The following is a 48370-nucleotide window of genomic DNA, read 5'->3' on the forward strand; positions in this document are numbered from 1 at the left end:
TTCAGCACTCTCTTTTCCTTCCAGAGTTTTATTCTTTCGCGTCTCTGCAAAACCGTTGGCTCGAAACTGAGACCGTTTCCGTAAAGAAGATCGGAAACTCCCGTGAAGGTGTATTTCTCTTTATAAAGACCGTCGTCGACATCGCTGACGGTATCCTCCGGTTCGTGGTAGGTCGTTATAACGCCCTCGTAATTTCTCAACACCACAACCCTGTCGGATTCGGAGATGTTGTACTGCGGCATGACTCTGATCTTGCCGCCTCCCCCCGGAGCATCGACGACGAAGGTCGGAACGCAGAAGCCGGATGTGTTTCCGATCAGGGCCTCCATAATGCCAATGCCCTTCCTGATCGAGGTTCTGAAATGTCCGATCCCCTGCGAGAGATCGCACTGGTATATGTAGTACGGCCTGACCCTTATCTCCACGAGCCTGTGGACCAGTTCCATCATTATGTAAGGCGAATCGTTTACTCCCCTGAGGAGAACCGATTGATTGCCCAGCGGTATGCCTCCGTCCGAGAGCATTTCGCAGGCCTTCTTCGAATCGGGCGTTATCTCCAGCGGATGGTTGAAATGGGTGTTGATCCACACGGGATGATACTTTCTCAGCATGGCGACCAGTTCGGGCGTTATCCTCTGGGGCAGGACCACCGGGGCTCTGGTGCCCAGCCTTATTATCTCCACGTGGGGTATTCTGCGAAGCTCGCTCAGTATGTACTCCAGGAAGTCGTCTCCCACAAGCAACGCGTCGCCGCCCGAGAGGAGAACGTCCCTCACCTCGGGAGTTTCCTTTATGTACTCCACGGCCGCGTCTATCTCCTTCTTGGTCCTGGGCCTGTCTAGCTGACCGGCGAATCTTCTCCTCGTGCAGTGCCTGCAGTACATCGAGCACTGATCGGTGATGAGAAAAAGCACCCTGTCGGGATAGCGGTGAGTCAGACCGGAAACGGGCGAGTCCTCGTCTTCGTGGAGCGGATCGACCATGTCCCACCTGTCTATGTTCAACTCCCTGTCTGTCGGAACGGCCTGCCTCCTTATAGGACACCTCTCGTTTCTCGGGTCCATGAGAGTTGCGTAGTAAGGAGTGATGGACATTCTGAGCGTTCTCAGACACTCGGAAATGCCCAGAGCCTCCTCCTCGGTTATCTCTATTACCTGCCGGAGCGCCTCGACGCTTTTCACCCTGTTTGCCACCTGCCAGCGCCAGTCGCTCCACTGCTCGGAGGTGACGTCTTTCCAGAGCGGGATATCTCTGTAATCTCTCATATGTCTCACCTCAAACGTATAATCTCTCGAACAACTCCCTGATGGCCACGGACTCTCTCAAAATGTCCAGCGCGAGGGAAGCGTGGCCCCTGGTGTAACCGTTACCGACTATCATGGTTATATCTTTACCGACGCCTTCGGCTCCGAGCGCGGCTCTGGCGAAAGAGGTCGCCATGCTGAAGAAGTAAACGATCCCCCCCTCGCGGGTGACTAGAATCGAGCTCATCTCGGTCGCCTGAACGTTGACGTTGTTTATCACGATATCGCAGAGAGCCTCTCCAGTGATCTCCTTCACTTTCTCGTACACCTCGAGCGGTCTGGTGGCGTCGGCGACTATAGTATGATCGGCCAGACCCATTCTCGAAAGTCTGTCGGCGTTTTCGGGCGAATACTCGACCGCTATAACCCTTCCTCCCGCCCCCGCTTTCTTTTTGGCCTGGTAACAGCAGAGCAGGCCGGATTTTCCACCGGCACCGATCACCGCCACGTTCATTCCCGGCTTCACCAGTTTATCTACCTGGGCAGGCGCACCGGCAACGTCCAGAATGGCAAGGGCCAGTCTGTCGGGCATATCTTCGGGCAGCCTGGCGTAGATGCCACTCTCAAAAAGCACGGCTTTGCCGCGAATATCTACCTGGTCCTTATCCATGTGGATCTTCCCTATCTTCTCTATCAGGAGAGGCGTTAAAGACAGCGAAACCAGGGTCGCTATCCTGTCGCCCGCTTCGAGGTCCCTGCCCTTCAGGAGACTCCCTATCTCCGCGACTCTTCCGATCAACATGCCGCCCGACCCCGTGACCGGATTCTGGAGCTTTCCCCTGCTCCTGACGATATCTGTTATCATAGCGGCGACGGCTTCTTCACTGTCGCCACAAACACTCTTTATCTGCGTGAAACTGGCAGAATCGACGTTGAGCGTCTGCACATCTATCAGTATCTCATTATCCCTTATGCGGGGCGTGTTATCAATGCGTTTCGCCGCCTGGGGAAGACTCCCCTCCGGCTCGATGACTCTGTGGCTTCCGAACGGACACCCTTTCATGCTTACCTCCCGCCTCAGTTACTTATTCCCAGTATGGCTCTGGCCTCGTCAGGAGAGGCGATCTCTCTTCCGTACTCCCTCGCGATTCTGGCGATACGTTCTACCAGCTGGGCGTTGGAGGTCGCCAGCTCGCCTTTCCGGTAGTATATATTATCTTCGAACCCCACCCTTACGTGGCCGCCCATCGGTATGGCGTGGACCGTCAGCGGAAGCTCGTAACGCCCGATACCGGCCACCGTCCAGGTGCTGCCTTGAGGAATAGATCTTACCATATGCAACAGATCTTCTATGTTACCGGGGCATGCGCCGGGTACGCCGAGAACGAAATCGAAATGAACGGGCGGTACGAGCAGCCCTTTCTTCACCAGTCTCAGGGCGTTTTCTATCATTCCGCGTTCGAAAATCTCTATCTCAGGCTTTATTTTACGCGAGAGCATCTCCCGCGCGAAATGCTCTATGATCTCCTGAGAGTTGAAAAAAACGTCGTCTCCGAAATTACAGGTCCCGGTCGAGAGCGTCGCCATCTCGGGATCGAGCTCTAGAGGGCCTCCCCTCTCCTGAGCCGTGTGCCATACCGCGCCGCCGGTGGAGGGCTGGAAGATGATGTTGCACTTTTCGGCTATCCTCTCCCGGATCTCTGCGTACGCCTCTTTTCTCTGGGTGGGCTTGCCGTCTACTTCGCGCGCATGGACGTGAACTACGCTCGCGCCTGCTTCGTAACAGTCGTAGGCCGCCTGCGCAATCTCCCCGGGCGTTATCGGCAGGGCCGGTTGTTGCTCTCTGGTCACCTCGGCCCCAGTCAGGGCCGCCGTTATTATGAGTTTATTCATCTTTTTGCCTCTGCTTATCCAGCGGAACCACACATGTACCACTCGCCCTGCAAACGACTACCGGCTCGTCCAGCACCTCGGCCGCCGAATCGCTTATATCAGGTCTGGCCTGTATAACCTTTGTAGCCGTGAAAACCATCTTTCGAGATGTCCTGCCCCTGGAAACTATCTCGCCCGTGACCTCTATATAATCGCCGGTGTACACGGGAGAGAGGAATTCGATACTGTCGTAGGCCCTGAACAGTCCCTCGTCGCCATCGTTTCTTATAAGCAGCTCGGTCGCAACATCGCCGAACAGCTGCAGGAGCTTCGCCCCATCGACTAGATTGCCTCCGTAGTGAGCGTCGTGAAGGCTCATTCTGATCCTGAGAATCACTTTGTTCACTTTGCATACCCCCTTTATACAATTTTGCCTTTTCGAGTCTGCCCTGGCAAAGTTGACCAACACCGGTTAGAGGCACGTGGAACTCAATATTGTACTCTATGTCCTTCTTTCTTTATGGTCATGCGTCATTTACCGCTATAACTCCCCGTAACCTCCGTGGAAAGCAGCCATTTTCTGGTATGCTATTAACAGCGAATCGAGAAAAAGGGGGAGAATTTATGGTTAAGACCCTCATCATGGCGGGAGGTATCGGCGAGCGACTTTGGCCAGTGAGCAGCGAGAAGAGACCGAAACAGTTCCACCATTTCGGATCTGCCAAAACCATGATCGAAGAGACCATCGAAAGAATGGAAAAACTAACGGGCGAACTGCTTATAATCACTACCAGAGAGCAGTTTCCATTGATTCAGTACTACACCCCTCTCTTCAAGGGGGATAACGTTATATTCGAACCGGCCGGAAGAAACACGGCGCCTGCGATCGCCCTCGGAAGTACCAGGTTCGAGGACGACGATATAATGGTAATAGTCCCGTCGGACCACATAATCAGAGATGAAGAAACCTTCCTGCGGACCATGAAGACGGCCATAGAATACGCCGGTAAACACGAAGCACTGGTAACTATCGGAATTACCCCCACATCACCCAACACAGGTTACGGCTATATAGAGAGGGGAGACTGTCTGAATGAGCGCGAAGAGGTTTTCGCCGTCAGGAAGTTCCATGAAAAACCGGACTACGAGACGGCCCAGCAATACTTTCAGTCGGGTAAGTTCTACTGGAATTCCGGTATGTTCGTCTGGAAGAAAAAAGTCTTCGACAGTGAGCTTTCGAAACACCTGCCGGAGCTGTATGAAGCGATGCTGGAGTTGAAAAAAAACCCATCGAGAATCGAAGAGATCTACGAAAAGGTCCCGCGCATATCGATAGATTACGGCCTGATGGAGAAATCCTCGAATGTAGCCACCGTTCCCGCGAACTTCTACTGGAACGATATAGGTTCCTGGGACGCGGTGTACGAACTTCTCCACAAAGATGGAAATGGAAACGCCGTCATCGGGAAGTTCTCGACGCACGACGTGAAGAACTGCCTTCTGGTCAACTATACGCAGACCAGAGTCGGTATCTCGAGCATCGAGGGCTACATCGTCGTTATGTCGGGCGAAGGTACGCTGGTATGCAGAAGGGGCGAGTCGCAGACTATAAAAGAGATCATAAAACAGCAAGGGGGATGAACGATGGACAAGAAGCTGGACGATCTGGTACTTTCATTGAAAGACGAAATGGTGAATTCGATTTCCGAATCCATCAAAATCAAATCGGTTAGGGAGAATCCGGTGGAGGGAGGACCTTTCGGCGAGGGCATTAAGAAATCGCTCGAACATACCGTGGAACTGGCCGGAAAACTGGGCTTTCAGGCCAGAAACGCCGAAGGTTACGTCGGGATAGTCGATTTCGGCTCGGGAAAGACCTTCGGAGTTCTGGGCCATCTGGATGTCGTGCCGGAAGGCGAAGGCTGGGAAGTGCCTCCATACAGCGGCCTGGTTAAGGATGGAGAGATATGGGGGAGAGGCACTCAGGACGACAAGGGCCCAATGATAGCGGCCCTCTACGCTCTCAAAGCCATCAAAGAGCACTGTCCAAACCCCTCAAAGAGAATCAGGCTTATCTTCGGAACCAACGAAGAGTCGGGCTGGGAGTGCATGAAGTACTACGTCAAGCACGAAGAGATACCCGACATGTCGGTCACTCCCGACGCCGAATTTCCCGTCATCTTCGCCGAAAAGGGAATCGTCAGTTATACGATATCCTCCCGCGCGGGCAATGACGGCGAGGGACTGGTGATAGAGTCGCTCCAGGCCGGAGAGGCGGCCAACATGGTGGCATCGATCGCCAGGGCCGTTTTGAAGGGCGTAACACCGGACGTTTTCGACAAAATAAAGAACTTCAAGCCCTCGAACGAGGCAAAAATCGAGGTCAGGGAATCGGCCGGAAAGGTGGAAGTCTCTTTCACGGGCGTATCGGCCCACGGTTCGACACCTTACAAGGGTCACAGCGCTCTAGCCGCTCTGGTAGATCTACTGGCCGATCTACCCTTCTCCGATCGAGAGCTGGGCAATTTCCTGCATCTGGTGAGGTCGAAGATCGGCTACGAATTCTTCGGCGAATCTCTGGGGATAGCCGGAAGGGACTCGATGTCGGGCGAATTGACACTCAACCTCGGAACCATGAAGCTCGGCGGCGGCGAGATAAAGCTGGTCATCAACATACGCTATCCGGTCTTCTTCAACGAAGCCATGGTAAGGACCCAGATCGAAGAAGCCTTCAAAGGGTGCAGGGTTGAGATGCACAACAACAAGAACCCTCTATACGTCTCGCCCGACTCCGATCTGGTCAAAATGTGCAGGCAAGTGTACAGAGAGATGACCGACCACGACGAAGACCCGATAGCCATCGGCGGCGGAACTTACGCAAGGGCGGTGCCGAACGCGGCGGCCTTCGGGGCTCTGTTTCCAGGGGGTATCGAGAGGGCTCACCAGCCGAACGAGAGAGTTTCCATAGACGATATACTGATGGTCGCCAGGATTTACGCTCAGCTCTTCCTCAGGTTTCTGCAATCTTGAAGTGAGAGAGTAAATCAAGCCTAACAACGGGCGCACCGGCCGGTGCGCCCGTTTTATTTGAAAACCTGCGGCTTCAATCGACCACGTTCCGTACCCACTTCCCGGTCTTCGTTCTCCAGATGCCCAGTATCGCCTTGACCAGCTCCTCGACCATCATCACGATATAAACGGCCGGAAGAGACCACTTCAGAACCAGCCCGGCGATCGCGACTAGGGGGATTCCGACACCCCAGAGAGAGAAGATCTCCATTAGCATGGCGGCCTTCGTATCGCCGCCGCTCCGCAATATCCCCACGATGTTGACGGCGTTGAACATCTTTATCGGTTGGGCAAGTCCCACTATGACTACTACTGTCAGCACGATATCCTTGAGAGTCTGATCGATGTTATAGAGCTGTACGATGAAACGCGAGAGGAAGATTATCATCAGCCCCGTGGCGACAGCCGTGATCACGGTAAGCTGAATCAGCTTTCGCGCATTGAACCTGGCCTGCGTGAAATTGTTTCTTCCCAGCTCTGAGCCCACCATCACCACCGTGGCCGATGCCAGTCCTCCAAAGATAACGAACCCGAAGTTTTCTATCGTGCTGGAAATGTTCCTGGCGGCGATGAACTCAGTCCCCATCCTGGCCATCACCAGCGAATAGACTGTGACTCCCAGGCTCCAGAGAAACTCGTTGAAGATCACGGGCGTCGCGTACTTCATTAGCCGCCTGAAAAATGGGCCGTCGAACCTGAAGGCCCACAGGGTGAACCTTATGGGTGTTAATCTTCTCAGGGCGATATACAAAAAGATGAAAAACTCGGCAATTCTGGCCACCAGTGTGGCGACGGAAGCGCCGAAAACTCCCATGGCCGGAATCGAACCGAGACCGAAGATCAGTATGTAGTTGCCCACGGTGTTTATTGAAAGGGCCACCAGACTTATGTACAGCGGTATCCGCGCCTTTTCGACCGTTCTCAGAGCCATCGCCATAATGAAGGAGAAAGACGTCAGAAAAGTCGAGAAGGCCACGGGACGTGCGTATTCCGTACCGAGCCTTATCACTTCGGTGTCGGAGGTGAAGATCTTCAAAATCCCCTCGGGAAAGACGTATAGGAGCACGAAGAAGACCGTTGCCGCACCCATGGTGATGTATATTATATGTCCCAGCGTTCTCTCTATACTCTTTTCGTCGCGCTTGCCCCAGTACTGGGAAACGAAGATCCCGGCGCCGCTGGATGCCCCGAAAGTGAAGAGGTTCAAAATAAAGACTACCTGGTTAACCAGTCCAACGGCCGCTATCGCCGTTGTGCCAAGCTGTCCGATCATAAGGTTATCAACCAGGTTGAGACCTGTGGATATAAGGTTTTGTAGGGTTATCGGGATCGCGATAGAAAGTATCCGCCGTGTGAATTCTTTCATGAGTTCCTCCTAAATCTAGACGCCGTAGAATTATACAGTCTATCTTTTCAGAAGACAACTTGAGAGTGTATAAAGCTGGCACACACACGTTGAAATGAGGTATAATCTAGCTTCAAAGGGAGGGAAGAACTTGTTCTATCTAGACATGACACTGAGGCTCTTCAGCGCGCTGCTAGCCGGAGCGCTGATCGGAGTCACCAGAGAGAGAATTCACAAACCGGCCGGACTGAGGACTCATGCCCTTATCTGTGTCGGGGCGGCCTTCATAACAGTGCTATCGACCACGGTATTTATAACTGACGACCATGGCGACCCTGGGAGAGTGGCGGCGCAGATCGTTTCGGGAATAGGTTTTCTGGGCGCCGGAACGATATTGAAAAAGGGCTTCTCGGTGAAGGGACTGACCACAGCCGCCACACTCTGGGTAACGGCCGCCGTCGGAATGGGTTTCGGCGCGGGAGAGTATCTGCTCTCTTCGGTCGTGACGGTTTTCGCCCTCACGATTGTCCTCTTCCTGAAGAGAATCGAACTCCTCCTGGGAGGCAGAAACCTCCCGAGGATAATAATAACCGCCAGAGAGAACAAAGACCTGCTCGGCAACATCACTAACTGGTTCAAAGACAACGCCATCACCGTCGAGTCGATCGACGTCGAAGAGGACGAGGACAACGTAAGCATACTCGTCGAGATAAGCAAGGGCGACGTGATTAAGGCCAAACAAATGATGATCGATCTGACAAGAATAGAAGGAGTCAGGGGGGCGGAAATACGCTAGAGCGAAACTTGCAGATCGAACACAATAAGATCATATAGATTTTATGGTGTTTCTTCCAGAGTTCTTCGCCTCGTACAGAGCGCTGTCGGCAAGAGCGACTAGTTCCTCGAAGGAGCCTGTGCCGTCCCTTGTGGTAGTGAGTCCGAAGCTGAGCGATAACTCCCGTCCCTTCAGCGAAGGTTCTTTAATCTTTCCTACAGCCACTCTTATCCTATCTAGCACTCTCAGCGTGGATTTTAAATCGCAACCGGGGAAGAGTATTATGAATTCATCTCCTCCGAACCTGCCAAACACATCGGACTCTCTTATATTATCCTTGACGATTTTAGTGACCTCTTTGAGAACTAAATCACCCACTTCGTGGCCGCAGGAATCGTTTATCGCCTTGAAGTTGTCGAGATCGTAAATCGCCAGAGAAAGGCTTTTGCTTTCTCTGGATGCTTTAAGAAACTCGACTTTTGTCTTGTCGAAGAAGCCTCTCCTGTTGTAAATTCCTGTCAGAGGATCTGTAAGGGCGATCGTTTTCAACTCTTCGTGGAGTTCAACGTTGATGAGCGATAAACCCAGAACGCTCCTGATATTTCCCAGTACGGCGAGATAGCGATCAACATACTCTGGAAAGGCGATTTTCGAGATCTTCAACGCTCCGAGCAATTTATCGTCATGCCGGATCTTCATCCAGAGGTCTCTGCCGCCTTCGAGCGAGAAGATATCTTCGGGATTTTCCGGGATCTGTAGAACCTCTTCGGCGCCTGTCGAGCCTCTTGCAGATGAGTAAATCTCTCTCCAGCCGTCCCGAAACTTTTCGAAGAAAAGGACTTCCTCTGGAGCGAAAAGCGCTTCGGCGAGTGTGGATATTTTCTCCAGGACTTCGTTCACAGAATTCAGACTGGCTATCTCCATGAGGACTTCGTTGATCATCGCATAATCGGCTATCTGCCTGTGGAGATCGAAATCGAGCGCCTCTTCGAAAAGGCCCATCTTCCGCGCCATTCTGTCGTAAACAGAGGCCAGAACGAGGTTTTTCGCATAATCAAGCCCTATATCGATCACATCCGTCGGGAGCTTTACGGCTTTGGCAAAATCGGCGAGTTCACGTTCCGGGTTTTCGATTACCCCGGTTTTAAGGTGAACGATCGATGAGGAGAACTCTCCCATGAAGCCCAAGGTCTTAGAAGGATCGAAGCCCCAGTTTCTCAAATGCTCTCTCCATTGAGAAAGCCAGCCATCCGTTACTGAATAGGAATTCCTTTCTATCTGCTGCTGCAAAATGACTTTGCAGGCCACGAGCTCCTGGCAATAATCGTACGCAATGTGCGTTATTTCAGGTCTTTCACGCATGTATTTTAAAACCGGACAGGACCTGGGAGCGAAAAGGAAGTGAAACTTCTCGCCCGAAGAGCTCAAAACATCGTGGAGAATTTCGCGCGTATCTGACGGGGGCGAAACTTCGCACAAAGCCGGATAAAAGCAAAAACTCATCCCCTGAAACTCATTGTGGGTGCTTATCTTAAGCATCTCCTGTTGGAAATTGGAGCAGGCTACCACCACGATCTTCTTCATCGCGTAATTCCTTCCGAGAGCGGGTACTCGCCCCATCTATGCACGGCCTCGGAAATCGCCTTCAAAACCTCATCGGAAACCTGGAAAGGGATTTCGCCGTGGTTATCCGACAGAACAAACCCTCCACCCTTTGCCCCCTGCTCGATCGCTCTTCTGACAGTCTCTTCGGCTTTTTTTCGATCCCAGGATATCATCTCAACACCGTTCAAATTGCCTATAAGCGAGAGTTTCAGACCCGAAGCTTTCTCCTTCAGTTTCGGTATGTTCTCCAGAGCGCTGAAGCCAATCGCAACGGTTCCGGTTGCCGGGAGCAAATCCAGAATATCCATACAAAGACCTGAAGCGAAATGCATCGCCACGAGTGCCTTTATTCTGGAGATAACTTCCTTCGCGATCTGGTATCCAGTAGCTTTGAAAGTTTCAACGTCCGTTATGCTGGGCGAGGAAAGAGGATCGAAATAACAGATCGCGGTCGCTCCGGCCTCTATCTGAGCGTTTGCCCACCTCACACTGAACTCCTTGTTGAATCTCATCAGTCTGTCGAAAAAGGCCCTATCATCGTAAAGGATATCCAGGTATCTCTCGAAGCCCATCTGCATCACCGGCAGCGAAAAGGGCGAAATGACAACACCTAAGACCGGAACACCACCCCTTCCATCCTCCTTGAGAGCGTTTATCGCCTTCAACACACTCTGTAGAGGGCGGACCGTTCTCGGATCAGGCATCGCCAATCTTTCAATATCTTCGACTTTCTTTATGATCGGCTCCCCTGCATTTGGAGGTCCATCCTCGCTGTAAACTACATCGCCGCCAAGCGCCTCTATCTCTCTCCCGGCGTAGAAGAAGGGAAAATAACAATCGTTGTCGTACTTTCTTCGCAGTAAGATCTGACCCCTGACAACATTCTCCGCGCTGGAAAAATACTCACGTATGGTCATGCCAAGTTCCTTCGCGCCGTGCATAGTCAGAAGCAAGAATAGCGGTACCCTGTCGGGTTCCTGAAAGCTGAGGGATTTTAGGACTCTCTCCATCGAAGTTATTTCGCTCATCTCGAATCTCCCGTGATCTCGTTTATTATATCGATAGCTTCGGCTGCCGTCTTTCCGTATCTATCGGCTTTAACTCTTCTCCAGAGTGTTTCGTCGGCGTTGAAAGGCGCACCTCCGACGACCACCCTTGTTTGAAATCCCCTTCCTTTGAGCTCTGTGATGAAGCTCTCGATCTTCAGGGCAGAGTGGAGCATCAAAACAGAGATTAGAAGAATCTCCACGTCGTATTTTTTAACGGCGCCAAGTAGCTCTTCATTGCTTGAAAGCGATCCCAGATCCACTATTTCATAGCCTGAAGATCTCAGGAAACTCCTCACTATCCTCTTCCCGAGAGTGTGTCGATCGTACAGAGTCACAATCGCGATTCGTGCGCTGTCGTCTTTCTTATGCTCCCTATCGCGGGCGAACTCATCCAAAAGACGTTCGGAGATCTTGCCCGAGATATAGACCTGCGAAAGCGAGGCGCTCCCGTCTGCCCAGGACCGGCCGATCCTATCCAGCGCATCTACCAGGAAACTGTCAACAGCCACCTGTAAACCGTGTTCTGACACGATCAGGCCGAACTGCTCTCTGACTCTGGAATAACTGGCTGAAAGAAACGCTAATTCCAGATCGCTCGAAGTTATATCCACCTCAACCACTCCTGTGAAAAGAGAACTCTCTCGTTTATGCTCCATTTTACACAAAAAACATGCAAAACAGTGCCACCGACTCTACAATTCCGGACAGTTGACCGTTTTTTTGGTAGAGCGATCCGTGCTATACTTTTTCGAGAACGTTTCAATCGGGGGGCGCACTGAATGCAACTTTTCAACTCAAGGCTTCTCAGAGAGAGGATGCAAAGATTCTCCTTTCCCGCCGGCGGGGAGTTTAAGAAAAAGATAAATGTGATAGCCAAGTGGCAAAAGTCTTTGAGAGATAGCGACTTGAGTAAAACAAAAGAGATTTCGATACAGGGCCTGTTTCTCTCTAAATTCTTCGGCGAGGTACTCGGCTACACAACGCAGGCCGATGGAAAGAAGGAATGGAACCTGACGCAACACCCGGGCAACGACATAGACGCCAGGATTCCCGATGGTTCTCTGGGTTTCTACTCGAGCGATAAGAGTACAACGAAAGCCGTAATAGAGCTGAAAGACGCCATGACTTCTCTGGACAGGAGACAGTCTGCCCGGAGAGAGAACTTCACTCCCATCGAACAGTCTTACCTTTACGCTACCAAGTACGACGGCTGCAACTGGATAATAGTATCCAACATACGCGAAATAAGGCTCTACAACAAATCGAAAACCCAGAGCTACTACGAAAGTTTCAACGTTCTCCAGCTCGAAGAAGACGAGCAATTCAAGCGCTTCTATTTCCTCATGTCGAAGGATAATCTGCTCGGAGACGGTGCGTTATCACCTTTGGACGAGCTTTTGCAGACAAGCGAGGCGCAGGAAAAGAGCATAAGCGGGGATTTCTACAGCGCTTACAGGGAGCTCCGTCTGAAGCTATTCAAGCATCTCAGGGAGAACAACGTCGGATACGACAGTTCTATTCTTCTTGAAAAGGCCCAGAAATTACTCGATCGGGTCGTCTTCATTCTCTTCTGCGAGGACAAAGGACTTCTACCCAGGGAGATACTCAAAAGGGCCTTCGAGCGAGGGGTCTCCTCCTTCCTGGACTCCGACCAGAGAGTCTGGCTCGAAATGAAGGGTCTTTTCAAGGCCATAGACAGAGGAAACGACAAAGTGTCGCCGCCGATCAACGGCTACGACGGGGGACTCTTCGCTTATGACGGCCTGCTCGATTCGCTGCGTATAGGCGACGCGATCTGGAAAGAAATAGTGGAACTGGCCGGGTACGACTTCGAAAGCGATCTTAACGTCAACATACTGGGACACATCTTCGAGCAATCGATCTCCGATCTTGAACAGTTACGAAGCGAATTCGACGGGCTGGAACTCCATACGAGCAGGGCGAACCGCAAGAAACAGGGGATCTTCTACACTCCTGAAAACATAACTCACTACATCGTGGAAAACACTCTGGGAAGATATCTGGAAGAACACCCCGATAGATTACCCGTCATACGGATACTCGACCCCGCCTGTGGCAGCGGCGCCTTCCTCAACCAGGCGCATACCTATCTTCAGAAGGCCTGGAAGAGCGCCTACGAACAGGGGGAAATCAAAAGCAAGGATGCCAGGTATGGAACTCTCTTCGATTACAACCCGGCGGAAAACGACAGAACGATTCTCCTCAACAACCTGTACGGTGTAGATCTGAACGAGGAGAGCGTCGAGATCACCAAACTTTCACTCTGGTTGAAGACTGCCAGAAGTGATGAGCCGCTGGAAAATCTTGACAGAAACGTTCGTTGTGGTGACTCGCTCGTCCAATCGAGAGAAATAGCCGGCGAGAAGGCTTTCGAGTATCGCAAAGAGTTCGGAAAAGTCTTCGAAGAAGGTGGGTTCGATATAGTGATAGGCAACCCCCCTTACGTCAGGCAGGAACTCCTTTCACCGGAACTGAAGGAATACTGCTCCCTCAATTTCGAAACCTACAGCGGCGTGGCCGATCTCTACGTCTATTTCATTGAGAAGGGTCTGGCGCTTCTTCGCGAGGGCGGTTATCTGAGCTTCATAGTATCCAACAAATTTCTCAGGGCCAATTACGGAAAAAAGCTGACAGGATATATACAGAAGAACTACACGCTTGTGGAACTGATGGATTTCGGAGACCTGCAGGTCTTCGAAGATGCAACGACCTATCCCTGCATAATAACTATAAAGAAAACCATTCCCGAAGGACCGATGACTTTCAAGTACCTGAGATTGGAAACCCTCGAAGTAGCCGATCTAAGAGCGGAACTCGAAGAGAAGGGCTACGAAGTCACTATAACGCCCGATTCCGGCGGTTGGTCGCTCGAAAACCGGAGATCCAGAAACCTGCTGGAGAGGATAAAAGAACTCGGAGTTCCTCTGGGCGAGTATGTGGGTGAAAATGCTTTCTATGGCATAAAAACTGGGCTGAGCGAGGCTTTCGTTATAGACGGACAAAAGCGGAAGGAACTGATCGAGAAAGACAGTAAATCGGCGGAGATAATCAAACCTCACATAACTGGCAGAGAGGTCAGACGCTACTCAATCGACTGGGAAGGGAAGTATTTGATATTTTCAAGGAGAGGAATAGATATAACTCGATACCAGGCGATAAATGAATATCTCGAATACTACCGAGAGAGGCTTGAGCCGAAGAAAGAAAATTCCCAGAAGATCGGTAGGAAACCAGGTAATTATGCATGGTATGAGATTCAAGATTCGGTTGAATACTACGAAGCCTTCGAACGGCCGAAGATCAGTTACCAGAAATTCCAGGTGTCTCCGGCCTTCGCCATAGATGCCAGGGGCGAATTCCTGACCAACGATGCGGTATGGAACATCGGAATGGAAGATTACGTCCTGCTCGCCACTCTGAACAGCATTCTGGGTTGGTACTTGATCTCGCGCCATTGCACGGAGATTCAGAACGGCTACCAGCTCATCTGGACTTACCTGAAAAACGTTACGGTGGTCGTTCCGGACAGCCCGACCGGAAAATCGATAGAGGCGAAAACGAAGGAACTGATAGATCTGAAGTCAGATCTTTCCGGCAGACTCTCGAGTTGCATGGAATTGATCTCCACAGAGTACGGGCTCAAAAAAACCGGCAAAAACCTGCAACAGTTCTATCGCCTGGGCTGGAACCAGTTCGTGTGGGAGCTCGAAAAACAGAAAGCCAGACTGACACTGGGGCAGAAAGAAGAGCTCAACGGCTGGTTCAGGAAGAAGCGCGAAGAACTGAACGAACTCGAAGAGAAGATAGAACTGCTGGATCGGGAGATAAACCTTGCAATTTATGAACTATACCGGTTGAACAGGGAGGACATTGACCTTGTAGAATCTTCTGTAAAGCAGCACTGATAACCGATTGCGAGAAAATTGAAGCCCTGGATTCGCACAGATCGCCAAAGCCTTCAATAAAGCCATTCTCACCACAAACGGATTTTCCGGAAACGGAAAAACCGGCTCCGGAAAACCCGTCACTACTAAATAATGATATAACTAATAGATACTTCGTATCGTGCAGGCACGATTCAAATTCATCCTGTACAGTCTGCCCTGAAACGCTCCTGCTAAGAACCGTTCATGGTTGTGCAGGGACGGCTCTTAACGCTCTATCAAAAAACCGGTGTTTGCTAGAACAGCCTCCATACGAGCTTTTCGTTCATCTCTATCACATTGTCCGTCAAAGGATCTCCCGGGTATATTATTACAGTTCCATCGCCCACTGGATACTCTCCGGCTTCTCCCTCGAGCGTGGAGATTCCATCGAAGGAAATTCCTTCTACCGACACGATCTCGCCGGACTGAACCCCGCCAAAAGTCACGGGAAGGCCCAGATCCGCGAGAAACTTGTTGTACGTGTCTATGATATCCTGGCCCACGGTCTCACCTGTACCGGTTATTATTAGCGTGCCGCCCTTCCGCACGAAATCGGCGATGATACCGGCCTGAGCAGACATGAGCATTTTGAGCCTTTCGAAGGATCCGCCCGTCCCCGGAAGCGGCATTATCAAGACATTTATATTGTCCAGTTCTCCAGTCTTGAGAAGCCTTTCGACGGTCGAGTATTTGTGGCCGAATTCCTGGAGTGTCGTCGATAGCTTTTCTCGCCTGTCCATGGCGTAATTCACGTGGCTCCTGTCCAGGAGAACGTTGAGCGAGGTCGCCTCTCTCAACTTGAGAGATACGCTCGAATAAGGCACGCTATCAAGGTAGAAATCTATCCTTTCGTCACCGTTTCCGGTCGTGTGCGGGAGAGTGACCTCCCTGGACTCGTAGGCCGTCAGCAAATAGCTCTCCTGAAGGATCACGCCGTGAAGATTGCGCAGTTCTAGAGTGGTCGAGGCCTCCTGCGAGGAGGTGTTCGAGATCTGGAAGGAAAGGATCACTTCCTCTCCCGGCTTGACGTTCGAGGGATGAACGGCCGGATTGTAAAGGTGAACGGGATCGCTTCTCTGAACCCAGATGGGCGAGGAAACCACTTCTTCACCGTCCCTGGCCTTCGCGTACACGAAGAAGTATTCATAACCGGTCTCTATATCCAGCCGGAGCTCCATCTCGAAGAGCGAATCGTTCACGTCGAAATGAGCGAGAAGACCCGTTCGCGAGTAGATCTCGACAAATTCCAGATCGTCCCCGGTTTCATCTTTTATCGAGACTTTGAGGTTGATCTCCTCCAGATCGTGAAGGATATCGCCCATGAAGCCGCTGTCAGCCGAGAAGGAGAGAAGGATATCTCTGTCCTCGCTGGCGTATACTCTGCGCTCGCTGAAGGCTTTGAGGATCTCCTCTTGGGTAAGACCGGAAGCGTAAACGACGGCTCTTGAATCGTTCGCGCCGCCCCAGTTGGGCTTATGGTTATCCTGTCCGAGGGTGGCGCCGAGATGCCAGCCTTTTAGCAGGGCCAGCCGGTAAGCCTGGAACATCTCTTGCGAGATCGTCTCGTTTTGCCACCAGTTACCGTTTCCGACCTCTATCAGATTCACATAAAGATCGGCCTGAGGAACGTAATGGAACTGCTTGAAATTATCTCCAAACATCGTGATAGGGTGATTGAACTGTCCCACGGCCTTCCTTTCGATAATCCAGTCGTACAGCTGCCGCAGGTCCGATTGGACTCTGTCGGTCCAGTCTTGCGTTCCGTAAACGTTTATATGGCCCGTTCCGGTCGCCGTCCATTCGAAACCGGCAAAGGCTAGAAAAGACCCCGTAGTAGCTTTCTGCGCCGCTTCGATCGTGGCGGTCAGCTTGTCCCTTCCGTCGGGAAGAGTCTGAACGAAGTAATAACCGTGATCGGTAACTGCCAGAAAGTCGAGTCCGGGAACTTTTGAGCCGAATTCGTAGGCCTCTTCGGGCGTACCCGTGCCGTCGGAATAAGATGTATGCGAATGCGGATTGCCGTAAAACGGCTTTAAATCGTTCGCGACGACCGCGTACGCAAGAAGTGCGAATAAAACTACAATTACTAACCTTCTCATCGAATCACCCTTTCATTCAATGTTTTGAAACGTCAATTAGCTTTTTCCCGTTTTCTTATTCTAGCTTTTCTGAACCAGAAGAAGTACAGCGCCAATATATACGCAGCCAGACCCAGCAGGAAGTACAGATAGTATATTGGTTTGCCTTCTCTGTAACCGAGTATCGGAATGTTCAAAAGTACTAGCATCGGGATCCCGAGAAAAAGCGCCAGTCCACTCCCGAAGACCATATCCTCTGCCGTACCCGTTTCGAACGTGGGATCGACCTCTCTCAAAAGAGCCATACCGGTCGATAGGGTTCCGGTATGCATTCCAAAAAAGGTCACTATGTGTTCCAGAGGGGCTTTTTCGTATATTCTCTTACCGAACCATATAGAATAGCCGGCGATGAAGAACCCCCCGATGGTTGTGAGAATTATTATCGGCCAGATATAGTGTTGAATTACCGAGAAAGAGATTCCAGCAATCGAAGCCGCAACCATGAAATCGAATACACCACCGCCGATTCTCTGAAGCAGAAAATCGTTCATATACTCGATTTCGTACTTTTCAGACTTTCGGGATCTTTCGTATATCGCCCTGAAGGCCATCGCAAATAGAACCCCTATGACAAAATGGAAACCCCACAAAACCTGGGCGAAAGTCTCTCCGAAAGTACCTAACCCTCCTATCAGGCTGGTGAACCACTTCAAGAAAAGGTACGTGGCCAGATAGACGATGCCAACCGCCAGAATCTGGATCGTAAAGCCGTCGATATCGGAGAACTCGAAGTCCCTTATCGTCGCCTCGATCCTTTTCCTCACGGTTGGTCTTTCGATCTGGATGCCTATCTGTTTCTTTCTGTAAACCATCGTGTTGAGCATCACGATACCACCGAAGGCCGACCAGAGAAAACCGAGAGTGGCCACGCTCAACCCAACCGCACCACCGCCGGTGAAACCGAGAGCCTCCCACTGACTGCCGAGAGAATAAGCCTGTCCGGGACCCTGAGCAAAACCGAGAGCCAGCAGCAGACCGAAAGGTGGGAAGAGATCTTTGAAGAAAAGCCCCACCAGTGCTATACCGATTATGAATCCAACGAAACCCTGAAGGGCATACGATATGCTTATCAAAAAGCCGGTGTTGACGGACGACTTTGCCGTCGAACGCCTGGTCTTCTTCAGCGCGATGGCGATGAAACCGACGGCCATCAGGTGATAAACGAGATTTCCAAGACGGTCGTAAGAAAAAGGTATCAGTTTCAGAACCTCCGGTCCCAGGAGAATTCCCAGAAAGCCCGCTATAACCGAATTCGGAATAAGAATCTTGCTCAGAGGCGTGAGAATCCTTTTGAGGACAGAAGCAACTCCCAGCAGGATAGACAGGTAAGCAAAATCCAGTACGACGGTCCAATCCTGATCCATATAATCACCTTCTTTTTTCGGAACAAAGCTATTTTATCAAATTGTCTTCAAGTTAATTCCCCTCTTCTTTGTTAGAATTGACTTGACAAAAAAGGAGGAAATTTGCAATGACATTTACACCGCTGGGTGGCGGCAGGGAGATAGGGGCAAACTCTTACCTCTTGAGCCTTAACGGGAAGAAGATACTTATCGACGCGGGGAGGCACCCTGTGAAAGAAGGCTACGACTCGCTGCCCGAACTCGACACAATAGACGATATCGATGTTATAATCATCTCTCATTCCCACTACGATCATATATCTTCATTGCCGTATATCTCTACCATATGGCCCAAAGCTCCCGTCCTTATGGCCCAGGAGAACAAGGGGCTGGCCCTGAGGATTCTTCAGAACTCCGTAGAAGTGATGAAAAAGAAAAACGAGAAAGACGGCGAGCAGCCCGTTCTCTACAACCACGGGGAGGTCAACGAACTCAAACGCCGCATCTACCCCATGGAGTATTTCCAGAGATACACGATTGACGACACCATAGAAGTAGCGCTCTACCCGGCCGGTCACGTCATGGGAGCCGCTTCGATATACCTCGAACACAACGGGCACAGGATACTGTACTCGGGCGACTTTTCCCTCTCACAGCAGCTGACTATACCGCCGGCCCAGCCGCCGCTTAAGGTCGAAACTCTAATATCGGAAGGTACCTATGGCTCGAAGGAAAACCAGCTAATCACACGTTTCAGCGAAATCGAGAGACTGAGCAAGTCAGTTAAGAGGGTACTCGAAAACAAAGGTCGGGTTCTTCTTCCCGTCTTCGCGCTGGGCAGGGGCCAGGAAACGATCTACATGCTCATGGGGCTCATGGAAAGAGGAAAGATCCCGACCGTGCCGATCTACACCAACGGAATGGTGGCCTCGATCAGCAACCTGTACATGAGCAACTACGAAAGAATCAGCGACAAAGACAGGAAATGGTTCATGCAAAACTTCCAGAAAATGGTCACCGTGGCGCCGAAGAACATAGAAAGACTCCTCTTCTCGAACGAACCGGCGATCTTCGTCTTCTCGGCCGGGATGTTAGTGGAAGAGACCCTGTCCTACATATTCGCCAGAGAAATGCTCCAGAGCGAGCACGACGGTATCTTCTTCATGGGTTACCAGAGCCCTGAATCCGACGGCTACAGAGTGCTGCAGGCTCACAAGGGCGGCGAGAAACAGATAACCCTTGGAGAGGAAACCATAGATATGAAATGCAAAAACATAGATATATTCAACTTCTCCGGTCATGCCGATTACCAGGAGCTTCTAGAATTACCGAGAAGACTCGAACCTGAGAAATTAATCTACGTACACGGTGATGAGGCCGCGCTCGAAAACCTCGCGGAAGAACTCCAGTATGAATTCCAGATAGAGATACCGGCAAACCTTCAAACTGTGGAGCTCTAGATTGCTTGACAAGGTCTAGGGGTGATGTTATCATAGTTTACGGTTGCCGGGGTGGCGAAACTGGCAGACGCAACGGACTTAAAATCCGTTGGGGCGAGGGCTCCGTGTGGGTTCGATTCCCATCCCCGGCACCATGCAAGCAGAAAAGCAGGTCATTCACATAAAAGTGATTTTGACATACGGTGCGGGGTGGAGCAGTCTGGCAGCTCGTTGGGCTCATAACCCAAAGGTCACAGGTTCAAATCCTGTCCCCGCTACCATTATCAGGCGGTGTAGCTCAGCTGGCTAGAGCATGCGGTTCATACCCGCAGAGTCGTCAGTTCGATTCTGACCGCCGCCACCAGTAATGTTAGTACAATTGTTACTGAACAAAACGAAAAAAGACCCCGGAATAACCGGGGCTTTTTCTTTGTTAATTATATCTAGATCCAGTTCAGGAACACCCTGTACGGGATCTCGTTCCGTTCTTTCTGAGGAGGAAAGACCGGGATCCTTACTAGGAACTTGTCAGATGACGCGAAGGGGTTGTCATCGCGCGAATGCTCATGCACTGTCATCCCGTGAAGCCTGCCCTGAAATGATCCTATTCAGGATTACTAAACGGGATCTCATCTCTTCAGTCTCTCCCTCTCTCTTCCTCTCGCTCTTCTCATTTTACGGTCAGCGTCAGGAACGTCTTCTCGCAGAGAAGGCTTTCTTTATTTCGTATAACCAGAGTATGGCGCTTCCCAGCGCGATCGAGATGACCAGATCGATCAATCCCAGGTGCTGTGTCGAGAAGAGTCTCTGCATAAATGGAACGTAGATGACGCTAAGTTGCAGCAGAAAGCTTCCGGCCACGGCAAGCACGAGGAATTTGTTGGTACGTAGGCTCGTCCTGAAGACGGATTTCTTTCTCGATCTGATCGCCATCACTAGGAAGAGCTGGGAGAAGACCAGCGTCGAGAAGATCATCGTTCTCCATGGGCCGTTGCTATCGCCGAGCCAGTATATGTAGCCTATACCAAGCGAGAAGACCGCCAGAATGAGACCTATCAGCGTCACCATCCAGCCTCCGTTGGCGAAGACGTGCTGTTGCGAGGGGTTGGGAGGCCGCTTCATTATGTCGTCTTCGGGAGGTTCCACCGCCAGCGCCAGCGCAGGAAGCCCGTCGGTTATAATGTTTATCCACAGTATCTGGAGTGGCGCGAGTGGCAGCGATATGCCCATGAATGGACCGAGTAGCATTACCCAGATCTCGCCGAAGTTCGAAGCCAGTATGTATCTTATGAACTTCTGTATGTTGTCGTAGATAGTCCTTCCCTCGCGTACGGCCGAGACGATAGTGGTGAAGTTGTCGTCTGTCAGCACCATGTCGGCTACTTCTTTGGTCACATCCGTTCCGGTTATACCCATCGCCACGCCTATATCGGCCTGCTTGAGGGCCGGCGCGTCGTTCACGCCGTCGCCGGTCATGGCCACTATGTTGCCCTGTCTCTGGAGCGAACCGACTATCTTCAATTTGTGTTCCGGGGCGACCCTCGCGTACACTGAAGTTGAGAACGTGACCCTGTCGAGTTCGTCGTTGGAGAGGAGCTCTATATCACGGCCGGTCTTGACCTGGGATCTGTCGTCTATCATCGTAAGACTGGCGGCGATGTATCCGGCCGTCAGGGGATGGTCGCCGGTGATCATTATAGTTCGTATCCCTGCCTCTTTGGCGGTTACGATCGATTCTTTGACACCCTCTCTCGCCGGGTCCATCATACCGAACATCCCTATGAAGATCAGATCTCTCTCCTCCACGGTTTTCTGCCCGACTTCGCTCTCTTCGACCGGCCTGAAGGCTATGCCGAGTACGCGCATGCCGTTGGAGGCCATCGAGTTGTTGGTCTCCACGATTCTACCCTTCCACTCTTCGTCTAGCGGGTGTATCTCGTCGCCTTCCAGGACTCTATCGCACACTTCCATGAGCGAATCTACGGCCCCCTTGGTGAAGGCGACGTATTTCTCTATTCCATGTTCTCGTAAGTGTTCGGGAACATCTGCAGCGACAGCACCGGCCGGATCTGATTCGATGGCGTGTATCGTAGTCATCCTCTTTCTTTCGGAGTCGAAAGGCTTTTCGAGAACTCTGGGCATCGCCCGTTCGAGATCGCTCTTTTCCATTCCGACCCTGTAGGCCGCATAGACCAGCGCGCCTTCCGTCGGGTCGCCTATCATATCCACCTGTTGTCTTTTGTGAACCGGTGGCTTTATGGTGGCGTCGTTGCAGAGCGCCCCTCCGGTTAGCATTATCTCCAGCGCTCTGTTATCATCCTCCGGGAGCGCATCGGGATCTGGTTCGTCTTCCTTTCCAAAATCGAGTCTTTGCCCGGCCATCTCCAGGAGGGTTACGCGCATCCTGTTCTCGGTTATCGTTCCGGTTTTATCCGAGCATATCACCGTTACTGAGCCGAGGGTTTCGACGGCCATGAGCTTGCGTATTAGAGCATTTTTCTTGAGCATCCGCTGGGCGCCCAGGGCAAGCGCTATCGTAACTACTGTCGGAAGTCCTTCCGGAACGGCGGCTACGGCGAACGATACGGCTGTCAGGAACATAAGCTCGAGCTCTTCTCCCCTGAGAAGCCCCATCACGAAGATGACGGCGACGATGCCCATCGCCAGAAGCGCCAGAACCCTGCCGAGCTGGTCGAGGTTTTTCTGGAGCGGCGTCTGGCCTTCGCGGGTATCCTGTATCATAGTGGCGATTCGACCGATCTCCGTGCTCATACCGGTCGCCGTTACGATTCCCGTACCCCTGCCGTAAGTGACAACGGTGCTCGAGTAGGCCATATTCTTCCTGTCGCCCAGCGCCGGGTTCTTATCCTCTATTATCTCGCTGTGTTTATCTACCGCTTCCGATTCGCCCGTCAGGGCCGATTCCTGTATTTTGAGGTTACTGGTTTCGATGAGGCGCATATCGGCGGGAACTATGTTGCCAGCCTCCAGGATCACTATATCACCCGGGACGACTTCGACCGCGCTTATCTCGACCGTTTTGCCCTCGCGTCTCACCTTCACTTTCGGAACGGAAAGCTTTTTCAGGGCGGCCATGGCCTTTTCAGCCCTGTACTCCTGGGAGAAGCCGAGTATAGTGTTGAGCGCAACTATCGCCAGTATAACTATCGTGTCCCGGACCTCGCCGATGAAGGCCGTTATAACGGCCGCGGCGATCAGTATTATGATCATCACCGATGATAACTGGGTGAGAAGTATCTTCCACGGGCTTCTCTTGTTTTTCTCGCTCAGTTCGTTCCTGCCGAATTTTACGAGTCTCTCCCTGACCTCTACAGAAGAGAGCCCCTCTTCTCTGGAGTTCAGCCTCCGTATCGCTTCTTTTTTCTCGAACTGGTACATATTTTCCATATATATGGCCTCCCGCGCACATTCCCTTTGGTACAAGTTTATCACTTCATGACAGCGAGAGATCTCTGTCCAGAAGGGCCTTTGCCCTTCTCATGAGCACTGGCCATAACGCTACCGTTCCGGCGACGCATATTGCGGCTATCATGAGAGCCATCACCCAGCCGGACAGGGTGTTTCTCAACAGATAGGTCAGGTAACCCAGGCCGCCGACGAAACCGAAGACCACCGGTATCGAGAGGGCGACGTTCAGGTTCTGCTTCATGGCCTTCTGGGGGTTGTCCCAGTGCAGGTATGGCCTCACCACATCGATCAGCATCTGTATCATGTTCAGGAAAGTTACCGCCAGAGCGCCTATGGCGAAGATCAGAAGTCCCTCCAGCAATGAGATTTTCATTATTATTCCCAGTGCGATCGCGGCCGAAAGCGGTCCTATCATACTGAGTGTTTCGACGTGGATGAACTTCGCTTTCATTATCTCAGAAACACCAACCGGCAGGGTTTTCAACTCTTCGATCAACTTGCCTTCGCGACTGAATATGGACGTTGCCAGTCCGTTTATTCCACCGGCCAGCGTTGCTACCAGGATACCCATCGGAAGGAATATCTCCCTGTAATTCTCGAGAATTTTTATCATCTGTCCCAGCTCGTCGGTCTGGCCAGCCACGGCCGCTATCACCAGGATTATCGGAAAGATGACCACGTTGCCGAAGCCGTTGAAAGTGAAGGCAGGGACTTTTAGAAAGTACCACCATTCACGCCTGAGCAGCGCACCGAAGGGGGTCGATTGCGCTCCCATGAGCCCCGCGATCTCGCCTTCGTTGAGCTTGCTCCTCCTGGCGTAGTTTTCCTGGAGACTCGAGTATATGGAGTAGTAGAACCTGTTCCCCAGCCACAGAAAGCCGCCGAGTGCCGCCAGATGGAGCCCTATGAAAGCCAGGAACCAGAGGAGCCCTTCCACGACGGGTCTCGTGAGCGCCCTCATAACGAGTATGGTTGGCGGATATACGCCGGCCGTCTTGTTGAGTAAGGCGTCTTTGTCGGAGAACATGCGGGCGAAATCTTCCGGGCTCATGTTTGGGTCCATCCGACTGCTCACGAAGACGAAGGCCAGCGCCGCGACGACGACGCCCACACTCACGAAATAGACTAGCGAATCCCTGTGCCTGTTGAATCTGAGAACACGCGACAGCGGCAGTATTATTATCGCGCTCACCAGTAGCGGCAACACCTGACTGAGCAGAAAGGCGACTATCATGAAGGGCCAGTACATGAATCCCGCGCCGCTCCTGATACCGAAGTAGATATACGGCGGGAGCACGATCACCAGGGAAATTATCATCAAGTCCAGCAGAACGACGAAGAATTTGGCCAGCAAGACCTCGGTCGATTTCAGCGGCAACGACACGAGGACGCGCATATCCTCCCCGAAGAAGAAGATGCTGACCATGAGGAAGACTCCAAATACGAGACCGAAAAGGTTGGCCATGATGAAGGGATTGGCCAGAAAGAGCTCTATAATTCCGGCCGCTTCGTACTGGGTGTACATAGTGTCCATAAGCATGCCGTAGAGAGGACCCAGCATGACGACCATGAGCACTATCACTCCGGCTATGAGCGCAGGCTCCCAGAGGCGTTCTCTTCGCCTGAAATGGTAGATAGATCTCGGGATGTTGTAATGGGAGTTAATTAGCGTCCAGGTAAGAGAAATCACCATTTTCAGTCTCACTACCGGTCACCTCCAGGAAGAGTTGTTCAAGGCTTCCCTGCCCTCTCAGATCTCTCAGTTCCTTCACAGTTCCCACAAATTCAAGTTTTCCCTTGTTTATTATGCCTATCCGGTCGCAGATCCTTTCGGCCACTTCCATCACATGGGTCGAGAAGAACACGGTGTTTCCCGCCTTCACGTGGTTCCTCATCATCTGCTTAAGTATGAAGGCCGATTCCGGGTCGAGACCGACGATCGGCTCGTCGAGTATCCAAAGATCGGGGTTGTGAATGAGCGCGGCGATTAGTGAAAGTTTCTGGCGCATACCGTGCGAGTAAGTCGAAACCGGATCCTTGATCGCATCGGAGAGCTTGAAGTTCTGCAAGAGTCTTTCGGCCCTTTCGGCGCGTACGGACGGCGGTATTTTAAAGACGTCGCAGATGAGATTGAGGTACTGTATCCCTGTTATTTTCTCCATCACCAGAGGTTCGTCGGCCACGTAACCCATCTTCAATTTCGCCTCGACAGGCGAAGAGGCCACGTCGATGTCTTCTATCATGATCTGTCCTTCGGTAGGCTTGAGAAGTCCCACTATCATCTTTATTGTGGTGGTCTTCCCGGCGCCGTTTGGGCCGAGAAAGCCGAAGATCTCCCCGCGCTTGACGGTCATGCTGACTCCGTCAACGGCCTTCACGCTTCCGCTGTAGATTTTCGTGAGTTGCCTGATTTCGATCATCTTTTTCCTCCTTGATTTATTTCCCGTTTTCGCTCCTTACCAGAATCTGGAAAAACTCTTCCAGATCCGGAACGGAAATGGTTGCGTCGTCGATCCTGTAGAACTCCTCTATCTTCTCGTTGTTCTCCACGATAACCGAAAGCCTGTTGAGCTCTTCGGCGACAGCGAAGGCGCTCTTGCTTTCTATGTTGGCTCTCTTTTTCAGAGGCATGTGGATTATCCTGTACTTCTCCTTGATACCGTCTATCGTGCCGGCGAAGCGAATCCTTCCATTGACCATTATGAAGAATTCATCGGCTATCCGTTCGACCTCGGGTATTATATGGGAGGTGTAGAGAACGGTCTTGCCGACGATCACCTTCTCCCTTATGAACTCCAGCGTATCTTCCCTCAAAATCGGATCGAGTCCCCAGGTCGGTTCGTCCAGGATGTAGAGATCGCTGTCGGTCGAGAGCGCCAGACTTATGTATAGGGCCGTTTTCATGCCGTTGGAGAAGGTTCCGATCTTCTTGTTGAACGGCAGTTTGTAGTGATTGATCAGCTCCCTCGCATGTTTCCCGTCGAGGCTGCCCGAAATTTTCGAGGCCAGCCTCAGGGCCTTCTCCACGTTGAGATTTTCATAGAAGCTCTTCTCCTCGGGGACGAAAGAGATCCTATCTCTGATCTGGTCAACGCCGTTTCCGAAAATCTCCACACTTCCTGAATAATCGATGAAGCCGAGGACCGATTTCAGCACGGTCGTCTTGCCGGCCCCGTTTGGACCGAGAAGCGCGTAAATGTGCTGGCTTTCCATCTCGAGAGACACACCCCTGACGGCCTGGACCTCTCCTGGATAGGTCTTTTTCAGGTTGCTTATCTTGAGTGTCAGCTCTGGTATTTCCATATATTTTCAATCACCTCCAGGAGTTTATCCAGAGAGATGCCCGACTTCTTCAGACGAAGTATTGGCTCTTTAAGCTCCTCGGAAAGAGTATCGAACATGGAATCTCTCACTTTTTCTCCATCACTGACTACTATATACCCCAGACCCTGTCTCGCCATAATGGTCCCCTCCATTTCCAGTTCTCTGTAAGCCCTGGCGACCGTGTTGGGGTTGACCCTTATCTGGGATGCCATCTCTCTTATCGAGGGAAGAGTGTCTCCCTCTTTCAATTTTCCTTTGATGATCTCTTCTCTGACACCCCTCTTGATCTGGTCATAGATTGGCACGGGAGATCTCATGTCGATATCTAGCCACACATTATCACCTTCAATCTCCAGATGCGAGCTAAGAAACGTTCTGCGTCCTTCTCATTTCCGTTCAGCTTCCCGCTTTATCCATTCCTCCAGAAGATCTATCAGCTCCACGGCTACGTATCCCGGTCTATCGTATTCTTCAACACTCTTAATCGTGCCGTCGGTTTCGTTGAATATGTGGTTCAGGCCCGGTAGAAGCTTCAAAGTTATGTTTGGCTTGTCTTCGAGCTTCTCGACAAAGACGTCGAAGTATTTTTTGGGGCTCTGGAAGTCTAGCTCTGCGTTCACTATCAGCACCGGCATCTCGGTCTCTTCAAGCACCGGCATGCAGAAGTATTTGTCGAAGCTGTAGTAGTAGCCGGCCGTTATACCCTGTCCGAGATCGGTCTCGGGCGGTATCTCCTGATTCAGCATCTTCGTGAAAAAATCTTTTACCTGTGCCTTTTGTTCTTCGGTCAGCTGATCGCCTACCAGGTCGAGGTTCTGATCGAGGCTTATCTGGGCCAGTTTCATAGGTGAACCGGCAAGCAGAATCATTCCGTCGACGCCGGCCTCCCGAGCAATCCAGGGCGCCACCATTCCGCCCATCGAATGTCCTGCCAGATAAATGGAGCTGAACTGGGGAATTCCCTTCATCTGACCGATTATCGTAAGTGCGTCTTCTATATACTCCGCGTCGGCGTTTATTCCGATTTCGGCCGCCTGCTGGGGATACACATAGTACTTCTTGGGGTATCTCAGGGTGGCTATTCCCCTCGAGGCGAGACCGGCCGCGAGATCCCTGTAGGGCTTGTTCGGGCCGAGAGTGCCGTCGATGTCGTGTGTTCCCGAGCCCTGAAGGATTATCACGAGCGGATAAGATTCCAGACCGTTGGGAACCATGAGTTTGGCGGGCAGATAATAGGGGTCTTTGCCCACGGTTATATTCTGCTCGGTGTAGTCGGCCGGGTTCACATACTCGGGCAGGGCCCTCTCTTCAGGGACTTCGACGGGCTGCGTTTCGGTCTTTTTGTAGCTCGAAGGCCTCACGAAGAAACCGGCGACTTTTCCCTCGGTGTTCAACGTCACTATGAAATCGAAGATACCGGCCTTGAATTCGGTGGCGAAAACATAGACCATATACTCGCCCTGCTGGACCTGTTGAACATCCAGCGTGGCTATCGGCCTGCCGAGCTGGACATCGAGCTGGGTCTTCAGGTTTTTCAGCACCGTGACGGGCTGGGCCTTCTTCATCGTCTCGTCCTGCATCTGGTAGATCTCTTCGAACCTGCCTTCGTAAAGGCCGTTGATATACTGGCTTGCGATATCTACCGAAGCCACGGCCAGTACGGAAAAGAGAATCACAAGCAATAAAACCAGTTTCCTCTGCATACTTCAAAACCTCCCGTATGAAATCGATCGAAAAGTTGATCGTCTATCTTTCTATATTTATCCCCCGTCGCCGCATTAAGTATCGCAAGAGAGGGGTCTATCCGGTCCAGTATCATCACAATTCTTTCTTTTTAAAGACCATGTAATCTACGGCCGTCAGTACGATCGTCACTGCCAGAAGCGCCACCAGGTAGATCCAGTCTATCGTTCCGTTCTGAATGACCGTCGTTGCCAGAATGAACGGGTAGGGGTTCAGCCATGAAATCGCTTCGATTATTCCGATTATCGGCAGTCCTATCACTATTATGATACCCATTACCACGGGTTTCACCTGGTCCCTGCTCATCACCGATATCAGCGTGAAGAGGGAGTAAAAGAAGGCGGCACCCACAAGTTGCTGGAGAAGAGCCTTCAACGTTCCCGAGAAGTTCACTCCGTAACCGGCCAGGTTCATCACGATCGGTCCGAGCAGGGACAAAACGGCAGTAACCAATAAGATCACACCAAGTCCGATCAGATACTTCGCCATAAAGACGTCTTTCCTGTTTTTTCTCGAGAGAAGGAAGTAGATAGTCTTTTTGTCGAACTCTTTGGCGAAGATTGGAAAGGCTATCAACAATACAACCAGGGGTAAGAACTGTCCGAAGTTCTTGCCCTGCCACTGACTGAGCAGATAGTAGTTATCGTCGTCGAGTTTCGTTAGGCTCGAAGTGTCGCCGATGAGTTTCTTCAGAAAGTCGGGCAATTCCTCGAGCTGTCCGGCCATCTCAGACATCATCTGGGAGGCGTACGGTCTCATCACGATCGTTGCCACAAGGGAAATTACCAGCACTGCGATGATAAGAATCACCCTGAGTTTCATTTCGTTCAGTTCCTTATAGAGCATTTTTATTCCCCCTTACGAGAAGGCTGAAGAAGACTTCGAGATCTACCTTTTCTTCTTTTGCGCCTGCTATTTTTCCGAGCTTTTCCATTGTGTTCTTATCGTCGGTCAAAACTTTGATCGCGCCCGTTTCCTTGACCACGGCCAGGTATTCATTTCTTTCCAGCTCAGTCCCGGACGGCAGGCAGAAGAGGGCGAACCTTTCGTCCAGAGCTTTCAACTCTCCGCTGTACAGTATCTCGCCTTTGTACATTATTGAGAAGACGTCGGCTATCTTTTCGATCTCCGGTATTATGTGGGAAGTGTAAAGAACGGTCTTTCCGCTCTCGGACAAACCGCTTATCATCTCCAGCACTTCGTCCCTTCTGAGGGGGTCCAGTCCCCAGGTCGGTTCGTCGAATATGAAGATATCTGCCGATTGGGCCATCGCGATCGAAAGGTACGCCGCCGTCCTCATTCCGTGAGAGAAGGAGGAGATCTTTTTACCCATCGGGAGATCGAAATGTCTCATGAGTTCTTCGGCCTTCGAGGGAAGAAAATTGTCCAGAACCATCGAGCACATTTTGATGGCCTTCCCGGGAGTGAGGTTTTCGTAGAAGCTCTTATCCTCCGGTACGAAGGATATACTGTTTCTCACTTCTTCCACGGTCTTTCCCAGAATTTTTATCTCACCGCTATACTCGACCAGACCCAGGATCGATTTCAGTGTGGTAGTCTTTCCCGCGCCGTTCGGCCCCAGGAGGGCGTTGACCTTTCCGGCAACTATCTTCAGGTCGATACCTTTGACCGCTTCAAAATTTCCATACGACTTTCTCAGGTTGCCTATTTCTATCGTTCTTGCAGACACCGGAATCACTCCCTTTTCATCTATCACATCTGTACTATATCAAATAGTACAGTTAGTTGTCAAGGGGTGGATTTTTTTCGCGTTTTCAATCTATCCAGAAGCGGTAAACATGTATAATCCGATTGTGAAGCTCTTCAAACGGTGCTTCCTCAAAAAGTGAAAAGGGGGATTCTTATGAAAAGACTTCTGGTATTTCTTCTTTTATCTCTTGCGGCAACCGTCTCTTTCGGTTGCACCGGCTTCAGATTGATCGCCAAAGACGGAACCGTGGTCACGGCCAGGACTCTCGAGTTCGATTTCGACCTGATGAGCGAGATAACGGTTGTTCCGCGCGGTACCTACATGACCGCCCTGACCACAGGCTGGCAAGGGCTCAGCTGGAACGTGAAGTACGGTTATGTCGGTATCGATGCCCTGGGGATGGATCTGTTGGAGGACGGACTCAACGAGGCCGGGCTGTCGGCCGGGACTTTCTATTTCGATCAGTATGCCGGTTATCAGGAATTGGACAAAGCGCAGAGCAGGAAGACCCTGTCGCAGTACGATCTGGTGGGCTGGATACTGGGCAATTTCGCCACCGTCGAAGAGGTGAAGGAAGCGATAAAGCAGGTCCGCGTCTATGGCTTCACGGTGGCCCACAGCGAAATCCTGAAGATGCCCCTCCACTACGCAGTTTACGACACGAAAGGCGACTGTGTGATCATAGAGTACATCGACGGTGAGCTCCATCTCCACGACAACCCTATCGGCGTTATAGCCAACAGCCCGCCTTTCGACTGGCATATCCAGAACCTCTCCAACTACGTCAATCTGAGTTCCGCGAATATCAAGAGCTCGAAGCTGGGACAGTTCGAGATAAAGGCAATAAGCGGCGGCACCGGCTTGCTGGGATTGCCTGGCGACAACACCTCTCCGAGCAGGTTCGTGAGGGCCGCCTTCTATTCTAACGGCAGCGTTAGACCTTCCAACAGCGAAGAGGCGGTTACACTAGGATGGCACATCATCAACGCGCTGGACATCCCGGAAGGACTGGTGATTAACGAAGTGCTCGGCTTTGTCGTCACCAGACATATCGCTTACTGGTCGAGCGTGAAAGATCTCACCAACAGGATCTACTACTACAGAACATACAAAGACATGAACATAAGAATGGTGGATCTCAAGAGGATCGATCTCGATTCGGGCAACATCAGATTCATCCCGATGAGCTACAAACAGCAGTATATAGATGAAACCGACCTGATCAAATAACTAGAAATGCAAACAATTATTGAGGCCGGCCGGGAGCATCACTGGGAGGAGCGAAGAGCCGTTGTTCGTTCCGACGCTGCGCGTCCAGGTTCTTCGTTGTCCTCCGAAAAGAGCATATCATCATAGGTACAAAAGTATCCCTCAGATCACTGAGGGATACTGAATTGATAAAAAGCAAATTGCCAGTACTAGACTTACTTCAGCTCAACTGTTTGGCTTATAACTCCGCCTCTTGTGGAAGAAATCGTTATGGTCGCATTTCCAGTTCCGGTAACGGTCCAGGATATCGTCTTGGATCTATCCCAGGTAGGTGAGTCGATATCTGTGAACGGTCTGTCTAGCGGAGATTCCTCCAGCTCTCCGGCGAAGAAATCGATCGTATGAGTAGCATTCTGGCCTGAAGCTAGCTTCAGATCACCTGCGAGAGTGATTCTAGCCGTTCCTTTCCTTACTATCTTGACCAGCCATGCCTGCTTCAGAGCATCGGGGAGTACGCCTATGTTGGCAACAGTCGCGGTGATCGTTCTCGTGCCATCGTCGTTTGCCTTGACGTTGACTTCCTCGAAGACGAGCTCCGGAAGAGACTTGGCAAGCATCATATTGAACCTGTTCTGAGCCTCTACTGCCAGCTCCAGGTACATTCCAGCGGGTGGGTTCGTGGAGAAGAACTTCGGATTCGTTCCCCCAACCTCTACGGCTCCGAGCGTTGGATGACTGACTATTTTCCATGGAAGGAAGATCTTGTCTTCGTATCCCTTCACATTATCCTGTACCCATAGCCAATCCCAATCGTCAACAGCGCCGTCTCCGTTGAAGTCATAAATATAATCGTAAACATTTCCCCACAACTCGTCACCGTACCATATAGCGCCCAGCTGGAAATAACCGAAGTCCGGTCCATGACCGAAGAGCGGGCTTCCAGCAAGCACTCCACCACCAAAATAAACCGCCCACAAATTCTGATAGGTCCAGAATACGTCACCGGCGTTGGCGTAGCCGGACAGGGCTTTTCCTTCGGCGTCGAACTTCGCAAAATAGGCGTTATCCGAGTAATACATAGACTCTTCTACTCTGCTGGACGACGGTGGTCTCAGATGCATCGGAACAGCGGTGTCCATACTGTTCATAGCGGTGATATTTGGATGTGTTACGAGGAACAGGAACATCGACCTTATTTCGGGTTCGGAAAGAGGATACTCTCCGGCTCCACTCTGTGTGTAGCCTCTGCCGGTAGCTTCTGTCATAGGTCTCCAGTTCTCTGGATAGTTCCTGTGAAGGTCGAGCCCGCCGGGTCCATCTTCTCCGGTTAACCCATCGCCATCAAGATCGTAACCTTCGCTTTGAGACCATGGACCGCCCTGCAAAATGTAGTTGCCTTTTCCCGCTCCCACACTCGTCATCATTCTGCCTTCGGGATCTCTCGGATCGATTATGTAATCGCCCATTCCCTCTCCGACATAAACCCTTATCTTCGTAATGAGGCCGTCACCGTCGAGATCTTTTCCGGGGTCCTCGTCGAATTTGCCGTCTCCGTCGTTGTCCTGAGGGCGAACTGTTGATCTAAGTGAGTATGGTGTCGTGAGATATAGCTGACCACCATCGGGGTTCTCGGTCGGACGGATATAATAAGTATTCTTGTCCACCAGAGCAGTTATTTCAGGATCCTTACCATATCCATCGAGCAGTGTATATGCGAAAAGCAGGGTCGCAGTTCTGGCCGTGATTTCACCGGAATGCCTGTTGCCCGACACGAACATTCCAGGTTTATCGGTATCCTTACCGGTAGCCTTGTTGGTGATAGTTATCTGGTAGATGGGGATACCCAGGAAAGATTCTCCAACTGTGTAAACATCTACCAGGTCGGGGTAATCTTCAGCCCATTTCAGGCACCAGTAAACAGTTTCTTCATACGTGAAATAATGCGCCCAATCGAAAACCCCTTCCACAAGCGGATGTGTCTCAGGGTAATCGACCGGGAAATCGCGCATCAACGCTGCCGCAGGAATTTCGTCTGCCTTTGCTGTCCAATCGAACGTAGGATAAGTCACAGCTACTGCCGACACAAGCGCAAGTACAAGGATCATGATCATCGTAAGCTTGAGTCTCATGCTAACTCACCTCCAAAAGTTGGTGTCAAAACACCTCTGCAAAGCCGACACTAGACCATCTTCTTTCAGAATTCTAAAAGTACTCTCCTTTTCTCTTTTCGATCACCTCCTTCAATGCGAGCTTCCCTCACCTCTGAAGAAGCGGGCTTTCTCTTTCACTTTTTAGCCAGTCATACTCTTTTTACAAAAGAAGCCGGATCTTTTCTCTATCTCTGGATGCTTTTTGTGGTCAGCACAGGTGTAGTATATGTTTTTGAACAGCAAAAACAAAACCCAATTAGAGCTGTTTAGAAGTTACCTAAGCAAATTAGATGCCGGTGGGCTTAATTCGCTTCACTTTTTTAAATTCATCTAACAAATGACTTCTGTTTATCAGATTAGGCATCTCGAGTTAAAAAGATGAAAATTAGACCTTGAGAACGGTTCACTATCCTACACGAAGAGCGGGAATGCCAGGGCTCATATTGGAAAGAGCGTTAAGAGACGTCCAGCGTCCGTCGTCCAGGAGCATGGATCCACCCTTGGAAAGAGCGCAAGAGCGAGCGAAGCGAACTCTCGAATGCGCTCTTTATCGTGTTTTTACCCACAACCGTTCTTAGAAAGCAGACTGACCGCCGAAGGTTACTGGTTTTGTGATGACTGAAGAATTCGCTATCTGTAAATACTGTCATTTCAAACATCTTTTGTGATAGTATCTATTTAGGCCTTGTTTCAGATTTTTTTATTTAACTGTTATCATTGTTGAATCCTTTGGAGGCCTTTTTTCGAGACAACCTGCCTATATTTTTATTGTTTCAAAAAACAAATGTGGCTTGTAAAAGCCGAGAGGAGAGTCTAATGAAAAAGATTTTGTTGTTGCTTTGTGTTTTGATAACCATTACAGGATTCATGTTTGGAAACGTAGAAACGGAGCTCTCAGCGTACCTGGATCACGAGACTATCGACAATATTATGAGGTCGTTATGGCTTTACCGGGATGGCAACTATCTGTTTGAAGGGCTTTCCGAAGAGGTTCTCACCAACTTGCTTGATGTGAAAAATCACAACGAAAGTTATACACAGCGCATGCAGCACCGGCTTGCCTGGATGTTGGATAATCCAGATTATTTTACGCCTGATTATACCCAGAAATACACTACTTTCATGAAGTACGCCACTTCCCTCTCGCCGCACAAGGCTTATGTTTTGACACAGTTCCTTGGTCTGGACAGCAATAAGGCGTATGAAGAGGTTCCACGGGTCGGGTACCTCTATATCCCCAAAGATCACGCTCCTCAGCTGGGCTTCCAGCTGGGCTGGCATTTCTTTGTCGGAAACTGTGTTGATGAAGAGGGTAATGAGTACGGTATCCAGCTTATGTTCTGGCGATATTCGCTTCTTCCGCCCGAAATGGCCAGAAATTTCGGTCTTACAGATATCGAGAATCAGATAATGGACATGCATTTCGCGATCAGCCGCGCCGGAGATAGACATTACCGGAGCAAACCGATCGTGGTCGGTGGCACAACAGGCCTTTTGGAGTTCAAATCCAACCCATTCACTTTTGCGATAGGGAACAACTCCATCACTTCCCTGCAGGAAGATGATTTTACTCCTCTCAGACTGGAGGCAAAAGGCTGGGATAAAAGCCAGGAGCACGAAGTCGAGATTGAGATAGGCATAACGATAGAACAGATGAAAGATGTGGTGCTCAACGGAAACCAGGGGGCCGTTCCCAGTGTTGGTGGCGTTGGCACGTTGTACTATTCAATCACGAATTTTAGAATGATTCCCGAAGACAGTTATCTGGTAATCGACGGGGAGAAAGTCGCTCTGGCGGAGGGGAAATTCTGGTTCGACCATCAGTGGGCGAACGGGCTTAGCCCTGCGGGAAATCCCCGGGATCTGCTTGTAAGGATGGCCAAAACCCAGGCGGCTCCCGAACCCTCCGGTTGGGACTGGTTCATGGTACAGTTTGACAATGAAACGGAAATCGGAATGTCTGCCATGCATACTCTTGAAAACACACCTTTCTATTTCCAGACGGGGATCAACCCCCCGGGAGTGATGTCAGCGGCTACAACCGGCATATTCGTCGATCAGGAAGGCAATACGATGGATCAGGATGGAGTTATGATCGTTTCCGAATGGGTGAAATCGATTAATTCGCCTTATCCAGAACTTTACTGGGTAACGGATACATGGTATCCAAACTCCTGGGAGTTCCGGTTTGAGGGAGAGGGAGTTCCCGAAAATATTAGACACTTCTTCCTTAAGCCAGTAGTTGAGGGCGGACAATCTGGATTCTTTGCTCACGGACCACAATACTCTGAAGGTGGAGTTTACGCATTGGATGCCGAGGGAAATATAATCGGAAAGGGTTTTGCCGAATCGGTATCGTATGCCGACACTGCCGAAAACGCGCTTGCCATAACCGGACTCCCGTATAATGAAGAAATCAGGCAGGCACTGGAGTCACCATCTATCTCGGATTTCGACAAATTGATCATTGGTATTTACCTCGCATGGCCGGAAAACCAGGAGAAATTGATAAAGTTGGTTTCTGATATGTAATGAAAGATGGTCGGGCACAAGAGGATTTGACGCAAGTTCAGACGACAGGTGAATAAATGCACAAAACTGGAAGGCGGGCGACTTTGGTCGTTCGCCTTCCAGTACTTATTCAAAGACATGAAAAAGAACGTATTCGAGAGGTTCCCTTCGCTCACGAGAAGGCGAGAATTCTCTAGGAGCCGTTGTGCGTTGTAGTTAAGAGCACGTGATTCTGAGTCAAGCTCAGATGACAGATTGATGTGCTCCGCGCGCGCTTTATGTCCATGCTCTGGGACGGACAACGGATGACGAAGAACGGCTTCCAACGCTCTTTCCAGGGACGGCTCTTAATTCTCTCCACGACTGATAGCTGAACTTCTCAGCATCTATTTTCGCTGCCGAGCAGTCTGATCTTTTCCTTAACGGTTTCCTTGATTTTCGGCGCCGAAAGCTGAAGGAGCTGGAGCTGGTCCTTCAGGTCCGGCCTGACGCGGAGCGTCTCTCTTATGCTTTCGGTGAAGACGGTTTTGATTCTCGTGCCGATGTTGATTTTGGAGAAGGCCGTTTTGGCGATGTATCTGAGATCTTCGTCCGACACGCCGCTCGATCCGTGAAGGACCAGCGATACGGGAGCGACTCTCGAGAGAGCGTCCACGAGGTCCAGATGAATCTTCGCTTCCTGTTTCTGCATACCATGAACGGTCCCCACGGCCACGGCGAGAGCGTCCACCCCCGTCCTTTCGCAGAACATGACGACATCCGACGGGTCTGTGAGGATTTCTCTGGCGGCCTCCCCCTCTTCGCCCTTGGCGACCCTTCCGAGCTCTGCCTCGACTGAGACTCCGAAGGCTTTGGCGACCTCTACTACGATTTTGCTGTTGGCTATGTTTTCTTCGACCGGCAGCATCGAACCGTCGTACATGACCGAGGTGAAACCGGCATGCATAGACTTGAATATCAGGTCCATACTGCTGGCGTGATCGAGATGGGCCACGACCGGAATGTCGACTTTATTAGCTACCTCTCTGATCAAAGTCGCCGCGAGTGTCGGCCCCCAGTGCTTCATGCAGGTGCCTGCCGCCATGAGTATTACAGGAGAGCGAACTTCCCGGGCGGCCTCGACTATCGCGGTCAGATCTTCGTAAAGGTGGAAGTTGAAACCCGGAACGGCGTAATTTTTTTTCTGTGCATCTTCAAGTACTTCTACAAGTGTGGCAAGTGGCATTTCTACCCCTCCTGGAATTTTATCTTTCTTTCTCTTTCTATTGTTGAGTATCTGCTTGAGTTCCTGTTGAATATCTCCATTAGTCTGGCGATGATGTTATTATCGACTTCCGTCTTTAACGGCCTCAGGTTTTCTATACACCTATCTACGGTCTGAACATCTCCAACACCGCTGGCAGCCGCGAGGGCTCCACCAAGAGCCGTCAATTCGCTCGTGGGCAGAACCAAGATCTCTCTTTCCAGAAGAGAAGCTTTGTATTTCATCAGCAGGCCGTTCAGACTCCCGCCTCCGCCACAGATAATTGGCAGCTTTTTTCCGGTTATCTTCTCGAGATTATCGACTATCAACTTGCTGGAAGAAGCGAGATAGATATACGCAGACTGGATAAGCTGCTCTCGGGTGAACGTAATGGGCATTTCGAGAATGGTGATGCCGTGCATGCCCTCCCCCACACTAAGGTCACCGTTCACGAGAAAGAGCGGTTCAAAATTCCAGATTTTGCTCTTCTCGATCTCCGAGTTCAGTTTTTCATAACTTTCTATGCTGGCCTGAAGACCGGTGAGATTCATTAAAGACTGGAGGAGTTTCCCATAATAGCGTAGGTTGCTTTCTATATAATATTGGGAATCTTCGAAGGCTACCCCGACGGTCCCGCCCGACATGAAGGGAGTATCGAAGACGAGGTTTCGATCGCCGATCTTTATAACGGCCGCAACTACCGAAGCCGAACCCATAGAATCGAAGAGAAACTCCTCTCCTCTGGCGAATACCCTGGCCGCAAAGAGGCCGGTTATGTGATCGTGTCCGGCGCTAACTATCGGGACACCGTCCTGAGTGAATCCTATAGGTCGGCCGGTATAGATCAACTCGCCCATTCTCTCAGGAGATTCTCCGATATACTCTAGCAGCGGAGAGTTCCAGCAGCGCCTGTGTATGTCTATCATGAAGGAACGGCAGGCCAGGCTCATATCCCAGGTCGGCCTTGCACCGAGCGAGTAAGCGAAATAAGAGGCCACCGGAAGCCAGTGTTCGACGACGTTGGGCGGCAGTGTTTCTCTCTGGAAGAGGATCTTGTAGATGGAGAAGGTGTATTCGTTCTCCACGCCAGTGATTCTGTAAGGGGAAAAACTATCGACGGCCGTTCTGTGTTTTTCCCAAATCGACCTTGTCGCGCTGTCGTACCACATAAGGGGATCTGAAAGCGCTTTCCCTTTATACACAGGAACAACCGTCTCGCCTATACTGGAGAAGGCTATACCGCCCAGTGAGTATTTACCAGATGCTCCGGATATGAATTTATCTACAAAAGAGTGTGTCGCCTCGAGGTCGAGATAATCCGCTCCCGCAATCCTCTTTTTTGGAGTCTCCTCGTGCATCACTTCGAGAATATTTCCGTTCGACCCCAGCACCAGGCATTTCATATTCGTCGTGCCTGTATCTATCCCCAGATACGCCTTCATAGTTCCACGTCCGAAACTACAACGTCTTTAATTACCCTCTCTACATCGGAGCGCTCAAATATGGCCGCACCATAATGCAGTGTGTTGGCCGCACCGCAGGCTGTCGCCATCTTCAGGGCCTCCCTCTTTGAGGCCAGTCTCTCCTGGCCGTAGATCAACCCGGCGAAGAAGGAATCGCCCGAGCCGACTGAAAAATCCGAAAAGACCTTCGTCGAAACGGCCCGAAATTTTTCGGTGTCTGAAAGCCATACGCTTCCATGCTTCCCGTTGGTTATTATTAAATCTTTGATCGAAGAGCCCCTCCTGAACTCCTCCATGTTCTTCAAATCGCCCTTCTCGATTCCGAAGGCCACTTTGAGTTCATCGGCGTTTATTTTGAGAAGCTCCGGCGACAGTGCGACGATTTTTGAGAGCCACGCCCCGGCGATATCGATCTTGAGCGTGCAACCGCTGTTCCGGGCCGCTATAACCAGATCGATCATCTCTCCATTTTCAAATCCCCGCGGTGCACTCCCCGAAATAACCAGGTTCACGCCTGACCCGATTCTCTCTTTGAAATACTCTATAAAGGCTCTGACCTCTCCGATCTTCATCACAGGACCCGGCTCGTTGATCATGAGCATTCTGTTCTCGTATTCATAGACCAGGGCCGTATTGATTCGATTGCTGTCTTCGATCCAGAAATTATCGGTCTTGATGCCCAGATCGTTGCACTCCTTCTCTATTATCTTGCCGACCTGGCCACCGAGAATATTTATGCAGAAATACTCGTCGAAACTAAAAACCCTCGAAAGAACCCGGGCGATGTTGAGGCCCTTGCCATCGACGAGCGAAACCACCTCGTCCCCCCTCACAACGTTCGGAATCTTTGGCGGCTTTTTGAGAATAACCCAGTGATCGTAACAGGGATTAAGATTCAAGATACAGGTATTGATGTTATTCTCCCCCTTCGTCGTACAACACGTATTCCTTGACAAACCTGGCCGTGAATTCGTCGGTGATCAGAGTGTCGATCAAACCTCCCCTCAGCGCCCCGACTATGCCGTCAACCTTGTGGTGACCGGCCGCGACTATTACTCTTTCTCCGGCCTTCAGGTACTGCTCGAAACCGAGGTTTATGCAGTTCTCGAGTATGTTTTTCTCGAACATCTTGCCGTTTATATCGAAGTAATGGGTAAGTACATCCCCGACGACGCTTCTCTTCTCCAGTTCGTCGGCGTAGCTCACGTCAAGAAGATTCTCTCTGAACAGCGGAGAACGGGCTATAGAATAGCCAACGCTACAGATTATCACATCCAGGCGTTCCCAGAGCTTCTGAATATTCATGTACTCCAGAGATTGCTTCGTGTTTTCCAGTTGCCGGGCATTCTCCAGAATGAATGGGAGGTACATCGGCACGGCTCTGGCCGATATCCTGCTGGCGAAGTTCTGTACTATGTGGTTTATATTGAATCTTTTGTCTGCCAGCCTCGCCGTTCCACCGGACAGAGGTATTATCTGCCACCTTGGACGATCCAGTCTTTCCACCGTCTCTGCGACCGTGAAAATTGTGTTGCCCCATCCCAGGCCGATATTCATCTCTCTTTCCGGCAGAGTCCCGAGGTATTTCGCGACTTCCCGTCCGAGCGCCCTCAGCACGGTCTTCTCGTTCCGCGCCCCCCGGGCTATGAAAAGTCTCTTGAGTCCGAATCTGGAAGTGAAGAAGGCTTCGTACTCCTTTATAACGGAGGATTTTATCGAAGGCGGTTCTACTTCGATACGGACTATACCCCTCTCTTCGGCCATCTTTAGATACTTGCTTATCTGAACCCTAGATACGCCGTATTTGAGGGCTATGTCCTTCTGGAGCATATGTCTCACATAGTAATCGCTCGCAACTTCGAACAATAACTCGTCACTTATCATCTTTTACTCCTTCACCGAGCCGCTAACCAGTCCGGCAATGAAGAACTTTTGAAGTATCATAAATATTATAAGCGGTGGCAGTGTCGCGAGAATCGAACCGGCGAAGAGCGGTCCCCACCTGGTCTGGTACTGCCCCACGAAAAGCTGGAGGAAGGTAGGAATCGTCTGTTTCGCTTTACTGGTCAGTATGGACATCGAGTAAAGCAATTCGCTCCAGGAAAAGAGAAAAGCATATACACCCACGGCGGCGATACCGGGTAAGGTTATGGGTAGAATCACCTTTCTGAAGGCCTGTCCGAAGCTGCACCCGTCTATCCTGGCCGCCTCTTCGAGCGATTTTGGAATTGAAAGGAAAAAGGTTCGCATGAACACGATCGAAATCGGTGTAGTAAATGGCAGATACGACAGGATCAGGCCCGTGTAAGTGTTTATAAGCCCAGTGGCGTTTAGCGCTTTAAAGATCGGCAACAGGAAGACCACCTGCGGGAACATCTGGAATATAAGTACACCTGTCAGAAGCGTCCTCTTCCATTTGAACTCGTATCTTGCAAAAGCGTAAGCAGGAAAAAGCCCTATGAGTATGGAGAAAAACATCGTTCCGCTACCTACGATAACGCTGTTCTTAAAGTAAGACCAGAAATTCATGCTGGAGATCTTCTCGAAATGCTCACTCGTGGGTTCGAAAATGAAGTACTTTATTGGATAGGCGTAGATATCCGGATAGGTTTTTAAGGCAGTTAGAACCAGCCACAAGAAAGGAAAGGCGATTACCACCGAGATCAGTATCAACAGTATGTACGTGATAGTCTTTTTGAGTTTTCTCTTCTGACTCCTCGTCATCTGGCTTCCTCCCTCGCAATACTTCTGAGGAACAGAAAGGCGATGAAGAAGATTATCACGAACAACACGTTGGAAAGAGAGGCCGCTTTGTTGAATTCCATGAACTTGAAACCCAATTTATAGATGTAAGTTACGATAGTCTCTGTTCCGTACCCCGGTCCACCTCCGGTCATGGTGTAGATAAGGGGGAAGTAATTAATCGTCCAGATTGTAGTCAGCATGAGAGTTGTCATAATAACCGGTTTCAACTGAGGAATGGTTATCTTCCAGAATCTCTTGAAGGAATTGGCCCCGTCGATTTCGGCTGCTTCGTATAGATCGATAGGTATCGTTTGAAGACCTGCCAGGAAGAACATGCCCGAAAGGCAGAAGCCCTTCCATATGTTGGCAATAATAACGGAGAGCATCGCCATATTCTCCGTAGCGAGCCAGGGTATATAGTCTCTTATTATATGCATCTTAACCAGAACATCGTTCAGTACGCCGTACATATCGTTGTACATCCACTTCCACATGACCCCTGCTACTATGTCGAGCACGGCCCATGGGAGTATGAGTATGATGCTTCTGAAAATTATCTGCCCCTTCGTGGATTCGTTGAGCAAAAGCGCTACAAACAGTCCGAGAAGGAGCTGGCCGCTAACGCTTCCCACAACCCACACGATCGTATTTAAAAGCGTTCTGCCAACCACCGGATCGGTAAAGTTATCTATGTAGTTTTGCAGAGTCAAGTTTCCATTTTTATCGGTAAAACTGTTGAAAAGGTTCGATCCAAGCAGAAAGACAAAGAGTAAAACGGTCAAAATAACATACGGTAAAACCATCTTGAGAGCAGACCTTTCTTCTCTGTTCAATGTACTCATTTGTCTTCAGCCCTTTCCTCTTCGAGAATTATAAAGGGGGCGGGCGACCGCTCCCGCCCCGAAAGATAGTGTATCACTTTGCAAGAATTGCATTTACATTTGCTTCTGCTGTCTTTATAGCTTCTTCTGGTGTTGCTTTACCAAGCAGGACATTCTGGATCATGATCTGGATCTGTTCAGATATCTGCGGATACTGTGGAATAGGAGGTCTGGAAACAGCGAAGGGGAAAGTTTCGAAAATTACCTGCCATTTGGGATCTTGCAGCACGGGTGAAGCGTAGCAAACGTCTTTTCTGGTTGGCATCGGACCGCCCTTGGCCTCGATCCAGATCATCCAGGTCTCGAAGCTGGTCAGATACTTGGCCAGTTCCCATGCGCTTTCTTTGTTCTTGCTCGCCGATGGAATAACTAGCGCCCAGCCACCGAGAACGCTGGCCGGAGTGGAACCGTAAGGATGGAGTGAAACGGTGTAGTTATTCACTATCGCCGGATTGGCAGTCTCGATAAGAGGGAAGGACCACGGTCCACCGATAGCCATGGCTACCCTGTTCTGCGCCATCATGTTCCTATAGTCGTCTTCGTTGTAGGTAATTGCGTTCGGGCTAACACCATAGGTAAGAGCGAGATCGGTGTAGAATTTAAGCGCTCTTAGGCCTTCGGGAGTATTGAAAGCCGCCGCCGAATAATCGTCCGTCAGCAGCTGACCGCCGGCGCCGTACAGAAAGATGATAAATGCGAGAGAGGTGTGTTCCGTCTTGGTTCCACTCACGCCGTAACCGTAAACTCTCTTGCTCGCGTCTGTGAGTTTCGTGGCCTGGTAAACCAGTTCCTCCCAGGTCTTCGGGGGATCGTTTCTATCTAGTCCGGCCGCGTCGAACATAGTCTGGTTGTAAAGGAGGAGTCTGCAATCGGTGTACCACGGAAGACCGTACCTTTCACCTTTGTAGGTAACTGTCGGCCAGAGGTTCGGCCATATCTGTTCGACTCCGTCCCAGGAATCCAGGAGAGCTCCCATCGGTTCGAGCCAGCCTTTCTCTGCGAAGGTTGGAACCCAGCCGCCAAGGTCGGCAAAGGCCAGATCCGGTCCCTGTCCTGCTTGAAGGGCAGTGAGGAGTTTGTCGTAGTAAATATCGAACCCGAACAGCTGCACCTCCACCTTTTGACCTGTCTCCTTCTCGAATTTACCGATAATCATATCCCAGGTTTCATCGAGTTCCGCGACCTGTCCGCCTATCCAGATATTGATCGTCTGAGATACACCGGCGATCGCAAGCACGACGAGCATAAGAAGAACCAATAACGAAGATCTGCGCATACTAAAACCTCCCTTTTTCGGTAAGTTACATATGTAACTTACTTAAGTAACCATAATAATTCTATACCCTTCTCTTCTCTACAAACAAATCCCGCTGCACCTGATCAGGACGAATTATCGATAATGACGGTCGAAGAAAGGCAGATAGCTGCCCGATTCTTCATAGATTTTAATTCGCTGACAAGGGGGAGTTCCGGTATCTTTCCGAAAAGCCGTTTTGCGTAAGACTTCTGGAGATACGCCAAAAAGATTCGATAATGAAACGGAAGGAGATCATGTGACTCATTTTTTGTCTTTGGAGCGGCCTTTGTGATAATATTCTTTTGTCGGCTTGATTGGCATGACCGCATCCCTGACCGTCTTTCATAAAACCTGCGGCCTGTTTATCTCCCCGTAGTTATCGAATAAAAAGCGATTCATTCTGGCTTATATGAGTATTCACGATAATTTGTAACTGCTTGATCGCCTGAAAAAAGGCGTCAAAAGAGGGGATGATAGTTGTGAATCCTGGGAAAGCGAAGCTACTGAAAAATCTTCTCGTCGGTGCAACCGGTGGTATCCTTACTTTTAGCACAGGGTTGGCTGCAAACTACGAAGACGTTATGACCAAAGAAACGGTTAAACCCGCGCCAAACCTGGAGGAAGTAATTCCACACCCTGAACAGATGCAAGAAGCCCTCGCCAAACTCGCCGAGCTTGAAAGCAGAACGGGAAAAAAGCCCAACATTCTGATCTACCTCATGGATGACGTCGGGTGGGGCGATCTCGGAGTTTACGGTGGAGGTGTGATGGTCGGAGCACCCACACCGAACATGGATGCCCTTGCCAGAGAGGGCCTCATGTTGACTTCGGCCTATTCACAGCCTTCTTCTTCGCCGACCAGAGCCACCTTGCTGACCGGACAACTCCCCGTGAGACATGGAATTCTCAGACCGTCGTTGTACAACGAACCGGGAGGATTGGGAGATTCCATAACACTCGCAGAACTTCTGAGCGAAGCTGGATACGTTACACAGGCCGTCGGTAAGTGGCATCTGGGTGAAAATCTAGCATCACAGCCCCAAAACGTCGGTTTCGATCATTTCACCGGCTTTCTGAGCGTCTCGGACATGTACACGGAGTGGCGCGATATCGATTTCTATCCCGAAATCGCCCTGAGCGAAGGGCGCACCCAGATGATGCGAGATTTTGCCTTCGAGAAATACTGGGTGCAGGCATCGAAGAACGGCGAACTCGAGCGAATAGCCGAGATAGATATTGACGTGCTCACTTACCTGGATCAGAACTGGGCGGATTTCTCGGTCAACTTCATAAAAGAGATGGCCGACAGCGACCAGCCTTTCTTCCTGTACCACGGTACCAGGGGCGCGCACTTCGATAATTATCCTCCCGAAGAGTACCTAGGAAAATCGCCGGCTAAACAGCGCTACAAGGACACAATTGTAGAACTGGACGATATACTCGGCCGTCTCGTCAAGGCTCTAGAAGAAACCGGTCAGCTGGAAAATACTCTGATATTCATCGCTTCCGACAACGGGCCGGAAATGGAAGCCTGGCCAGACAGCGCTTACTCACCCTTCAGAGGGGCCAAGGGAACTACCTGGGAGGGTGGCGTAAGGGTTCCTGGAATACTGTACTGGAAAGGAATGATAGAGCCCGGGCGCGTCTCCGACGGACTGTTCGATCTTGCTGACATATTCAACACCTCTCTGACGCTGGCCGGGGCGCAAGATCTAATGCCCACCGACAGATATATCGACGGGATCGACCAGACCTCCTTCCTGCTCGCGAAGGATGGGCTCTCGAACAGAAAGTACATCTACTACTGGCTGATGAACTACTTCTCAGCCGTGAGGATGGCGGAATACAAGTACATGACACTTGCCGAAGCCGACGATGAACCCGGCTCGGTAAACCCCGGCGGGTTCACAGGCAGTCTCGACATGTTCGCCTACTACCACATGTACAATCTTTATCTCGATCCCAAAGAAGAACATAACGTCTCCATAAGAAAGCTGGTGTACACCGATCTCTTCCTGGCGGCTATACACAAACACTTCGCTACACTGAAGCAATACCCGCCTGCAGTGGAGGTATTCCTGGGGCTGGTTCGCTGAAAAACCGGAAAGACACTTTGCAAAGCACGGTAATCCACGAAATTCTAGATAGAGAAAAGAATAAAAAGGTACACCGGGGGTATTCAGCCGAAGGTGTACCTTTTAAATGCTCTTCCGCCCCTATTCCTCCAGCTCGAGGCTCAAATACTTGGCCTGCACGCCTGGAAGAACGTTGAGCTTATTCATCAGCTCTTCGTGTTTCTCCCTTTCACCCACCAGCTCGAGAATGATGAGCCCATAATTGGAGCAGCTATCGAGAACGCCGTCGTGTATGCCCAGGCGTGTCTTGATAAGACAGCCCCATCCTGTCAGTACTTTCTGAACCTGTACGGCCTCTTCTTTCCTGTTGTCAACCATGATAGCCATTATAGTTTTCTCGTTGAATTTCATCGCGCACCCCTCACGATTTATATACTGACTTGCCTGCCAGAATCGTCTCAACTACGTTCAGTTCACTATCCATTATAACGAGATCCGCGAGATAGCCTTCCTTTATTCTCCCTCTGTTTCTGACTCCGAGGTTGGTCAGAGCGTTGTAAGAAGAAACTCTGGCCAATTCAACCAGCGAACACCCGGTCCACTTTCGGAAATTGCGGACGGCCTGATCGAGAACGAGCGTACTGCCGGCTATCGTTCCGTCATCGAGGGTCGCTTTCCCTTCATTCACGGTCACTCTCAACCCGCCGAGGTCGTAGATGCCGTCTTCCAGCCCCGTCGCGTCTATAGAATCGGTAACGAGGATTATATTGTCGGTCCCCCTGATAACATAGACCAGCCTTACGAACTCCGGCGCGGTGTGAAATCCGTCGACAATCATCTCGAGCTTGAGCGGGAGCATTAGGCCGGCGCCGACGCAGCCCACCTCTCTGTGGTGGAGTGTGTTCATGCCGTTGGGGAAGTGCGTCATCCTGTCGCAACCGGCCTCGAAAGCTTTATTTATCTGGGCAAAGGTAGCATCGGTGTGACCCATCGAAACGACTACGTCCTGCATCTTCATCTCCGCCAGCGCCTCGAAGAAACCGTCTATCTCCGGAGCCATGGTTACCAGAATCACGTCGTCTGTGAGGATCTCTCTCAACTCTTTCGGTGTTGCCGGTCTTATAGTTTCGGGATTCTGAGCGCCCTTCTTCTTGACGTTTATATACGGTCCCTCGTAGTGCACTCCCCTGATAGACGTTCTGGCCTTCTCTTCCATGTAGGAGGAAACGAGATTAGCCACTCTCAACATATCTTTCTTTAAAGCCGAGACCGTACTCGGAAGAAGAAACGTGACCCCGTGAGGATAGAGAAACTCCTCCCATTTCTCGAGGCCGATATGATCCATCTTCATACTGTTGACTCCGGCCGCGCCGTGCGAATGGGTGTCAACGAACCCCGGCATCATTATCAACCTGGGATTGCCGTGAGTTCTGTCAACGGACTCTATCTTGTTGCCAGAAATTCTTACATTGGCAGTATATTCTCCGTCAACCGGATCGACGACAAGAACGTTTTTCAACTCCATCTGGAAATTCCCCCTTTCCTGCTCAATCAATTATCACATTCAAACGGGGAATTTAAAACCGCAGTTGTCGCAGAATCTGGCATCAGAATCGTTCTGCTCGCCACAATCGGGGCATTTCTTGTCTTTTCTCAGAGTTGCGCCGCAGTTTTTGCAGAATCTCGAATCCGGAGCGTTCCCGGTTCCGCATTTTTGACATACGACCTTTGACTCTTCGGACCCGGAAATCCCTTCCTTTATAGATCTTGCGATAGTCTTGACACCATCCTTTGTTCCTTCGGCCATATAGTTAATAGTGTCTTTAGCCACCGGCGCAAGCTCGTTGGCTTTGTACCTTGCCACGGCTCCCATGAAACCGTAACTGGTCGCGATAGCTCCCAGAAAGATAAAAGGGATCGCCAGGAAGAAGAGGTAGAACTTATTCGGCTGCCCGAACGAGCCGAAAGCGCTGAAGAAATCTACCATGGCAATTATAAGGATGACCACACCTATAAAAATAAGGAGTGGGCCTGCAACCCTCAAAATACTTCTCATGCTACTGTTTTTTCCGCTAACAGACATATCCCGAACTCCTTTCATGAAATATCGAAAACGGTACAGACAAAACACCGGCCTCTAGAGGCCGTCCTCTGTACCAGTATATCCATATCTTTCCACAATGTCTCCAAAAAAAGAAGACCCTCTAGAAAGTTATGGAAAAAGGGTCTTCGTTTATCTAATAACGCTCCTGTTTGATTTTTTCAATTCACACGCCTCGCCTTCTAATCAGCTGTGAGGCGAGGACATGTATCTCTTAATCGCATCGATCTTCACTTTCTCGATCATCATGTCCACGTCTGCCAAATTTCTTATTCTTCTTATCATCGAGTACACCTCCCTTTCAGTAATATCAGAACCTGGGGCTTACCATCAGACTGCTGTACGCACTTTCTCTTACCTTAAAAACCATTCTGTCGATATCCTTCAAACTTCTCTTTCTCATATTTTCTCCTCCTTTTATTTGTGTTCTCTTCTCAGAATCTCGGATTGATCATCAGGTTGCTCAACGCGCTGTCCTTTTCGCTCTCGATCAACTTGTCAATTGCTCTGAAACTCTTCTTCTCTCTCTTAGACATGATCCTTCTCCTCCTTTTAGCTCTTTCTCATCTGATGTTCATCATTCTTGCCCTTAAAGAATCTTCTTTCGCGATTTCTACATAACGATCCATTTCATGGTAGTGCACTTTCTTCTCTCTCTTGTT

37 protein-coding genes and 3 tRNA genes are annotated in these 48370 nt (G+C 50.6%); 11 read left to right on the forward strand and 29 right to left on the reverse strand.

Going from position 1 to position 48370, the window contains the following annotated elements:
* The 4 genes from kamA to kal all read right to left on the reverse strand — a co-directional run.
* The coding region (gene kamA / locus PKX57_RS03615; protein ID WP_472416043.1) for a lysine 2,3-aminomutase at positions 1 to 1265 on the reverse strand (1265 nt) is incomplete at its 3' end.
* A 10-nt stretch (positions 1266 to 1275) separates the two neighbouring features.
* Complete coding sequence (gene kdd / locus PKX57_RS03620; RefSeq protein ID WP_472416045.1) at positions 1276 to 2307, reverse strand: L-erythro-3,5-diaminohexanoate dehydrogenase; 1032 nt, start codon at positions 2305 to 2307, stop codon at positions 1276 to 1278.
* Between the two features lie 14 nt (positions 2308 to 2321).
* Entirely contained in the window at positions 2322 to 3137 is an 816-nt protein-coding gene (gene kce / locus PKX57_RS03625) for a 3-keto-5-aminohexanoate cleavage enzyme (RefSeq protein ID WP_472416047.1), read from the reverse strand.
* The gene (gene kal, locus PKX57_RS03630) at positions 3130 to 3522 is read right to left on the reverse strand and encodes a 3-aminobutyryl-CoA ammonia lyase (RefSeq protein ID WP_472416049.1); all 393 of its coding nucleotides are present in this window, start codon (positions 3520 to 3522) and stop codon (positions 3130 to 3132) included. The genes kce and kal overlap by 8 nt, the downstream gene beginning before the upstream one ends.
* Before the next feature lie 218 nt (positions 3523 to 3740).
* Between kal and PKX57_RS03635 the strand changes: the two genes are divergently transcribed.
* Together PKX57_RS03635 and pepV are read left to right on the forward strand one after the other, a co-directional pair.
* Positions 3741 to 4757, forward strand: coding sequence for a mannose-1-phosphate guanylyltransferase (locus PKX57_RS03635; protein ID WP_472416051.1), 1017 nt, complete (start codon positions 3741 to 3743; stop codon positions 4755 to 4757).
* Between the two features lie 3 nt (positions 4758 to 4760).
* Positions 4761 to 6146, forward strand: a complete 1386-nt coding sequence (pepV, locus tag PKX57_RS03640) for a dipeptidase PepV (RefSeq protein ID WP_213922554.1) — start codon at positions 4761 to 4763, stop codon at positions 6144 to 6146.
* A 73-nt stretch (positions 6147 to 6219) separates the two neighbouring features.
* Here pepV and PKX57_RS03645 read toward each other — a convergent pair whose 3' ends face one another.
* Positions 6220 to 7551 (reverse strand): MATE family efflux transporter, encoded by a 1332-nt coding sequence (locus PKX57_RS03645; protein WP_472416053.1) that lies wholly within the window; start codon positions 7549 to 7551, stop codon positions 6220 to 6222.
* A gap of 130 nt (positions 7552 to 7681) precedes the next feature.
* On the opposite strand from PKX57_RS03645, the gene PKX57_RS03650 reads away from it, so the two are divergent.
* Positions 7682 to 8326, forward strand: coding sequence for an MgtC/SapB family protein (locus tag PKX57_RS03650; RefSeq protein ID WP_214049940.1), 645 nt, complete (start codon positions 7682 to 7684; stop codon positions 8324 to 8326).
* A gap of 30 nt (positions 8327 to 8356) precedes the next feature.
* Here PKX57_RS03650 and PKX57_RS03655 read toward each other — a convergent pair whose 3' ends face one another.
* The 3 genes from PKX57_RS03655 to PKX57_RS03665 are packed head-to-tail and all read right to left on the reverse strand — an operon-like array spanning position 8357 to position 11570.
* On the reverse strand, positions 8357 to 9925 hold the full coding sequence (locus PKX57_RS03655; RefSeq protein WP_472416055.1) for a diguanylate cyclase: 1569 nt from the start codon (positions 9923 to 9925) through the stop codon (positions 8357 to 8359).
* Positions 9886 to 10938 (reverse strand): uroporphyrinogen decarboxylase family protein, encoded by a 1053-nt coding sequence (locus tag PKX57_RS03660; protein WP_472416056.1) that lies wholly within the window; start codon positions 10936 to 10938, stop codon positions 9886 to 9888. Before PKX57_RS03660 ends, PKX57_RS03655 begins: the two co-directional genes overlap by 40 nt.
* Positions 10935 to 11570, reverse strand: a complete 636-nt coding sequence (locus PKX57_RS03665; RefSeq protein ID WP_213922548.1) for a cobalamin-dependent protein — start codon at positions 11568 to 11570, stop codon at positions 10935 to 10937. Before PKX57_RS03665 ends, PKX57_RS03660 begins: the two co-directional genes overlap by 4 nt.
* Positions 11571 to 11738: 168 nt before the next feature.
* Between PKX57_RS03665 and PKX57_RS03670 the strand changes: the two genes are divergently transcribed.
* Complete coding sequence (locus PKX57_RS03670; RefSeq protein WP_214047423.1) at positions 11739 to 14885, forward strand: Eco57I restriction-modification methylase domain-containing protein; 3147 nt, start codon at positions 11739 to 11741, stop codon at positions 14883 to 14885.
* Positions 14886 to 15160: 275 nt separating this feature from the next.
* Here the strand turns inward: PKX57_RS03670 and PKX57_RS03675 are convergent, their stop codons facing one another.
* Both PKX57_RS03675 and PKX57_RS03680 read right to left on the reverse strand, forming a co-directional pair.
* Complete coding sequence (locus PKX57_RS03675) at positions 15161 to 17005, reverse strand: CehA/McbA family metallohydrolase (protein WP_472416058.1); 1845 nt, start codon at positions 17003 to 17005, stop codon at positions 15161 to 15163.
* A gap of 32 nt (positions 17006 to 17037) precedes the next feature.
* Positions 17038 to 18408, reverse strand: coding sequence for a sodium/glutamate symporter family protein (locus PKX57_RS03680; RefSeq protein WP_472416060.1), 1371 nt, complete (start codon positions 18406 to 18408; stop codon positions 17038 to 17040).
* A 107-nt stretch (positions 18409 to 18515) separates the two neighbouring features.
* On the opposite strand from PKX57_RS03680, the gene PKX57_RS03685 reads away from it, so the two are divergent.
* The 4 genes from PKX57_RS03685 to PKX57_RS03700 all read left to right on the forward strand — a co-directional run bounded on the left by PKX57_RS03685 (position 18516) and on the right by PKX57_RS03700 (position 20190).
* Positions 18516 to 19847, forward strand: a complete 1332-nt coding sequence (locus PKX57_RS03685; RefSeq protein WP_472414649.1) for an MBL fold metallo-hydrolase — start codon at positions 18516 to 18518, stop codon at positions 19845 to 19847.
* A gap of 45 nt (positions 19848 to 19892) precedes the next feature.
* Positions 19893 to 19981, forward strand: a tRNA-Leu gene (locus tag PKX57_RS03690).
* 49 nt (positions 19982 to 20030) lie between these two features.
* Positions 20031 to 20107, forward strand: a tRNA-Met gene (locus PKX57_RS03695).
* 6 nt (positions 20108 to 20113) lie between these two features.
* A tRNA-Met gene (locus PKX57_RS03700) sits at positions 20114 to 20190 on the forward strand.
* Between the two features lie 323 nt (positions 20191 to 20513).
* Here the strand turns inward: PKX57_RS03700 and PKX57_RS03705 are convergent.
* The 8 genes from PKX57_RS03705 to PKX57_RS03740 form a co-directional block, all read right to left on the reverse strand.
* Positions 20514 to 23234, reverse strand: a complete 2721-nt coding sequence (locus PKX57_RS03705; RefSeq protein WP_472416062.1) for a cation-translocating P-type ATPase — start codon at positions 23232 to 23234, stop codon at positions 20514 to 20516.
* 46 nt (positions 23235 to 23280) lie between these two features.
* Positions 23281 to 24960 carry a putative ABC transporter permease subunit gene (locus PKX57_RS03710; RefSeq protein WP_472416064.1) on the reverse strand — a complete coding sequence of 560 codons (1680 nt, stop codon included), beginning with the start codon at positions 24958 to 24960 and terminating at the stop codon, positions 23281 to 23283.
* Positions 24917 to 25675 (reverse strand): ABC transporter ATP-binding protein, encoded by a 759-nt coding sequence (locus tag PKX57_RS03715; protein ID WP_169698560.1) that lies wholly within the window; start codon positions 25673 to 25675, stop codon positions 24917 to 24919. Before PKX57_RS03715 ends, PKX57_RS03710 begins: the two co-directional genes overlap by 44 nt.
* Positions 25676 to 25691: 16 nt before the next feature.
* On the reverse strand, positions 25692 to 26558 hold the full coding sequence (locus PKX57_RS03720; protein WP_472416066.1) for an ABC transporter ATP-binding protein: 867 nt from the start codon (positions 26556 to 26558) through the stop codon (positions 25692 to 25694).
* Positions 26540 to 26914 carry a GntR family transcriptional regulator gene (locus PKX57_RS03725; RefSeq protein WP_169698562.1) on the reverse strand — a complete coding sequence of 125 codons (375 nt, stop codon included), beginning with the start codon at positions 26912 to 26914 and terminating at the stop codon, positions 26540 to 26542. The genes PKX57_RS03720 and PKX57_RS03725 overlap by 19 nt, the downstream gene beginning before the upstream one ends.
* Positions 26915 to 26965: 51 nt before the next feature.
* The gene (locus tag PKX57_RS03730; protein WP_472416068.1) at positions 26966 to 28282 is read right to left on the reverse strand and encodes a DUF3887 domain-containing protein; all 1317 of its coding nucleotides are present in this window, start codon (positions 28280 to 28282) and stop codon (positions 26966 to 26968) included.
* Positions 28283 to 28397: 115 nt separating this feature from the next.
* Positions 28398 to 29168 (reverse strand): ABC transporter permease subunit, encoded by a 771-nt coding sequence (locus tag PKX57_RS03735; protein ID WP_213923083.1) that lies wholly within the window; start codon positions 29166 to 29168, stop codon positions 28398 to 28400.
* Entirely contained in the window at positions 29158 to 30012 is an 855-nt protein-coding gene (locus tag PKX57_RS03740) for an ATP-binding cassette domain-containing protein (protein WP_214075391.1), read from the reverse strand. Before PKX57_RS03740 ends, PKX57_RS03735 begins: the two co-directional genes overlap by 11 nt.
* A gap of 174 nt (positions 30013 to 30186) precedes the next feature.
* On the opposite strand from PKX57_RS03740, the gene PKX57_RS03745 reads away from it, so the two are divergent.
* Positions 30187 to 31263, forward strand: coding sequence for a linear amide C-N hydrolase (locus PKX57_RS03745; RefSeq protein WP_213923081.1), 1077 nt, complete (start codon positions 30187 to 30189; stop codon positions 31261 to 31263).
* 194 nt (positions 31264 to 31457) lie between these two features.
* On the opposite strand, the gene PKX57_RS03750 is transcribed toward PKX57_RS03745, so the two are convergent.
* Positions 31458 to 33371, reverse strand: coding sequence for a M14 family metallopeptidase (locus PKX57_RS03750; protein ID WP_472414788.1), 1914 nt, complete (start codon positions 33369 to 33371; stop codon positions 31458 to 31460).
* 837 nt (positions 33372 to 34208) lie between these two features.
* Between PKX57_RS03750 and PKX57_RS03755 the strand changes: the two genes are divergently transcribed.
* A complete protein-coding gene (locus tag PKX57_RS03755; protein ID WP_472416069.1) occupies positions 34209 to 35924 on the forward strand; it encodes a lipocalin-like domain-containing protein in 1716 nt (571 codons plus the stop codon).
* Positions 35925 to 36282: 358 nt separating this feature from the next.
* On the opposite strand, the gene PKX57_RS03760 is transcribed toward PKX57_RS03755, so the two are convergent.
* The 7 genes from PKX57_RS03760 to PKX57_RS03790 all read right to left on the reverse strand — a co-directional run bounded on the left by PKX57_RS03760 (position 36283) and on the right by PKX57_RS03790 (position 43511).
* Positions 36283 to 37128: a class II fructose-bisphosphate aldolase gene (locus PKX57_RS03760; protein WP_472416071.1), complete on the reverse strand. Its 846-nt coding sequence runs from the start codon at positions 37126 to 37128 to the stop codon at positions 36283 to 36285.
* Positions 37129 to 37130: 2 nt separating this feature from the next.
* On the reverse strand, positions 37131 to 38588 hold the full coding sequence (locus PKX57_RS03765; protein ID WP_472416073.1) for an FGGY-family carbohydrate kinase: 1458 nt from the start codon (positions 38586 to 38588) through the stop codon (positions 37131 to 37133).
* Positions 38585 to 39508 carry a 1-phosphofructokinase family hexose kinase gene (locus PKX57_RS03770; RefSeq protein ID WP_470745551.1) on the reverse strand — a complete coding sequence of 308 codons (924 nt, stop codon included), beginning with the start codon at positions 39506 to 39508 and terminating at the stop codon, positions 38585 to 38587. Before PKX57_RS03770 ends, PKX57_RS03765 begins: the two co-directional genes overlap by 4 nt.
* A 16-nt stretch (positions 39509 to 39524) precedes the next feature.
* The gene (locus PKX57_RS03775) at positions 39525 to 40493 is read right to left on the reverse strand and encodes a sugar-binding domain-containing protein (protein ID WP_213923143.1); all 969 of its coding nucleotides are present in this window, start codon (positions 40491 to 40493) and stop codon (positions 39525 to 39527) included.
* A 3-nt stretch (positions 40494 to 40496) separates the two neighbouring features.
* Positions 40497 to 41333, reverse strand: coding sequence for a carbohydrate ABC transporter permease (locus PKX57_RS03780; RefSeq protein WP_169698662.1), 837 nt, complete (start codon positions 41331 to 41333; stop codon positions 40497 to 40499).
* Positions 41330 to 42136 (reverse strand): carbohydrate ABC transporter permease, encoded by an 807-nt coding sequence (locus tag PKX57_RS03785; protein ID WP_472412145.1) that lies wholly within the window; start codon positions 42134 to 42136, stop codon positions 41330 to 41332. Before PKX57_RS03785 ends, PKX57_RS03780 begins: the two co-directional genes overlap by 4 nt.
* 133 nt (positions 42137 to 42269) lie before the next feature.
* On the reverse strand, positions 42270 to 43511 hold the full coding sequence (locus PKX57_RS03790) for an ABC transporter substrate-binding protein (protein ID WP_472416075.1): 1242 nt from the start codon (positions 43509 to 43511) through the stop codon (positions 42270 to 42272).
* A gap of 500 nt (positions 43512 to 44011) precedes the next feature.
* On the opposite strand from PKX57_RS03790, the gene PKX57_RS03795 reads away from it, so the two are divergent.
* Positions 44012 to 45628 (forward strand): arylsulfatase, encoded by a 1617-nt coding sequence (locus PKX57_RS03795; protein ID WP_470745550.1) that lies wholly within the window; start codon positions 44012 to 44014, stop codon positions 45626 to 45628.
* Positions 45629 to 45748: 120 nt separating this feature from the next.
* Here PKX57_RS03795 and PKX57_RS03800 read toward each other — a convergent pair whose 3' ends face one another.
* The 3 genes from PKX57_RS03800 to PKX57_RS03810 are packed head-to-tail and all read right to left on the reverse strand — an operon-like array spanning position 45749 to position 47663.
* Positions 45749 to 46018, reverse strand: coding sequence for a CPF_0552 family protein (locus PKX57_RS03800; protein WP_213923138.1), 270 nt, complete (start codon positions 46016 to 46018; stop codon positions 45749 to 45751).
* A gap of 10 nt (positions 46019 to 46028) precedes the next feature.
* Positions 46029 to 47132 carry an N-acetylglucosamine-6-phosphate deacetylase gene (nagA, locus tag PKX57_RS03805; RefSeq protein ID WP_213923137.1) on the reverse strand — a complete coding sequence of 368 codons (1104 nt, stop codon included), beginning with the start codon at positions 47130 to 47132 and terminating at the stop codon, positions 46029 to 46031.
* Positions 47133 to 47171: 39 nt separating this feature from the next.
* Entirely contained in the window at positions 47172 to 47663 is a 492-nt protein-coding gene (locus PKX57_RS03810) for a zinc-ribbon domain-containing protein (RefSeq protein WP_470745549.1), read from the reverse strand.
* Between the last annotated feature and the right edge of the window lie 707 nt (positions 47664 to 48370).

This window comes from Mesotoga sp., from assembly GCF_035363035.1.
Lineage (GTDB): Bacteria > Thermotogota > Thermotogae > Petrotogales > Kosmotogaceae > Mesotoga.

Coding starts and splice junctions, on each gene's coding strand:
- kdd (WP_472416045.1), bottom strand. CDS start 2,307: ATGAAAGGGTGTCCGTTCGGAAGCCACAGAGTCATCGAGCCGGAGGGG.
- kce (WP_472416047.1), bottom strand. CDS start 3,137: ATGAATAAACTCATAATAACGGCGGCCCTGACTGGGGCCGAGGTGACC.
- PKX57_RS03635 (WP_472416051.1), top strand. CDS start 3,741: ATGGTTAAGACCCTCATCATGGCGGGAGGTATCGGCGAGCGACTTTGG.
- pepV (WP_213922554.1), top strand. CDS start 4,761: ATGGACAAGAAGCTGGACGATCTGGTACTTTCATTGAAAGACGAAATG.
- PKX57_RS03645 (WP_472416053.1), bottom strand. CDS start 7,551: ATGAAAGAATTCACACGGCGGATACTTTCTATCGCGATCCCGATAACC.
- PKX57_RS03655 (WP_472416055.1), bottom strand. CDS start 9,925: ATGGGGCGAGTACCCGCTCTCGGAAGGAATTACGCGATGAAGAAGATC.
- PKX57_RS03660 (WP_472416056.1), bottom strand. CDS start 10,938: ATGAGCGAAATAACTTCGATGGAGAGAGTCCTAAAATCCCTCAGCTTT.
- PKX57_RS03670 (WP_214047423.1), top strand. CDS start 11,739: ATGCAACTTTTCAACTCAAGGCTTCTCAGAGAGAGGATGCAAAGATTC.
- PKX57_RS03675 (WP_472416058.1), bottom strand. CDS start 17,005: ATGAGAAGGTTAGTAATTGTAGTTTTATTCGCACTTCTTGCGTACGCG.
- PKX57_RS03680 (WP_472416060.1), bottom strand. CDS start 18,408: ATGGATCAGGATTGGACCGTCGTACTGGATTTTGCTTACCTGTCTATC.
- PKX57_RS03685 (WP_472414649.1), top strand. CDS start 18,516: ATGACATTTACACCGCTGGGTGGCGGCAGGGAGATAGGGGCAAACTCT.
- PKX57_RS03705 (WP_472416062.1), bottom strand. CDS start 23,234: ATGGAAAATATGTACCAGTTCGAGAAAAAAGAAGCGATACGGAGGCTG.
- PKX57_RS03715 (WP_169698560.1), bottom strand. CDS start 25,675: ATGATCGAAATCAGGCAACTCACGAAAATCTACAGCGGAAGCGTGAAG.
- PKX57_RS03720 (WP_472416066.1), bottom strand. CDS start 26,558: ATGGAAATACCAGAGCTGACACTCAAGATAAGCAACCTGAAAAAGACC.
- PKX57_RS03730 (WP_472416068.1), bottom strand. CDS start 28,282: ATGCAGAGGAAACTGGTTTTATTGCTTGTGATTCTCTTTTCCGTACTG.
- PKX57_RS03735 (WP_213923083.1), bottom strand. CDS start 29,168: ATGCTCTATAAGGAACTGAACGAAATGAAACTCAGGGTGATTCTTATC.
- PKX57_RS03745 (WP_213923081.1), top strand. CDS start 30,187: ATGAAAAGACTTCTGGTATTTCTTCTTTTATCTCTTGCGGCAACCGTC.
- PKX57_RS03750 (WP_472414788.1), bottom strand. CDS start 33,371: ATGAGACTCAAGCTTACGATGATCATGATCCTTGTACTTGCGCTTGTG.
- PKX57_RS03755 (WP_472416069.1), top strand. CDS start 34,209: ATGAAAAAGATTTTGTTGTTGCTTTGTGTTTTGATAACCATTACAGGA.
- PKX57_RS03760 (WP_472416071.1), bottom strand. CDS start 37,128: ATGCCACTTGCCACACTTGTAGAAGTACTTGAAGATGCACAGAAAAAA.
- PKX57_RS03765 (WP_472416073.1), bottom strand. CDS start 38,588: ATGAAGGCGTATCTGGGGATAGATACAGGCACGACGAATATGAAATGC.
- PKX57_RS03775 (WP_213923143.1), bottom strand. CDS start 40,493: ATGATAAGTGACGAGTTATTGTTCGAAGTTGCGAGCGATTACTATGTG.
- PKX57_RS03780 (WP_169698662.1), bottom strand. CDS start 41,333: ATGACGAGGAGTCAGAAGAGAAAACTCAAAAAGACTATCACGTACATA.
- PKX57_RS03790 (WP_472416075.1), bottom strand. CDS start 43,511: ATGCGCAGATCTTCGTTATTGGTTCTTCTTATGCTCGTCGTGCTTGCG.
- PKX57_RS03800 (WP_213923138.1), bottom strand. CDS start 46,018: ATGAAATTCAACGAGAAAACTATAATGGCTATCATGGTTGACAACAGG.
- nagA (WP_213923137.1), bottom strand. CDS start 47,132: ATGGAGTTGAAAAACGTTCTTGTCGTCGATCCGGTTGACGGAGAATAT.
- PKX57_RS03810 (WP_470745549.1), bottom strand. CDS start 47,663: ATGAGAAGTATTTTGAGGGTTGCAGGCCCACTCCTTATTTTTATAGGT.